Annotated in this window: 44 protein-coding genes and 2 pseudogenes (2 of these 46 running past the window's edge); 26 read left to right on the top strand and 20 right to left on the bottom strand. The window is 61.9% G+C overall.

The features are described 5' to 3' along the window. From BN1133_RS00465 to BN1133_RS00495, 7 genes are all read left to right on the top strand, one after another. Nucleotides 1–355: the 3' portion of a hypothetical protein gene (locus BN1133_RS00465; protein ID WP_050664605.1), read on the top strand. Its footprint begins 47 nt before the window's first position; 355 of the gene's 402 nt are visible here — the last part of the coding sequence; its start codon lies beyond the left edge, outside the window; the stop codon is at nucleotides 353–355. A 127-nt stretch (nucleotides 356–482) separates the two neighbouring features. Further along, complete coding sequence (locus BN1133_RS00470; protein ID WP_050664606.1) at nucleotides 483–2099, top strand: 4Fe-4S binding protein; 1617 nt, start codon at nucleotides 483–485, stop codon at nucleotides 2097–2099. A gap of 9 nt (nucleotides 2100–2108) precedes the next feature. After that, entirely contained in the window at nucleotides 2109–2690 is a 582-nt protein-coding gene (locus tag BN1133_RS00475) for a TorD/DmsD family molecular chaperone (protein WP_050664607.1), read from the top strand. A 22-nt stretch (nucleotides 2691–2712) separates the two neighbouring features. Further along, nucleotides 2713–2910: a twin-arginine translocation signal domain-containing protein gene (locus tag BN1133_RS00480; RefSeq protein ID WP_050664608.1), complete on the top strand. Its 198-nt coding sequence runs from the start codon at nucleotides 2713–2715 to the stop codon at nucleotides 2908–2910. Between the two features lie 13 nt (nucleotides 2911–2923). Then, nucleotides 2924–5779, top strand: coding sequence for a formate dehydrogenase subunit alpha (locus BN1133_RS00485; protein ID WP_050664609.1), 2856 nt, complete (start codon nucleotides 2924–2926; stop codon nucleotides 5777–5779). Nucleotides 5780–5783: 4 nt separating this feature from the next. Then, nucleotides 5784–6407: a formate dehydrogenase FDH3 subunit beta gene (fdh3B, locus tag BN1133_RS00490; protein WP_050664610.1), complete on the top strand. Its 624-nt coding sequence runs from the start codon at nucleotides 5784–5786 to the stop codon at nucleotides 6405–6407. Next, nucleotides 6404–7369, top strand: a complete 966-nt coding sequence (locus BN1133_RS00495; protein WP_050664611.1) for a formate dehydrogenase subunit gamma — start codon at nucleotides 6404–6406, stop codon at nucleotides 7367–7369. Before fdh3B ends, BN1133_RS00495 begins: the two co-directional genes overlap by 4 nt. 55 nt (nucleotides 7370–7424) lie before the next feature. Here BN1133_RS00495 and BN1133_RS00500 read toward each other — a convergent pair whose 3' ends face one another. The 3 genes from BN1133_RS00500 to BN1133_RS00510 form a co-directional block, all read right to left on the bottom strand. Further along, nucleotides 7425–8177: a substrate-binding periplasmic protein gene (locus tag BN1133_RS00500; protein WP_050664612.1), complete on the bottom strand. Its 753-nt coding sequence runs from the start codon at nucleotides 8175–8177 to the stop codon at nucleotides 7425–7427. 115 nt (nucleotides 8178–8292) lie between these two features. Beyond that, nucleotides 8293–11409, bottom strand: a complete 3117-nt coding sequence (locus BN1133_RS00505) for an efflux RND transporter permease subunit (RefSeq protein WP_050664613.1) — start codon at nucleotides 11407–11409, stop codon at nucleotides 8293–8295. Nucleotides 11410–11418: 9 nt separating this feature from the next. Then, the gene (locus tag BN1133_RS00510; protein ID WP_050664614.1) at nucleotides 11419–12630 is read right to left on the bottom strand and encodes an efflux RND transporter periplasmic adaptor subunit; all 1212 of its coding nucleotides are present in this window, start codon (nucleotides 12628–12630) and stop codon (nucleotides 11419–11421) included. 274 nt (nucleotides 12631–12904) lie between these two features. Here BN1133_RS00510 and BN1133_RS00515 point away from each other — a divergent pair, with 274 nt between their 5' ends. Then, on the top strand, nucleotides 12905–13300 hold the full coding sequence (locus BN1133_RS00515; RefSeq protein ID WP_050664615.1) for an NUDIX hydrolase: 396 nt from the start codon (nucleotides 12905–12907) through the stop codon (nucleotides 13298–13300). A gap of 69 nt (nucleotides 13301–13369) precedes the next feature. On the opposite strand, the gene ygjK is transcribed toward BN1133_RS00515, so the two are convergent. From ygjK to BN1133_RS00530, 3 genes are all read right to left on the bottom strand, one after another. Then, entirely contained in the window at nucleotides 13370–15856 is a 2487-nt protein-coding gene (ygjK, locus tag BN1133_RS00520; protein ID WP_050664616.1) for an alpha-glucosidase, read from the bottom strand. Between the two features lie 180 nt (nucleotides 15857–16036). Further along, nucleotides 16037–16798 carry a helix-turn-helix transcriptional regulator gene (locus tag BN1133_RS00525; RefSeq protein ID WP_050664617.1) on the bottom strand — a complete coding sequence of 254 codons (762 nt, stop codon included), beginning with the start codon at nucleotides 16796–16798 and terminating at the stop codon, nucleotides 16037–16039. Between the two features lies 1 nt (nucleotide 16799). Continuing rightward, nucleotides 16800–17324: a YbhB/YbcL family Raf kinase inhibitor-like protein gene (locus tag BN1133_RS00530; RefSeq protein ID WP_082177849.1), complete on the bottom strand. Its 525-nt coding sequence runs from the start codon at nucleotides 17322–17324 to the stop codon at nucleotides 16800–16802. A 254-nt stretch (nucleotides 17325–17578) separates the two neighbouring features. On the opposite strand from BN1133_RS00530, the gene BN1133_RS00535 reads away from it, so the two are divergent. Continuing rightward, on the top strand, nucleotides 17579–24136 hold the full coding sequence (locus BN1133_RS00535; protein WP_050664619.1) for an alpha-amylase: 6558 nt from the start codon (nucleotides 17579–17581) through the stop codon (nucleotides 24134–24136). 54 nt (nucleotides 24137–24190) lie between these two features. On the opposite strand, the gene xthA is transcribed toward BN1133_RS00535, so the two are convergent. The 3 genes from xthA to BN1133_RS00550 all read right to left on the bottom strand — a co-directional run bounded on the left by xthA (nucleotide 24191) and on the right by BN1133_RS00550 (nucleotide 27697). Continuing rightward, nucleotides 24191–24997, bottom strand: coding sequence for an exodeoxyribonuclease III (xthA, locus tag BN1133_RS00540; RefSeq protein ID WP_050664620.1), 807 nt, complete (start codon nucleotides 24995–24997; stop codon nucleotides 24191–24193). A gap of 64 nt (nucleotides 24998–25061) precedes the next feature. Next, nucleotides 25062–26024, bottom strand: coding sequence for an ion channel (locus BN1133_RS00545; RefSeq protein WP_050664621.1), 963 nt, complete (start codon nucleotides 26022–26024; stop codon nucleotides 25062–25064). 44 nt (nucleotides 26025–26068) lie between these two features. Beyond that, complete coding sequence (locus tag BN1133_RS00550; RefSeq protein WP_050664622.1) at nucleotides 26069–27697, bottom strand: tetratricopeptide repeat-containing response regulator; 1629 nt, start codon at nucleotides 27695–27697, stop codon at nucleotides 26069–26071. 151 nt (nucleotides 27698–27848) lie between these two features. Here BN1133_RS00550 and BN1133_RS00555 point away from each other — a divergent pair, with 151 nt between their 5' ends. From BN1133_RS00555 to BN1133_RS00570, 4 genes and pseudogenes are all read left to right on the top strand, one after another. Then, complete coding sequence (locus tag BN1133_RS00555) at nucleotides 27849–28862, top strand: efflux RND transporter periplasmic adaptor subunit (protein ID WP_082177837.1); 1014 nt, start codon at nucleotides 27849–27851, stop codon at nucleotides 28860–28862. Then, nucleotides 28862–31233 (top strand): annotated as a pseudogene (locus tag BN1133_RS00560) (efflux RND transporter permease subunit). Before BN1133_RS00555 ends, BN1133_RS00560 begins: the two are co-directional and overlap by 1 nt. Before the next feature lie 61 nt (nucleotides 31234–31294). Next, nucleotides 31295–31663 (top strand): hypothetical protein, encoded by a 369-nt coding sequence (locus BN1133_RS00565; protein WP_050664623.1) that lies wholly within the window; start codon nucleotides 31295–31297, stop codon nucleotides 31661–31663. 104 nt (nucleotides 31664–31767) lie between these two features. After that, nucleotides 31768–34139, top strand: a pseudogene (locus BN1133_RS00570) (YgiQ family radical SAM protein). Nucleotides 34140–34245: 106 nt separating this feature from the next. Here BN1133_RS00570 and BN1133_RS19915 read toward each other — a convergent pair. Next, nucleotides 34246–35103: a hypothetical protein gene (locus BN1133_RS19915; RefSeq protein ID WP_153006669.1), complete on the bottom strand. Its 858-nt coding sequence runs from the start codon at nucleotides 35101–35103 to the stop codon at nucleotides 34246–34248. Continuing rightward, complete coding sequence (locus BN1133_RS19410; protein ID WP_082177838.1) at nucleotides 35090–36775, bottom strand: AAA family ATPase; 1686 nt, start codon at nucleotides 36773–36775, stop codon at nucleotides 35090–35092. Before BN1133_RS19410 ends, BN1133_RS19915 begins: the two co-directional genes overlap by 14 nt. A gap of 424 nt (nucleotides 36776–37199) precedes the next feature. On the opposite strand from BN1133_RS19410, the gene BN1133_RS00580 reads away from it, so the two are divergent. After that, nucleotides 37200–38147 (top strand): transposase, encoded by a 948-nt coding sequence (locus tag BN1133_RS00580; RefSeq protein ID WP_050664625.1) that lies wholly within the window; start codon nucleotides 37200–37202, stop codon nucleotides 38145–38147. A 204-nt stretch (nucleotides 38148–38351) separates the two neighbouring features. Here the strand turns inward: BN1133_RS00580 and BN1133_RS00585 are convergent, their stop codons facing one another. Further along, nucleotides 38352–38954: a hypothetical protein gene (locus tag BN1133_RS00585; protein ID WP_153006668.1), complete on the bottom strand. Its 603-nt coding sequence runs from the start codon at nucleotides 38952–38954 to the stop codon at nucleotides 38352–38354. Nucleotides 38955–39157: 203 nt separating this feature from the next. On the opposite strand from BN1133_RS00585, the gene BN1133_RS00590 reads away from it, so the two are divergent. After that, the gene (locus BN1133_RS00590) at nucleotides 39158–40873 is read left to right on the top strand and encodes an NAD-dependent malic enzyme (protein WP_050664627.1); all 1716 of its coding nucleotides are present in this window, start codon (nucleotides 39158–39160) and stop codon (nucleotides 40871–40873) included. Between the two features lie 27 nt (nucleotides 40874–40900). Here the strand turns inward: BN1133_RS00590 and BN1133_RS19415 are convergent, their stop codons facing one another. Together BN1133_RS19415 and BN1133_RS19420 are read right to left on the bottom strand one after the other, a co-directional pair. Continuing rightward, nucleotides 40901–41242, bottom strand: coding sequence for an RT0821/Lpp0805 family surface protein (locus BN1133_RS19415; protein ID WP_082177839.1), 342 nt, complete (start codon nucleotides 41240–41242; stop codon nucleotides 40901–40903). A gap of 6 nt (nucleotides 41243–41248) precedes the next feature. Beyond that, the gene (locus BN1133_RS19420; RefSeq protein WP_082177840.1) at nucleotides 41249–42325 is read right to left on the bottom strand and encodes a Hint domain-containing protein; all 1077 of its coding nucleotides are present in this window, start codon (nucleotides 42323–42325) and stop codon (nucleotides 41249–41251) included. Between the two features lie 282 nt (nucleotides 42326–42607). Between BN1133_RS19420 and BN1133_RS00610 the strand changes: the two genes are divergently transcribed. Then, complete coding sequence (locus BN1133_RS00610) at nucleotides 42608–43846, top strand: uracil-xanthine permease family protein (protein WP_050664631.1); 1239 nt, start codon at nucleotides 42608–42610, stop codon at nucleotides 43844–43846. Nucleotides 43847–43902: 56 nt separating this feature from the next. Here BN1133_RS00610 and BN1133_RS00615 read toward each other — a convergent pair whose 3' ends face one another. After that, a complete protein-coding gene (locus tag BN1133_RS00615) occupies nucleotides 43903–44829 on the bottom strand; it encodes a hydrogen peroxide-inducible genes activator (protein WP_050664632.1) in 927 nt (308 codons plus the stop codon). A gap of 147 nt (nucleotides 44830–44976) precedes the next feature. On the opposite strand from BN1133_RS00615, the gene BN1133_RS00620 reads away from it, so the two are divergent. Continuing rightward, a complete protein-coding gene (locus BN1133_RS00620) occupies nucleotides 44977–45579 on the top strand; it encodes a peroxiredoxin C (protein ID WP_050664633.1) in 603 nt (200 codons plus the stop codon). A 55-nt stretch (nucleotides 45580–45634) separates the two neighbouring features. Here BN1133_RS00620 and BN1133_RS19920 read toward each other — a convergent pair whose 3' ends face one another. The 5 genes from BN1133_RS19920 to BN1133_RS00640 all read right to left on the bottom strand — a co-directional run bounded on the left by BN1133_RS19920 (nucleotide 45635) and on the right by BN1133_RS00640 (nucleotide 48924). Continuing rightward, nucleotides 45635–45781, bottom strand: a complete 147-nt coding sequence (locus BN1133_RS19920) for a hypothetical protein (RefSeq protein WP_136613850.1) — start codon at nucleotides 45779–45781, stop codon at nucleotides 45635–45637. After that, nucleotides 45778–46452, bottom strand: coding sequence for a M15 family metallopeptidase (locus BN1133_RS00625; RefSeq protein ID WP_050664634.1), 675 nt, complete (start codon nucleotides 46450–46452; stop codon nucleotides 45778–45780). The genes BN1133_RS19920 and BN1133_RS00625 overlap by 4 nt, the downstream gene beginning before the upstream one ends. Then, entirely contained in the window at nucleotides 46449–47576 is a 1128-nt protein-coding gene (gene dapE, locus BN1133_RS00630; protein ID WP_082177841.1) for a succinyl-diaminopimelate desuccinylase, read from the bottom strand. Before dapE ends, BN1133_RS00625 begins: the two co-directional genes overlap by 4 nt. A 5-nt stretch (nucleotides 47577–47581) precedes the next feature. After that, complete coding sequence (locus tag BN1133_RS00635; protein ID WP_050664636.1) at nucleotides 47582–47938, bottom strand: ArsC family reductase; 357 nt, start codon at nucleotides 47936–47938, stop codon at nucleotides 47582–47584. Between the two features lie 65 nt (nucleotides 47939–48003). After that, nucleotides 48004–48924 carry a LysR family transcriptional regulator gene (locus BN1133_RS00640; RefSeq protein ID WP_050664637.1) on the bottom strand — a complete coding sequence of 307 codons (921 nt, stop codon included), beginning with the start codon at nucleotides 48922–48924 and terminating at the stop codon, nucleotides 48004–48006. Nucleotides 48925–49394: 470 nt separating this feature from the next. Here BN1133_RS00640 and ndk point away from each other — a divergent pair, with 470 nt between their 5' ends. The 9 genes from ndk to der all read left to right on the top strand — a co-directional run. Next, complete coding sequence (ndk, locus tag BN1133_RS00645) at nucleotides 49395–49823, top strand: nucleoside-diphosphate kinase (protein WP_050664638.1); 429 nt, start codon at nucleotides 49395–49397, stop codon at nucleotides 49821–49823. 147 nt (nucleotides 49824–49970) lie between these two features. Further along, complete coding sequence (gene rlmN / locus BN1133_RS00650; RefSeq protein ID WP_050664639.1) at nucleotides 49971–51074, top strand: dual-specificity RNA methyltransferase RlmN; 1104 nt, start codon at nucleotides 49971–49973, stop codon at nucleotides 51072–51074. 28 nt (nucleotides 51075–51102) lie between these two features. Next, a complete protein-coding gene (gene pilW / locus BN1133_RS00655) occupies nucleotides 51103–51882 on the top strand; it encodes a type IV pilus biogenesis/stability protein PilW (RefSeq protein WP_050664640.1) in 780 nt (259 codons plus the stop codon). Further along, a complete protein-coding gene (locus tag BN1133_RS00660; RefSeq protein ID WP_050664641.1) occupies nucleotides 51872–52789 on the top strand; it encodes a RodZ domain-containing protein in 918 nt (305 codons plus the stop codon). The genes pilW and BN1133_RS00660 overlap by 11 nt, the downstream gene beginning before the upstream one ends. A gap of 7 nt (nucleotides 52790–52796) precedes the next feature. Then, nucleotides 52797–53912, top strand: coding sequence for a flavodoxin-dependent (E)-4-hydroxy-3-methylbut-2-enyl-diphosphate synthase (ispG, locus tag BN1133_RS00665; RefSeq protein ID WP_050664716.1), 1116 nt, complete (start codon nucleotides 52797–52799; stop codon nucleotides 53910–53912). A 134-nt stretch (nucleotides 53913–54046) separates the two neighbouring features. Further along, entirely contained in the window at nucleotides 54047–55324 is a 1278-nt protein-coding gene (gene hisS, locus BN1133_RS00670; RefSeq protein ID WP_050664717.1) for a histidine--tRNA ligase, read from the top strand. A gap of 1 nt (nucleotide 55325) precedes the next feature. Further along, nucleotides 55326–55976 (top strand): YfgM family protein, encoded by a 651-nt coding sequence (locus BN1133_RS00675; protein ID WP_050664642.1) that lies wholly within the window; start codon nucleotides 55326–55328, stop codon nucleotides 55974–55976. After that, the gene (bamB, locus tag BN1133_RS00680) at nucleotides 55969–57153 is read left to right on the top strand and encodes an outer membrane protein assembly factor BamB (RefSeq protein ID WP_050664643.1); all 1185 of its coding nucleotides are present in this window, start codon (nucleotides 55969–55971) and stop codon (nucleotides 57151–57153) included. Before BN1133_RS00675 ends, bamB begins: the two co-directional genes overlap by 8 nt. 108 nt (nucleotides 57154–57261) lie before the next feature. Next, nucleotides 57262–57671, top strand: the 5' end (the start) of a protein-coding gene (gene der, locus BN1133_RS00685) for a ribosome biogenesis GTPase Der (RefSeq protein WP_050664644.1). The gene runs 1084 nt beyond the window's last position; 410 of the gene's 1494 nt are visible here — the first part of the coding sequence; the start codon lies at nucleotides 57262–57264; the stop codon falls past the right edge of the window.

Below are 57671 nucleotides of genomic sequence, written 5' to 3' on the forward strand. Positions count from 1 at the left end.
GGAGTCTTCGCCGGAAGGCGAAATGCTCCCGGAGGTTACCGACCCCGCCGGCGGCGACCAGCCCGAGCCCTGTCAGGAGGCGGACGGGCCTGCGGCGGACACCGGTTCCCGGGCCTCGCCCCTGCCGGACAGAGAGACCCTGCGCGCCCTGTTTCGCACCCAGCAGCCCGATGGGCTCGACGACTACACCCAGGATTTTACCCGCCCCGAGCTGCTCTCCCCGGAACTGGTGGCGACCCTGCGCGGCTGGGCGGGGGATCTCTTAACCCGTGAAGAGGATAGGGACATTTTGGCAGGCGAGGTGGGACAAATTGTCCCTGCGGTAGAGGGTGAGGAGCCACCGGCCGGATCCTGACTCCCTTGGGGGGAGTTTTACTCCCGCCCTCCTGGCCGACTTATTGCTATTTCATCCCCCCATAAGCAACCGGGCCCATGCAGTCCGGCTGCAACGAGGAAACACTGTGAGCGTCGAACAACACAATATGAGTGCGCGGGGCGAGGCCCTGCGTCAGACCGGCCGGGCCGACAGCCTGCTGCCGGTCAGCGTGACCTACGAGAGCCGGGGCCGGCTGCTGCTGATTGGCCCCGAGGACAGGGTACGCCGGGCGGCGGCCCTGGCGGCCCCCGAGCTTCACCTCACCCTGGCGGTGAGCGAGCAGCCCAGCGACAGCCAGGCCCGGGATCTGGAGGCCATCTTCAACGCCACCGCAGCCCTTGAGAGCCTCACGGTGCGCGATGCTGCCCTCGAGGGCTATCTTGGCCACTTCTCATTGCGCGTGCGAAGCCAGGGAGGGGAGAGCCTTCTGCTCGAGCGTCTCTGCCATGGTCCCCAGGGGCACTTCGATCTGGTGCTCGATCTGGGACTGCGCCCCCTCATCGCCCTCGAGCGTCCCCCCTTCGGCTATCGCCATCTGGCCGATGACGAGGCGCTGGCCGAGGCGATGGAGGCGCTGGCGGGAATGATTGGCCTCTTCGACAAGCCCCGCTACTTCACCCTGGATAGCGAGGCGTGCGCCTTTACCGCCCGTGGCGTGCCCGGCTGCAGTCGCTGTCTGGATCGCTGCGCCAGCGATGCCATCAGGGTCGAGGCGGGGCAGGTGCGTATCGATCCCTTCCTCTGTCAGGGGCTTGGCAGCTGTGCCAGCGCCTGTCCTACCGGCGCCATCCACTATCGGGAGCCCGAACCCGAGGTGCTCGAGGATTACCTCTGGCGCCTGCTCGAGCGCTACCGGGCGGCCGGGGGCCATCACCCCTCCTTGCTGATCGTCGCACACGAAACGCCCCTGGCCCTCGAGCAGCTGCCCGGCCACTGGCTTCCCCTCTCGGTCGACGAGGTGGGGTCGGTCGGGGTCGAGAGCTGGTTGCTGGCCCTGGCGGCCGGCGCCGGTCAGGTGCGCATCCTCACCACCGGGTGCGGCCCCACGGTGCGCCAGACCCTGGAGCAGGAGGTGGCCCAGGCCCAATTCCTGCTCGGCGGCGCCGGCCTGCCCCGGGATGCCATCGCTCTGTGGGATGGAGAGAGTCCGCTGCCGGCCCCGGTGGCGCGTCTGCCGTTGCTGGCTCGCCCGGTAAAGGGGGGCAAGCGCGAGCGCCTGTTCGCCGCCTTCGATGCCCTGCGTGGTGATGCCGGCACTGATCAGCCCATCCCCCTGCCCGCCGGCGCCCCCTACGGGGCCGTGGTGCTGGCCGAGGCCGACTGCACCCTCTGCATGGGGTGCGTGGCGGTCTGCCCCACCGGCGCCCTGCACAGCCCCGGGGATATGCCGGCGCTCCATTTTACCGAGCAATCCTGCGTGCAGTGCGGCCTGTGCGAGCGGGCCTGCCCGGAGCGGGTCATCGCGCTTTCGCCGCGCCTGCTGCCCGACACGCAGGCGCGCCGCAGCGCTCGCCAGCTCAAGGGGGAGGAGCCCGCCTGCTGCATTCGTTGTGGCAAGCCCTATGCGCCGGCCTCTCTGGTGCGACGCATTCGCGAGAAGCTGGCCGGTCACAGCCAGTTTCAGGGGGCGGCCTTCGATCGGCTATTGATGTGTGAGGATTGCCGGGTGCGCGATGTGTTCGAGCCCCTGGTGGCCAATCCGCTGGATCAGGTCAAGGTATAAGGGCGCACCATGAACGAAACCATACGCAGTGACATCTATGCCCTGCTCGCCAGCCTGTGGCGTGCCCCCCCGGCGGGGGAGCAGCTGCAGTGGCTGCGAACCCTGGAGGCGACGCCGGGCCCCCTGGCCCGTGGCCTCGGCCTGCTGCAACTGGCGGCGAGCAGCCGCAGCGAGCAGGAGCTGGCCGAGGAGTATCAGGATCTCTTCATTGGCCTGGGACGCGGCGAAATCGTGCCCTTTGCCTCCTGGTACCTCACCGGCTCTCTGATGGAGATGCCCCTTGCCGTGCTGCGCCGGGACTTGGCCCGCCTCGGCTTCGAGCGTCAGAGCGGGGTGTGCGAGCCCGAGGATCACCTGGCCGCCCTGTGCGAGGTGATGGCGATCCTCTGCGCCGAGGAGCACCCGGCCCGCAACCCCTTCTTCGAGCAGCACCTGGCCCCCTGGGTCGGCGCCTGCTGCCGGGATCAACAGAAGGCGGGCAGCGCCGCCTTCTACCGCAGCGTCGCGGCCCTGGCCGACGACTTCTTTACCCAGGAGATGGCCCTGCGTCTGCCCTTTGGGGCGCCGCGGGTCGACTTCTCAAGACAATAACGACACAGACGGAGAGTACAGCATGAGCGATGAGAAGCTGGAGAACCCCTCCCGTCGCCACCTGCTCAAGGGAGCGGGGGTGGCGGTGGTGGCCGGTGCCGTGATAGGGGCCGCGAGCCAGGCCGTGGCCGCGGACGGGGATGCCCCCGAGCAGGGCAATGGCTATCGCGAGAGCGATCATGTGAAGGCCTACTACCGCTCATTGCGCGGTACCGAGTGAGGAGTCGGGGACGATGAAACTGAAAAAACGCGATGCGCATCTTGCACCGGTGAACGGCCAGGGGATGACCCGCCGCGCCTTTATGGTCAACTCAGGCCTGGCGGCCGGCGGTGCCCTGGCGGCCGGCTGGCTGGCGCCGGGCATGATGCGCCGGGCCGAGGCCAAGGAGATCCCCTTTGCCGCCCCGGTCGAGGTGAAGCGCACCATCTGCTCCCACTGCTCGGTGGGCTGCGGCGTCTATGCCGAGGTGCAGGAGGGGGTGTGGACCGGTCAGGAGCCGGCCTTCGATCACCCCTTCAACCTGGGTGGTCACTGCGCCAAGGGGGCGGCCCTGCGCGAGCATGGCCACGGGGAGCGTCGCCTCAAGTACCCCATGAAGCTGGTGGGCGGCAAGTGGCAGCGCATCAGCTGGGATCAGGCCATCGAAGAGGTGGGCAATGAGGTGCTGCGCCTTCGCAAGGAGTCCGGCCCCGACAGCGTCTACTGGCTCGGCTCTGCCAAGCACTCCAACGAGCAGGCCTACCTGTTTCGCAAGATGGCCTCCCTGTGGGGCACCAACAACGTGGATCACCAGGCGCGGATCTGCCACTCCACCACGGTCGCAGGGGTCGCCAACACCTGGGGCTACGGGGCCATGACCAACAGCCTGAACGACATGCACAACAGCAAGTCAATCATGTTTATCGGCTCCAACCCGGCCGAGGCCCACCCGGTCGCCATGCAGCACATCCTGCTGGCGAAAGAGCGCAACGGCTGCAAGATCCTGGTGGTGGATCCGCGCCGTACCCGCACCGCCGCCAAGGCGGACATGTACCTCTCCCTGCGCCCGGGCACCGACGTCGCCTTTATCTGGGGGCTGCTCTGGCACATCTTCCAAAACGGTTGGGAAGACAAGGAGTTCATCCGCACCCGGGTGTTTGGCCTGGACGAGGTGAAAAAAGAGGTGGCACGCTGGACCCCGGCGGAAGTGGAGCGGGTGACCGGTCTGAACGAACAAGAGGTCCGCGGCGCCGCCAAGCTGCTCTCCGATAACCGCCCCGGCTGCGTGGTCTGGTGCATGGGTGGCACCCAGCACACTACCGGCAACAACAATACCCGCGCCTACTGCATCCTCGAGCTGGCCCTTGGCAACGTGGGCAAGAGCGGCGGTGGCACCAACATCTTCCGTGGCCACGACAACGTGCAGGGGGCCACCGACTTTGGCGTCACCTCCGACACCCTGCCCGGCTACTACGGGCTGGAAGAGGGGGCCTGGAAGCACTGGGCCAAGGTGTGGGATCTTGACTACGAGTGGATCAAGGGCCGCTTCGACAACAAGGCCTATAACGGCAAGTTCCCCATGAACAGCAACGGCATCCCGGTCTCCCGCTGGGTGGACGGGGTGTTGGAGAAGGTCGATCTCATCGAGCAGGGCACCAACATTCGCGCCATGTTCTACTGGGGTCACGCGGTCAACTCCCAGACCCGCGGCCCCGAGATGAAGAAGGCGATGCAAAAGCTCGACATGATGGTGATCGTTGACCCGTACCCCACCGTCGCCGCCGTGATGAACGATCGCACCGACGGCGTCTATCTCCTGCCGGCCACCACCCAGTTCGAGACCTATGGCTCGGTGACGGCCACCAACCGCTCCATGCAGTGGCGCGACAAGGTGGTCGAGCCCCTGTTCGAGTCCAAGGTCGATCACGAGATCATGTATCTCTTGAGCAAGAAGCTGGGTTTTGCCGATCAGCTCTTCAAGCACATCAAGGTCGAGCACAACCAGCCCCTGCTCGAGGACGTGGTGCGCGAGTATAACCGCGGCATGTGGACCATCGGTTACACCGGCCAGAGCCCGGAGCGCCTCAAGGCGCACCAGCAGAGCTGGCACACCTTCAACAAGACCAGCCTCAAGGCCGAAGGGGGCGCCGTGAGCGGCGAGATCTACGGCTTGCCCTGGCCCTGCTGGGGCACCCCCGAGATGAAACACCCGGGCAGCCACATCCTCTACGACACCAGCATCCCGGTGTCGGAAGGGGGCGGCGGTTTTCGTCCGCGCTTCGGGGTCGAGTACCAGGGGGTCTCCCTGCTGGCCGAGGACTCCTGGCCCAAGGGCAGCGAGATTCAGGATGGTTATCCCGAGATCACCGCGGATCTGCTCAAACAGCTTGGCTGGTGGGATGAGCTGACTGAGGCCGAGAAGCTGGCGGCCGAGGGCAAGAACTGGAAGACCGACCTCTCCGGCGGGATCCAGCGGGTCGCCATCAAGCACGGCTATACCCCCTATGGCAACGGCAAGGCGCGCTGCCTGGTGTGGACCTTCCCGGATCAGGTGCCCAAGCACCGTGAGCCCCTCTACACCCCGCGCCGGGATCTGCTGGCCGACTACGCCACCTGGCCCGATGCCAAGAGCCTGTGGCGCCTGCCGACCCAGTACGCCTCGGTGCAGGAGAAAGACGTCAGCAAGGAGTTTCCCATCATCCTCACCTCGGGCCGTCTGGTCGAATACGAGGGAGGGGGCGACGAGACCCGCTCCAACCCCTGGCTCGCCGAGCTGCAGCAGGAGATGTTCGTCGAGATGAACCCGGTGGACGCCAACGACGTGGGCGTGCGCGACGGCCAGGATGTGTGGGTCGAGGGGCCGGAGGGGGGCCGGGTCAAGGTGAAAGCCCTGGTGACGCCGAGGGTCAAGGCGGGGCTCGCCTTTATGCCATTCCACTTCGGTGGTCACTTCGAGGGTCAGGATCTGAGATCCAAATACCCGCAAGGGTCTGACCCCTATGTGCTGGGTGAGTCGGTCAACATCGTCACCACCTATGGCTATGACCCGGTTACCCAGATGCAGGAGACCAAGGTCACCCTGTGCCGTTTTCGTAAAGTAGGAGCCTGACCCCATGGCCAGAATGAAGTTTTTGTGTGACACCAAGCGCTGCATCGAGTGCAACGGCTGTGTGACCGCGTGCAAGAACGAGAACGACGATGCCCTGGAGTGGGGCATCCAGCGCCGCCGTGTGGTGACCCTCAATGACGGCCTGCCCGGCGAGACCTCCATCTCGGTGGCCTGCATGCACTGCACCGACGCCCCCTGCATGGCGGTCTGTCCGGCCGACTGCTTCTATCACACCGACGACGGCATAGTGCTGCACAACAAGGATCTCTGCATCGGCTGCGGCTACTGCCTGTTTGCCTGTCCGTTCGGCGCCCCCCAGTTTCCCAAGCAGGGTGCCTTCGGCGAGCGCGGCAAGATGGACAAGTGCACCTTCTGCGCCGGCGGACCGGAGGAGGATCACAGCGAGGCGGAGCGCAAGAAGTATGGGGCCAACCGCATCGCCGAAGGCAAGCTGCCCATGTGTGCCGAGCTCTGCTCCACCAAGGCCTTGCTGGCCGGGGATGCGGCCATGATCTCCGACATCTTCCGGGAGCGGGTCGCTTATCGCGGTGCCAAAGAGGCCGCCTGGAGCAGCGGGGATGAGCTGTTCCACGACGCCAGCAAGGTGAGCAAGGGAGGGGCGGCATGAAAACCTGGCTAATGGCCCTGTTTGCTGCCCTGCTGATGGTGAGTACCGCAAGCGTTGCCGATGCCAGGAAGGAGGCCATCGGCTTTGCCGGGGCCGACTACTGGCGGGCGGTGAAGGACGGGCAGGAGGGGACCACCACCTCCCGCTCTCCCGAGCACGGGGTACTCATCTCGGTGCCGGGTCAGGTGTGGTTTGAGGTGAAGACCAAGTGGGTGTCGCCCCTCGGGGCCCTGGCCATCTTCGGCTCTCTGGGCATGTGCGGCCTCTTCTACCTGGTGGTGGGGCAGACCAGGCTCTCCAAGCCCAGAACCGGGCGCAAGCTCAAGCGCTGGAGCCGGATGGACAGGGCCCTGCACTGGACCACGGCGACCATGTTCCTGACCCTGGCAGGGTCCGGGCTTGCCATCATCTATGGCAAGTACTTCATCAAGCCGGTGGTGAGCATCGGTGTCTGGCAGAACTGGATCTGGTTTGCCAAGGTGTTTCACAACTATGTGGGGCCGCTTTTCTTCCTCTGTTTGCTCGGGGTGCTCATCAAGTGGTTTCGCCACAACATCGTCAACATGGTCGATGTGCAGTGGTTTATGAAATTTGGCGGCATGCTGGGCAAGCACAAGGGGAGTCACCCCTCGGCGGGCTTCTCCAACGGCGGTGAGAAGGCGATCTTCTGGCTGCTCATCTGGTTTGGCGGCATCGTGGTGGCGACCGGGCTGTTTCTGGACTTCCCCATCTTCGGCCAACTGCGCCGCCAGATGGAGTGGGCCAGCTTCATCCATATCGTCGGCGCCCTCATCCTCATCTGCGGCTTCATCTTCCATATCTACATGGGCCTGTTCCAGCTGGAAGGGGCGCTGGAGGGGATGGTGACCGGCGAGGTGGACGAGACCTGGGCCAAGGAGCACCACGATCTCTGGTATGAAGAGGTAAAACACACCCTGGAGCCCCCGGCGCCCAAGCGCTGACGGCAAGGGAAATACAGAGGGCGCCATCAGGCGCCCTCTCTCTTTGGTCGGGATCTCAAGGCTTGCTCTTGCGCTGTTGCTCCAGATAGAGGGTCTCGTACTTGTCCAGCAACTGCTCGACCCACTGGCTCATGCCGGGTGCCTGAAGCATGGGCTCGAGGCGCTCCAGGGTGGCCAGGTGGGGCGAACGGAGGGAGATGGAGATATAGAGCTCACTTCGTTGCAGGGGCCAGGGGAGATCGGCCAGACCGCTCTGGGGATAGTTCTCTCTGAGAAAGAGACGGCCGGCGGCGCGGCCATAGGGGACGAAGTCGACCCGCTCACTGGCCAGCAGGCCAAACATCTGCCTGAGGGTTCCGACCCTGTGGATCCGGGTGTGTGTCTCCAAAAAGGCATCGAGCTCACCCCCCAGGCTCACGCCGAGCATCATGGCGCCCCGTTGGTCGGTGAGATCCTCGCGTCCTTGCATGAGCCTGGGGGTGGGCTGGCGCACGAAGATGGCCATGTCGTTAAAGGCCATCGGGGTCTGGCTGAATTGTGAGTAGCCCTCGCGTTCCGGATTGCGCAGGGAGCAGATGTTGATGTCCACCTCACCGGAGGCCACCTTCTGCTGACAACGGGCCCAGGGCCCCACATAGGAGAGGTCGACACTAAAGCCGAGCCGCCGGTAGAGGGTGCTGACCACGTCGGCACAGACACCGATGATCTTGCCATCGCTTAACCAGTTCCAGGGCGGGTAGTCGTGATGACCACAGGCGGTGATGGTCGAGGTGGCCAGGGTGGCAGAGAGCCAAAGGGAGATCAGCATATCAGGTGTTCCAGCCAGGTTTTCTTGAGTTTAGGTGAGGGATCCCGATAGTTTGTGACAAAAAAATACCCTCGCCGGGGCGAGGGTAGGGTGTTTATTCAGGGGTGTGCAGCGCTTACTGGGCCTGCTTCTCCCGTTTCTCCGAGCTTCTCATGATGAGGCGGAAGAAGAGGGGGATGAAGAAGATGGCGATAAAGGTCGCCGCCAGCATGCCGCCGATGACCGGCCAGCCGAGGGCATGACGGCTCGCGGCGCCGGCACCACTGGAGGTGACCAGGGGCACACAGCCGAGGATAAACGCCAACGAGGTCATGACGATGGGACGGAAACGCAAACGCGCCGCCTCCAGGGCCGACTCGATGAGGGTCATCCCCTCTTCATGCTTCATCACCGCGAACTCCACGATCAGGATGGCGTTCTTGGCCGCCAGCCCCACCAGCGTCACCAGACCTATCTGGAAGTAGACGTTGTTGGTGAGCCCCACGGCCCAGGTGGCGAGCAGGGCGCCGAACAGGGCGAACGGCACGGCGGTGATCACCGCAAACGGCAGGCTCCAGCGCTCATACTGGGCGGCCAGGATGAGGAAGATCATCACGATACCGAAGCCAAACGCCATGGCAGCGCTGCCGGCGGCCGCCTTCTCCTGGTAGGCGGCGCCGGTCCACTCCAGCTTGGCGTCGTTACCGAGCGTCTTGGCGGCCACCTCTTCCAGGGCCTTGATCGCCTGGCCCGAGCTCACACCCGGGGCCGGCTGGGCCATGATCTTGGCGGCCGGGAAGATGTTGAAGCGCTCGACCAGCTCGGGGCCGGTGGCATCGCGCACCGTCACCAGGCTGGTGAGGGGGATCATCTCGCCGCTGTTCGAACGCACATAGACGTTACGGATGTCGCTCTTCTTGGCCCGGTAATCCGCCTCGGACTGCAACTGCACCCGGTAGGTACGGCCGAACTGGTTGAAGTCGTTGACATAGACCTGGCCGAAGGTGGCCTGCATGGTGTCGAACACGGCGTTGATGGGCAGCCCCAGCGCCTTGGCCTTCTCGCGGTCGAGATCCAGGAAGACCTGGGGCACGTTGGCGCGGAAGGTGGTGGTCACGCTGGCAAACTCGGGGCGATCCTTGGCGGCATCGAGGAAGCGCTGCACCTCACCCGCGAAGGCATGCACGTCGCCGGTTCCCCGGTTTTGCAAGTAACCCTCGAGGCCACCTGTGGTGGACATGCCGGTGATGGGCGGCGGGTTGAAGGTGGCGGTGAAGCCATCGGCCAGCCCCATCAGACTCATCCCCTGGAAGGTCTTGGCCAGGGAGAAGGAGTCTTGCCCTGCCCCCTGACGCTCGTTCCAGTCTTTGAGGGTGACGAAGGTGAGGCCGCGGTTGCTGATGATGGAGCCCGACAGGATGTCAAAACCCGAGAAGGTGATCACATCCTTCACGTTGGGGTTGGCCATGGCGATCTTGTCAAAATCGTTGGCCACCGCCTGGGTTCGGGTCAGGGCGGCCGCATCGGGCAGCATCACGGAGCCGATGAGGTAGCCCTGGTCTTCGTCGGGCACCAGGGCACCCGGCACCTTGTGGAACAGCACATAGCTGCAGCCGAGGATAATCGCGATGATGCCAAAGGCCACGCCGACGCGGCGATTGAGGAAGGCCACTCCGCGCACATAGCGGCGGGTGAGCTGATCAAAGGCGTTGTTGAACCAGACGAAGAAGCGGGCCGGCTGGTGATGACCCTCTTTGAGCAAGATGGCGCACAGGGCCGGTGACAGGGTCAGTGCCACCAGGCCGGAGATGGCCACCGACACGGCGATGGTGATGGCGAACTGCTTGTACATCACCCCGGTCATGCCGCCCATGAAGGCGACCGGCAGGAACACCGCCGAGAGCACCAGCACGATGGCGACCACGGGGCCCGAGACCTCCTGCATGGCGAGGATGGCGGCCTCCTTGGGAGAGCACTTCTTCTCGCTCATGATCCGCTCGACGTTCTCCAGCACCACGATGGCGTCATCGACCACGATACCGATGGCGAGCACCATGCCGAACAGGGTCAGCAGGTTGATGGAGAAGCCCAGCATCAGCATGCCGGCGAAGGTACCGATGAGCGACACCGGCACCGCGATACAGGGGATCAGGGTGGCGCGGAAGTTCTGCAGGAACAGATAGACCACCACGAACACCAGCACGATCGCCTCGAGCAGGGTGTGAACCACCTCCTCGATGGAGATCTTCACGAACTCTGTGGTGTCATAGGGGATCTGGTACTCCACATCCTGCGGGAAGCGTTGCTGCAGGCGCTCCATGGTCTCACGCACCTGATCGGCGACCGCGACCGCGTTGGCACCCGGTTGCAGATAGGTGGCGATACCGATGGCCGGCTTGCCGTTGGCACGGGCCAGTACGTCATAATCCTTGCCACCCAGCTCAACCCGGGCCACGTCCTTGACGCGAGTCTTGGAGCCATCCGGCATGGCGCGGATGATGATGTTCTCGAACTCCTTCACGTCATCCAGGCGTCCCTTGGTCTGCACCGTGTAGGTGAAGTCGGTGGGGGTGCTGGTGGGCTGGGAGCCGATCTTGCCCGCGGCGAACTGGGTGTTCTGCTCGCGGATGGCGCCGATCACATCGCTCGGGGTGAGCTGCAACTGGGCCAGTCGGTCCGGGCGCAGCCAGATCCGCATGGCGTAGTCGGTACCGCCGAACAGGGTGGTGTCGCCCACGCCGGGGATACGCTTGAGCTCGTCGATGATGTTGAGCAGGGCGTAGTTCGACAGATAGGTGGTATCAAACGAGCCGTTCGGAGATTGCAGCGTGACCACCTGCAGGATGGAGGTGGACTTCTTGCGCACCGTCACACCCTGTTTCTTCACCTCTTCGGGCAACTGGGCCATGGCGGCCGAGACCCGGTTGTTGACGTCGATGGTCGCCTGATCCGGGTCGACCCCGATGTCGAAGTAGACGTTGAGGTTCATCTGGCCGTTGGAGGCGGAGCCAGACTGCATGTAGATCATGTTCTCGACCCCGTTGACCTGCTGTTCAATGGGGGCGGCCACGGTCTGGGAGATCACCTCGGGGGTGGCGCCCGGGTAGAAGGCGGTCACCGAGACCACGGCCGGAGTGATCTGGGGGTACTGCTCTACCGGCAGTGAGCGCATCGCCGCCAACCCGCCCAGCACTATGATGATCGAGATCACGCTGGCGAAGATGGGGCGCTCTATAAAGAACTTGGAAAACATGGAGACTCCTTATTGAGCGGCGGCGTTACCGGCGGCGCCCTCGGTCATCTTGGCGTTGATCGCCTTCATCTGCTCGGCACTGACCGGCTTGACCACGGCACCGGGACGGGCCTTCATCAACCCCTCGACGATGAAGCGATCACCGGCCTGCAGGCCGCTGTCGATGATGATACCGCTGCTGATGGTCGGGCCCAGCTTGACCGGACGCGGGGTGACCTTGTCGTCGCCGTCGACCACCATCACCAGACGATCGGCCTGGGACTGGACGATGGCACGGGGCGGCACCACGATGGCGTTCTTGCGGGTGCCCAGATCGATGGTCAGACGCACAAACTGGCCGGGCAGCAGGGCGCCGTCCTTGTTGTCGAAGATGGCGCGGGCGCGGATGGTGCCGGTGGCCGGATCGACCCGGGTGTCGGAGAAGTTGAGCTTGCCTGCCTCCGGGTAGGTGCTGCCGTCGGCCAGCTGGATATGGGTGCGCCAGTCGGTGGCGCTCTTGGCTTCAATCTTGCCGCTCTTGACCGATTTCTCGAAGTTGAGGCGATCCTGCTCCGAGTAGGAGAAGTTGACGTAGAGGGGGTTGTACTGGGTGATGGTGGTGAGCAGGCTGCTGTCGCCGCTGGTGGAGAGCAGGCTCCCCTCGGACTGGGAGCTCTTGCTCGCCATGCCGTCGATGGGGGCGGTCACCTTGGTGTAACCCAGGTTGATGGCGGCCTCTTTCACCTTGGCCTCGGCGGACTGGTAGCTGGCCACGCTCGCCTCGTAGTTGGCGATGGCGTCGTCATAGTCCTTGCGGCTCACCACCTGCTTCTTGAACAGGGGGATGATGCGATCGCGGTCGGCACGCGCCTTGTTGAGGCGGGCACTCTCCTGGGCCAGTACCCCCTTGGCCTGCTCCAGGGCGACCTGATAGGGCTCGGGGTCAATCAGGAACAGCTCCTGTCCGGCACTGACCGGCTGCCCTTCCACATAGGTGCGCTTGAGCAGGATGCCACTGACTCGGGCACGCACCTCAATCTCACGGTAACCGGCGGTTTCCCCCACCATCTCGGTGGTGAGCGGGACATCCGTCGGGGTGGCGGTTTGCACGACCACGGGGACGGCGGGCATGACCTGGGCCTTCTGCTCTCCCTTATCCCCGCAACCCGCGAGCAGGGCACCGAGTGAGAGAGCCACCAGGCTCTTGATGAGATAATGCTCCCTGCGCACAGAACTGTTCATGTGACTACCTCTAATTGAAAAAAATGTCCCGGAGGGGACGGCAATCCGATCTTTTTTAGCTGTACCGATGCAACCAAAAGGACAAGCTGGATTCATTGTGACTTAATCGGGGATTAAGCCAAGGCTAAATATGGTATGGGTACAAACTGAACCGAACCTGTTCCACATTCAATCTCTGCACGGCATAACGTTTTCCTGGCGAGTGTGGTATATGTCACAGGTCCAAAAGCATCCTATTGATACGGATGCACAATATAGCGAGGAGTGAGTTCGAGTGATAGACAAACTGGCCTGGGTTTACCTCAAGGAGGGGCGGCTGCTCTGTGTACGTTCCCACAACAAATCGCTCTTCTACCTGCCGGGAGGAAAGCGCGATCCCGGTGAGAGCGATCAGGAGGCCCTCTGCCGTGAGGTGGATGAGGAGTTGAGCGTGGCCCTGGTGCCAAAGACCCTGGCTCCCGCCGGGCTATTTGAGGCCCAGGCCGATGGCAAGCCGGAGGGAACCCTGGTGCGCCTCACCTGCTATGGGGGCGACTACAGTGGCACCCTGGCGCCGGCGAGCGAAATTGCCGAGCTGGCCTGGCTCGGGTGGGATGATCTCCCTCGCTGCTCGGTGGCAGCGCGTCTGGTGATGGCGTCCCTCAAGGAGCAGGGGTTACTGGCCGATTGAGGCAAGAGAACAGGGCTCCCGGGAGCCCTGTGCCAGACAAGAGAGGGGAGCCTTGCTCCCCTCTTTGCATCACTGGGCCTTGAGGAAGTTGCGATAGAGCATATAGAGGTGGGCCGAGCTCCAGCCGAAGTTGGTCGCCCCCTGCATGGCACCGCTCACCGGGTTGTAGTTCTCCCGGATGGGGCCACTGCCCGAGAGACCGTCGGCGTTGGCAAAGAGCTTCTCCACCATGGCCTGGGCATCGCTGCGATAGCCGTAGTTCTCCAGCCCCTTGACCCCGAAGTAGAGCTGATCCAGCCAGACCCGGCCGCGCCAGTAGATGTCCGGATCATAGGCCGGGTTGGTGAGGGCCGCGGTACCCAGGGGGACCCTGGTGTTGAACTCGGCGGGATTGAGCATCACCTCGCGCACCCGGGCCGCCTTCTCCTTGTCGGCCACCTCGGCCCACAGGGGGCTCCACCCCTCGGGACCGCGACCGCGGGCGGTGAGTAGCTTGCCGTAGCAGCCGTTGGCATCCGGGGTGTCGCCGCGCTTGATCTGGCGATCGTAATAGAAGCCACTGTGCTCATCGAACAGGCACTGGTTGATATAGCCGGCCAGCTTGGTGGCGCCGTCGCGGTAGCGGCTCGCCTCCTCCGGTTTGCCCAGCAGGTCGGCCATGTCGGCGAGGATGCGTTTCTCCTTGGCGAGGTAGGCGTTGAGCTCGACCGACTCCTGATCGATGGAGAAGCCGACCAGCTCCCCGTTCCCCTCGTCGTGGTTTTCGAAGAAGAAGACGTTCCAGTCCTGGCGCGCCTTGTTGAGATCGCCCCCATAAGTGGCGTCGGCGTAGCGCTGCAACTGATCGGGGTTGATAAAGCCGAAGCGGGCGGCGTTATCCATCCCCGACTCCCAGCCGGCCCCGTGCTGGGCACCGATATCCATGTCGTCATATCCCCCCTTGGCCAGCACCTGCTGGTAGAGCCCCATGCCGGCACAGGCATACCAGTTCTCTTGCTCGGCGCGGCAGCTCGAGAGATCCAGCCCGGCCGGCACACCGGCGTTGTACTGCACCTTGAAGGTGATATTGCCCTGCTCGTCGTTGTGCTCCACATGGCGGGTGGCGCCGTACTCTATGATGCCGTTGCGGTTGTTGTCCCGGGCCCGGTACCACCAGTCGTGATAGGCCTGGATCTTCGGATACATCTCGGCGATGAAGGCGCGATCCTTGGTCGCGCTGTAGATCTCCCAGATGGCCCAGGCGGAGAGGGGGGGCTTGGTATCCCGCTCGTTCCAGTTGCCGCCGTCGCCGCCCCGATCCGCCTGCTTGTTGAAGAAGACGGCGTCGATCACCATGCCGGCATCCTGGGGGCGAACCGGGTCGTCGGCCTGTACCTGGTAGTCGTACATGGCGCGCACGTTCTCCTTGGCCACCGCCGGGTTGAAGTGGGCCATGGCGTAGGCGTGTTTCCAGCTGTCCCAGGCCCAGACCCCATCGAACCAGCGGGCCGTGTTGGAGGGGGTCACCCCGTCGTGGCGCAGGGCCCCGGCCGGTGAGCGCCAGTTACCGTTGAGGGTCTCTATCGCCTTCACCGCGATGCGGCGCTCTCGCTCTGAAATGCCCGGGTTGCTCAGACCGCGCTCGAGGTAATCCTCCCAGCGACGGATGCTCGCGTCGAAGTAGTGCCCGGGATTGGCCAGGATGGCCTGACGCTCGGCTTGGTGGCGCTGCTCATCGTCGGCGCTGTGGAAATAGCTCTGCAGGGTGAAGATATCCCGGGTCGCGCCGGCGGCCAGGGTGAGGGGGGCCTCACTTTGGTAGCCAAGATGGGTCTCATCGAGGGTGCCCTGGGTGGCGATGGAGCGATCGATGCGATAGAGGGCCGAACCGCTTTGCATGATGTTCCAGGTGCTGCGCAGCTTGCCAAAATGGAAGGCGATCTCCCCTTGTGGGCCCTGGGTGACAGAGCGGGTCCAGTTGGGATATTTGCTGGCCACCGTCTCTTTCGCATCCCACTGGTTGAGCAGCTCCCCTTGCCAGGCGAGGGTGAGGGGTTGATCGCTGCCGAGCTTGTTGATGAGACGGGTGCGCACCAGTGCGGTCCGCTCCCCGGCGTAGCGCAGGGTCAGCTCCAGGGTCAGGGTGTCGAACTCGAAGCGTTGCACCAGGGCGCCGGGGAGGGCGTAGATCTCGTGCGTTGCCGCGCTCTCCAGCGGCAGCGCTCTCCCTTGGCCATCACGCAGTTGCAGGCGCTCGAGGGCGCTGGCGAAGAAGAGGCTGTACTCCTCGCTGATCACCATGGGGCCGGTGAAGCCGCCCCACTCTTGCGGGCTGCCGGGTAACAGGAAGCCGTGCCAGGCACCCAAGTCGAGCATGGGGTTGTACTTGAGGTTGGAGTAGCTGTCGAAGTCTCGGAAAGAGGCGGGGGTGCCCAGGCGGTCGATGACGTTCTTGTACTGCAGGGCCTGGGTTGGGGTGGCGACCTCCGGAGCCCGGGAGTCGTTCTCGCTGTTGCAGGCGATCAGGCCAAAGAGGGATATCGCCACCGTAGTGGCCAAGAGCGTTTTCCTAAACATGATGCTACTCCGAGGGTTGGTTTTAGTTCTTTCTTGCCTTGTTTTACTAAAAGTCTTCGGGTGAGCATCTTATTGATCTGTTACTTGGTTTTATGTGCGGAGCGTCACGGTGCACAGAGAGGATAACGTGATCGACCTCCCCTGGTTACACGGTGTTACCTTGTGAAATTTAGTGAATTTTTACTCGCAGGTCTGTCGATAATCGCCGGGGGAGAGACCGAAGTGTGTCCGGAAGCGGGCGGTAAAGCGGCGTACCGACTGATAGCCGCAGGCGAGGGCAACCTCGGGTAGCGGGGTGGCTTGCTGCAGCAGGGTGAGGGCGTGGGTCATGCGTACCCGGGTGAGCAACTCGCCGAAGCTGACCGCCTCGGCAGCCAGGTGGCGGGTCAGGGTGGCCCGGCTCATGGCCAGGCGTGGGGCCAGGCTGGCGAGGGTGTGCTCGGCTCCCGGCTCGTCGATCAGCAGATCCGTCAGGCGCTGGCTCAGGGGGCGGGTGGTGGCCGGAAACAGGAGCGTGAGCGCTCCGGCGGCGTGAAGCTCTCCATAGAGGGCCTCAATGATGGCGTGACTGGCGTCGGCGCTGAGAGAGAGTTGAGTCGACTCGGCCACCCGTTCGAAACACCAGGCCAGGGAGGGCGTGACGGGAAGCAGGGGGGGACGGCGCGACGCCGGCTCCCCCAGCCACCGGGCCGGGGGAGGCTGAAACAGCGAGAGGGCCCGGGAGGCAAACAGTGCGCCTCCCGGTTGGTTGGTAAAGGTGAGGTGACTCCCGGCCGGTACCGCCAGCCAGTGGCTGCGGTCGACACGGTAGGTACGCTCTTGCCACCACAGCGCCTTCTCCCCCTGATCGACGCGGATCAGGGTGGCCGACGGCATAAAGACGTTGCGCAGGCCCTGAGGGGCCCTGGCACGGTAGTGGGTGAGCGCGGCGCCTCGACTCATATCAGGGACGGTTGTAGGTGGCGGTCAGGGTCGCCCTGGCCAGGGCCTGCTGATTGAGCAGGAAGCCTATCATGGCGGGCGGTGTGTCCCCCTTCACCTCGAGGGGCGCCGGCAGGGCCCAGAGGGTGTAGCGATAGCGATGCATGCCATCCCCCTGGGGAGGGCAGGGGCCACCGTAACCGGGAGCGCCGAAGTCGGTGCGCGTCTCGAGCCCCTGCTTGAGCTTGCCCGAGGCGCCGCGGGGCAGGCCTTGCACATCTGCCGGCAGGTTGACCGCGATCCAGTGCCACCAGCCACTGCCGGTAGGGGCATCGGGATCATGTACCGTGATGGCCAGGGCCCGGGTGGCGGCAGGAAGATCGCGCCAGGTCAGGGCGGGGGAGAGGTTCTCCCCGCTGCAGCCGAAGCCGTTGTAAACGAAGGTGCTGGCGATGGGGCTCCCCTCCCGGATATCGGGGCTGGTGAGCTCGAGGGCCGAGGCCGGCAGGGTGGCCAGCAGGCCGAGTGCCATAAGGGCTGATTTCATCATCATCTCTCCTGTGTGGGATCCTGCGCCCATTGTAGGGAGACCCATGGTGCACCATCTGCACCTTAAGGCTCAAAGTGGCTGCTTGACTCGTTATTTTGAGCCTGGACGTTTAATATCGGCAAGTCATGCCTGATTATTAATCGACTGGTTAAGAGTGGAAAGCCGCCAAGGATCACGGCTTACCGCCGCCCCCCTGGATAAGATGGCGGCGGGCTTGTCCTACACAGATACCTACAGCGGGAATAATAACGATGACATTTATCAAGCACCGGGCGACATGGCTGGCCATGCCGCTTGTCGGGGTGCTCGTCTCTTGCGGCGGCGAGGGGGATCAGGCTCCCCAGCCGCAGACCAGGGAGGTCGAGCTTCGGATCATTGACGGCTACCTGCATCGGGCCAGCGTCTGGCTCGATAGCAACGGCAACGGCGAGATTGACCCGGGAGAACCCCAAACCCGGAGTGATGAGCAGGGACGTGCCCGGCTCACCATGCCGGCCCAGGCAGTGGGCATGGTGATGGCACGGGCCATCGCCGGCCAGACCCGGGATCTCGACGAACCGGATCGCGCCGTCGCACGGGATTTTCTGATGATGGCGCCGGCGGACTCCCGCCTGGTGACCCCCTTGACCACCTATCTGGCCTTGCAGCAGCGGGAGGGGCGCTCTTCGGAGGAGGCCCTCGCCAGGCTGCGCCACGAGCTGGCTCAACCCGAGCTCGATCCGGCGCAAGATTACGTGGCCAGGCCCGAACCTCTGACGGCTGCCTCGGCGCGTGCCCTGGCCCGGTTGCTGCCACAGAGTGCGCAGCAGATGGCCGAGCAGGGGGGCGCCCTCCTGAGCCAGGGGGCCATGGTGATTGGCGAGGATCTGCGCAATCAGCAGCAGAGCGGCCAGCCCGTGGTGACCGGACACTGGCTCCTCTCCCTGCAGCAGGGGGGCGTGGTGCTGGCGGCGAAGGACAGGGATGGCGATGGCATCAAGGATAGCGATGACGCCTTCCCGGATGACAAGTCCGAGTCCCAAGACAGCGACCGGGATGGCATCGGCAACAACGCCGACCCGGACGATGACAACGACGGCTGGCCGGATGCCGACGAGCTGCGGCTGGGTAGCGATCCCTTGAGCGCCGCCAGCCACCCCGCCGATCTGGACGGAGACAAGATAGCCGACGCCGAAGACCCCGATCGCGACGGCGACGGGGTCAACAACGAGGCCGACGCCTTCCCGAACGACAAGTCCGAGTCCCAGGACAGCGACCAGGATGGCATCGGCAACAACGCCGACCCGGACGATGACAACGACGGCTGGCCGGACGCCGACGAGCTGCGTCTGGGTAGCAACCCCTTGAGCGCCGCCAGTCACCCCGCCGATCTGGACGGGGACAAGATTGCCGACGCCGAAGACCCCGATCGCGACGGCGACGGAGTCAACAACGAGGCCGACGCCTTCCCGGACGATCCTCGCCTGAGCCAGCGGCCGGATCAGGATGGCGACGGCGTCCCCGATGAACAGGACGCCTTCCCGCAGGATCGCTTCGAGACCCGCGACAGCAATGGGGATGGTTGGGGAGACAGGGCCTCCAGCGACGATGACGGGGACGGCATCCCCGACAGCCTGGATCCGACCCCGACCGGCAGTGCGATACCGGTCCCGCGCTACGACGAGGCGGTGATCCACTATCGCCGGGCCGATGGCAACTACGACGGCTGGGGCATCCATCTGTGGAACGATCCTCGCTGTGACAGTGTGGTGACCAGCACCGGCTGGGCCCAGCCCCAGGCGCCCGTCGGCGGTGCCGGGCCCGATGGCATCGCGTTTCGGGTTCCCCTCAAGCCCGGGCACGGCGCCTGCGTGAACTTCCTCATCCACAAGGGGGAGGTTCGGGCCTGGGGCGGCGACGGCAACCTGGATCTGAGTCGGGGCAACGTCGCCTACACCTTCGATGGCAATCCGAGTCTCTACTATCAGCCCCAGCGTGAGACCCCTGTGGCCGTGACGGGGGCCGCTGCCCACTGGCTCGCTCTCGATACCGTGGCCTGGAGCGCCCCCCCTGGCGCCGACCATTACGAGCTTTGGGCCGGAGAGGGGGAGCTGGCTCAGCCCGAGCGCTTCCAGCGCCTTGTGCTCGGCGCCGGCGGACAACTCACCGATGAGCGCTTCCCCCACCTCAAGGGGCGCTCGCGCTTTACCCTGAGTACGACGGCGGAGCAGGCCAGGGCCATGCTCAAGCAGCCCCTGCTGGCGGTGGCGGTCGATGCCGAGGGCAAGGCCGTGGCGGCGACCCAGGTGCAGACCCCCTTCGTCATCGATGCCCTCTACACCCGGGGCGATAACGATGCCGATGAGGCCCGGCTGGGGGCCTGGATGGAAGGGGGGGCATCCCACTTCCGCCTCTGGGCCCCCACCGCCCGCAAGGTGGCGCTCTATCTCTACGACGCGCAAAAACGCCCCTTGCCCCAATCCCCGGTCGCCATGACCGAGGACGCCGGCAGTGGCATCTGGGCGTTCGATGGCGCCGCCAGCCTGGAGGGGAGCTTCTATCGCTATGAGATAGAGGCGTACCACTACAAGAGCGGCAAACTGGAGCGGATGACCACCACGGATCCCTACTCGGTCTCCCTGAGTACCGCCAGCCGTTTCTCGCAGTTGGTGGATCTGGAAGGAGGGCTGGCCAAGCCGGTCGGTTGGGATGCCCAGAGCGTGCCCCCCCTGGCCAAGCCCGAAGACAGCATCATCTACGAGCTGCATATCCGCGACTTCAGCAATTCCGACAAGGGGGGGACGCCGGCCTATAACGGCAAGTACCTTGCCTTCACGGAAGGGGCGCGCGCCAGCGTGCAGCACCTCAAGCTGCTGCGGGAGGCCGGGCTCAACACCATCCACCTGCTGCCGAGCTTCGATCTCTCCTCGGTGGAGGAGGAGGCCGCCCGGCGCATGGATCTCGACGACGATGTGAGCAAGCTCTGCGACCCGGCCAAGGGACTTAATCCCAAGGCAGCCCTCTGCGCCAGGGCCGGTAGCGGTACCCTGCGCAGCCTGCTGGAGGGGCTCGATCCCGCCAGCGGCGATGTCCAGGCACTGCTTGCGGAGATCCGCCCGAGAGATGGCTTCAACTGGGGATACGATCCCTACCACTACAACGCCCCCGAGGGGAGCTATGCGGTCGAGAGCGACGGCCTGCCCCGGATCCGCGAGTACCGCACCATGGTACAGGCCCTGCACCGGATGGGCTTTAGGGTGGTGCAGGATGTGGTCTTCAACCACACCAGCTCCTCGAGCCTCTATAACACCTCAGTGCTCGACAAGGTGGTACCCGGTTACTACCACAGGCGTAACCCGGACAACGGCCTGGTGGAGAGCTCCACCTGCTGCGACAACACCGCCTCCGAGCATCGCATGTTCGAGAAGCTGGTGGCCGACAGCCTGGTCTCCTGGGCAACTGAGTACAAGATCGACGGCTTTCGTTTCGATCTCATGGGCCACCTGATGAAGTCGAGCGTGGTCAAGGCGTTCGATGCGGTGAAACGGGTCGACGGCGACACCTGGTTCTACGGGGAGGGGTGGGACTTTGGCGAGGTGCAAAACAATGCCCGCGGCGTCAACTCGAGCCAGTGGAACATGGCCGGCACCGGCATCGGCACCTATAACGACCGGCTGCGCGATGCGGTGCGCGGGGATCACTCCGATCCCATGAATGGCACGCCGGGCCTCGCCAACGCCGGTGATCGCTTCGACAACATGGGCAACAAGATGGATCTCATCCGCCTCGGCATGGCGGCCAACCTGCAGACCTATCCCCTGCCCACCGATGGCGGCACAGTACTGGGCCGTGACTACCAGTTTGGTGGCCACGGGGCCGGTTATGCGGCCGATCCCCAGGAGACGGTCAACTATGTCTCCAAACACGACAACCAGACCCTGTGGGACATCAACCAGTACAAGGCCAAGGAGGAGGTATCACCCCAGGACCGGGCCCGCATGCAGATAGTGGGGCTCGCCCCCGTGTTGCTGGGCCAGGGAGTGCCCTTCCTGCACATGGGCTCCGAGCTGCTGCGCTCCAAATCCATGGAGCGCGACAGCTACGACTCGGGCGACTGGTTTAACCGGGTCGACTTCAGCAAGCAGGGCAACAACTGGAACGTCGGCCTGCCCCGTCAGGACAAGGACGGCAGCAACTGGGAGTGGATTGGCCGGATCATCGCCAACCCCAACACCCGGGTCGGTCCGGCCGAGATCGCCTGGAGCGACGCCCGTTTCCGTGAGCTGCTCGCTATCCGCGCCGGCAGCGAGCTGCTGCGCCTCGGGGAGACGGATCAGATCCTCAAGCGGGTGCGCTTCCACGCCCTCGGCAGCCAGGCCCGCCCCGGCACCATCGTCATGACGCTGGATGACGGGGTGGCGGCCGGTGCGGATCTCGACCCCGCCTGGCAGGCGCTGGCGGTCGCCATCAACGGCAGCATCTGGGAGCAGCGGGTCCCCATTCCCGGTGCCGATGGGTTCGTCCTGCACCCTGTGCTGTCGGCCGGGGGCGACGAGCGGCTGCACGCCGCCCGGGTCGAGAAGGGAGAGCTGGTGATCCCGGGGCTGAGCGTCGTGGTCTTTGCCAAGCCCCAGCAGGGTGAGCAGGGGGCCGGCATGGATGTGGGCGGCGAGCCCCTCTTCCTGCGTGGCTCCTTTAGCAAGACCCCCTGGGATGCCTCGACCCCCATGATCTACAAGGGGGCGGGCGTCTATGAGACCAGCCTCACGCTGGCGGCGGGTTCCCACCAGCTCAAGGTGGCCAGCGGCGACTGGGATCCCCAGTTCGGTGCCGGCAACCTGAGCGCCGGTTTCGGGTCTTTGCCGTGGCGCAACGTGAGCGGCAATGTGCAGATCGAGGCGCTGGCGAGCGGTACCTACCGCTTCACGCTGAGTCTTGCCAACCCGGCCCAACCCAGGCTCACCATCACAGCCCCCGATGCGCCGCCTCTGGTGCCGCCCCCCTACGGGGACGAGGCCCTCTACCTGCGCGGTACCCTCACCGACTGGCAGTCGGGCGCCGCACTCACCTATGTGGGCAACGGTAAATACGGCGCCAGCGTCTACCTGCAGCCGGGGGAGTATCGCTTCAAGATCGCCTCCGAAGACTGGACCCGGGTCCGCCTCCAGTTCGGGGATCTGAGTGCACCCGAGGGGGGGCTGACCCTGCTGGACGCTGGCAACGATGGCCAGATCCTGATCCGGGTGACCGGCGCCGGCCTCTACCGCTTCGTGCTCGATGCCAGCGATCTGCAGAGCAAGACGCTGTCGGTGACCACGGACGCGTCGCCGACGCCGGCCAACGGGGTCATGATGCAGTACTTCCACTGGTACAACACCCAGGAGGATAACCTCTGGCTCAAGGTGGCGGATGAGGCGTCGACCCTGGCCGCCAAGGGCGTCACCGCGCTCTGGCTGCCGCCGGCAAGCAAGGCGATGATCCGCCCCGACGGCTCACTGGATGTGGGCTACGCTACCTACGATCTCTACGATCTGGGGGAGTTCAACCAGCAAGGGTCGGTGCGTACCCGCTACGGGGACAAGGAGCAGTATCTCGCCGCCATCGAGCGCGCGCACCGGGCCGGGATCCAGGTCTATGGGGACGTGGTGCTCAACCACAAGTTCGGCGCCGATCAGACCGAGACCGTCACCGCCGTGCGGGTGGAGGGGAGCAATCGCAACCAGGAGTACGGCGGCGACGGCGAGATCAGCGCCTGGACCCGTTTCGACTTCCCGGGCCGTGGCGACACCTATTCCGACTTCAAGTGGCGCTGGTACCACTTCGACGGGGTGGACTGGGATGCCGGCAAGCAGGAGAAGGCCATCTTCAAGTTCCGCGGCCTCGGCAAGGGGTGGGATGGGGAGGTGAGCGGCGAGTTTGGCAACTACGACTACCTGATGGGGGCCGATCTCGACATGGATCACCCCGAAGTGGTCGAGGAGCTCAAGCGCTGGGGCCGCTGGTATGTCAATGCCGCCTCCCTCGATGGATTCCGGCTCGATGCGGTCAAGCACATCAAGGCGAGCTTCTTCAAGGAGTGGCTCGACGGGGTGCGCGGCAGCACCGGCAAGGGGCTCTTCACGGTCGGCGAGTATTGGGACTACGACAGGGCCAGGCTGCAGGGGTATCTCAAGGCCACCGGCTATCGCATGGCCCTGTTCGATGCCCCCTTGCACCTGAACTTCCACAACGCCTCCCGGGGCAACGGCGACTTCGACATGGGCAGCCTGCTCAATGGCACCCTGATGCAGTCCAACCCGGCCCATGCGGTGACCCTGGTGGAGAACCACGACACCCAGCCGCTGCAGATGCTCGAGTCGCCGGTGCTGGACTGGTTCAAGCCGCTGGCCTACTCCTTCATCCTGCTGCGCCAGGAGGGGTATCCCAACCTCTTCTACGCCGACTACTACGGTGCCAGCTACCGGGACAAGGGGCGGGACGGTCAGGAGCACGACATCCGCATCGCCTCCCAGCAGGGGGTAATCGACACCCTCTTGCAGGTGCGCCGCGACCACGCCTATGGCACCCAGCGCAGCTATCTCAACGATCGGGATGTGATCGGCTGGACCCGTGAGGGGGACAGTGCCCACCCGAGGGGGGTGGCCGTGCTAATGACCGACAACGGCTATGAGGGGCGCAAGTGGATGGAGATGGGGCCCACTCATCGCAACCGCTGCTTCCAGGATGTCACCGGTCACTATGGTGACAGGGTCTGTGCCAACGGCGACGGCTGGGCCGAGTTCAAGACCAAGCCGGGCGCCGTCTCGGTCTGGGTGGGGGAGGCCCCTTAAGAAGAGGTGTAACGAGAGGGGGAGCCGATGGCTCCCCCTCTTTCATGGACAGGATCAGGCGAAGCAGGCCCAGATCGGGGCGTGGTCCGAGGGCTTCTCGATGCCGCGCAGCTCGTAGTCGATCCCCACCTCGGTGACCGAATCCTTGAGGGCGTCGGAGGCCATGATGAGGTCGATACGCAGACCCCGGTTCTCGTCAAACCCCCTGGAGCGGTAGTCAAACCAGGAGAAGCGTTCGCACTCGTCGGGGTGGGCGGCGCGGAAGGTGTCGGTGAGGCCGAACCCCTTGAGCCGCTCCATCCACTCGCGCTCGATGGGCAGGAAGGAGCACTTGCCGTCCCGCAGCCAGCGCTTGCGATTGGCCTCGCCGATACCGATGTCGCGATCGGTGGGGGAGATATTCATATCCCCGATCAGCACCAGCTGATCGCTCGGACTGTGGTGGGTCTCGAGGTAGTGCTGCAAGTCTTCATAGAACTTCTGCTTGGCCGGGAACTTGGTCTCGTGATCCTGGCTCTCCCCCTGCGGGAAGTAACCGTTCATCACCTTGATGACGCCGCCACCCTCGCGCTCGAAGGTGGCCATGATCATGCGGCGCTGGGCCTCTTCCTCGTCGCCGGGGAAGCCCTTCTCCACCGTCAGGGGCTTTTGCTTGCTCATGATGGCCACCCCGTAGTGGGCCTTCTGGCCGTGAAACTCGACGTGATAGCCCATGGCTTCCACATCTGCGATCGGGAAGGCCTCGTCGTGGACCTTGATCTCCTGCAGGCCGATGACGTCCGGCTGGTGTTTGTCGATGAGGGCCTGCAACTGATGAAGGCGGGCGCGCAGGCCGTTGATATTGAAAGAGACGATCTTCATTGTTGGTATGCTCATGTCGTGGTTTGCCGGTATTGGACTCGGAATCCGGCCAGGATGCAAGGCGTCAGCGGGTCATCTTCTTGACGAACACCACCACGAACAGAGCCAGGGTAAAGCTGCCGGTGAAGGCCTCGACGGCGGCGAAGAGGCGCGACAGGCCGATGGGGGTGAAGTCCCCGTAACCCAGGGTGGTGAAGGTCACCACGCTGTAATAGAAGCACTCGAGCAGGAAGAGGCCGTTCTCCTGCCAGCTTGCCCCGGGGCGGTAGACCAGGGACTCGCCGCCGAAGTTCAGGCCGAAGAAGAAGTAGAGGATGGCGCAGCAGGCGATCATGATGAGGGAGAAGATCACCACCCGCAGGGGCTCCTCCCCGTAGCCGCAGAAGAGATCCACCATCCAGGAGAAGAAGCGGCGCAGTGACCAGCGTGGCATCTGCAGCCGGCGCATGGTCAGCTCTTTTTTGATGTAGTGGCCGGAGAGGGTGAAGATGCCCTGATACTCGGAGGCCTTGCGCAGATCCCGGTAGGTCTCCTCCGCCTCCTTGAAGAGCAGGGTCGCCAGGGCCGGGTCACGCTCCTTGCGGCCACGTTGCTCCTGCAGCACGGTGGCGCCCGTGTCGAGGCCGTCGATGCGGGCCCCCTTCCAGCGGATCCCGAGCAGGTTCACCGCATCGAGCCGGGCGCAGTGCAGGTTGGCGTCGGTCAGATCGGCCTTCATCAGGCTGCCCCCTTTCATCTGCAGATGATAGAGGTGGGCCCCGTGCAGGTTGGCCCGGTAGAAGTCGCACTTCTCCAGCACAAAGCCCTGAGTCGGATCGGGATGAACCAGATTGAGCCCTGCCAGGTCGGCCTTGGCCAGTTGCAGGCCATGGCAGAGGCCGCCACCACGGACAAAGGCCTCGAGGGCCTTCGTCGTCCCCTCGCTCTGGTGATCCCCGTCGGGGTCGTGCCAGCGGCACAGCCCCCCGTCACCGGCCTCTTCGTGACAGAAACGGCCATCACTGACCAGATAGTGGCACCGTGCCATGGCGAACTCCCTGCGGCCATCCTCCTCTTGAGGATAGGTGCAGATCAGCCGCCGTGGCCGAACTCCTGGCGCAGCTTGCGAAAACGCTCCTGCTGGGCGGGATTGAGGGGGATCCCCTCGAGCATGCTCATGGTGCTGCGACACTCGTCCCCGTATTCGCTGTTCTTGCGATCCTTGGCGATGAGCTGCAAGAGCACCTGGATCTTGTTGAGCGCCGCCCCCGTGTTGGCCGGGGTGCGGCGCAGCGCCTCGCGAAAGTGGCCGAGGGCCTGCTCCAGCTCACCCGCCTGATAGGCCTTGATGCCGAGCTCGTTGAGCTGCTGGTAGCGCAGCCGTCGCTCCTGCACCGTCTTGTCGTCACGGGTGGCCTTGATACAGGTGGTGAGCAGTTGGTCCTCGTCCTCCGAGAGCAGTCCCTGCAGGGTCTCGGCGTACTCGAATTCGCCGAGCTGGTAGAGGCCGAGCAGGGTCTCGCCGAGCAGGGCCGGGGGCATGCTCTCTGGCTTGTCGAGCCAGTTCTGGTTGGCCCGATAGAGCATCTTCTTGCCCTTGAGCAGCTCCCCCCTGGCTATCTGTACCCGGGCCTGGCAGAGCTGCTCGAAGACCGGATAGTTGAACTCCCCGTCACTGAGCACATCACGCAGACGCGACAGGGCGCTGTTGACCTGTTTCTGCAAGTTGGCGATGTGAAAGCTGTCGTTGCTGTTGAGGGCGTAGAGGGTGAGGGTCTGGATATAGGCCCCGAGATAGTGGGGGGTGCGGTGAATCGAGTTGCGGGTCAGCTCGATGAGGTTAAACAGCACATCCTTGGCGGTGGCATAGTCTCCCTGCTGCAGGCTCATCTCCGCCAGACGACGGGAGAGGTGTACCGACTGGGGGGAGAGGCTGACGGCCTGCTTGAGCTGCAGCAGCGCCTCGGCCCCCCGACCCTGGGCCAGGTAGCTCTCGGCCAGGGCGTGGTAGGCCTCCACCATCAGGGGGGTAATCTTGAGGCCGGCCTGCAGATGGCTGCTCGCCTCGTCATTGAGCCCCAGCTGGTGGCATGCCTTGCCAAGGCCGAGGCGCAGCCAGCTATTGTCCTGCTCGGCCAGCTGTTGGCGCAGCAGGCTGCGTGCCTCCTGATGGCGCCCCTGGCGCATCATGGCATCGGCCTGCAGGCAGCAACAGAAGTTGCTGTAGCGGGGGTGATCCTTGGCACCCTGTTCACAGGCGGCGATGAGCGCCGGATCGTCCTGTCTGGCCAGGGCCTCGTAGAGGGGGGCCAGGGCACGGCGACGGGCCAGGGCCCGCTTGAGGCGCATCCGAAACTGCTCCTGAGAGAAGGGCTTCATCAGGTACTCGTCGGGCTCGGACTCGATGGCGCTCAGTACCATGGCCCGGCTGGCATCGCTGCTCACCATGATGACCACGGACCGGGGGGGGACCAGGCGTTTCTCACGCAGGCTCTCGAGCAGCTGGCGGCCATTTTCGCCGGCACCGAGGTCGTAGTCGATGAGGTAGACATCAAACGGCTGCTTGCTGCTGAGGCGGCGGGCCTCTTCCGCCGAGTAGGCGTAGGAGATACGGCTGATACCGGCATTGAGGAGCATCGCCTTCATCATGATATGGAAGGATCGCTGCTCATCTACCAGCAGCAGGTGCAGATCATGATCGGGGCGAGGCTGTGTCGACATAGGGCATGGCTACCGGGTTACATAGTGTGAGTGTGCCAGCAAAGGGGCCCTGCGGCAAATAGAGGGACCGGCCGGTCTGTTACATTTCTGTGGTATCGCGCAATAGCTGGGTTATGCTGTGCAGCGACCAGGAAAGGTGAGAAAAAACAAAATGAAAGGAAGCATTATCGCGGCAATGCTGAGTGCATTGCTGAGTCCCGTCGTCCACGCCGAGGGGAGCCCGGCCGGGCGTCCTCTGCCCCTCGTCTCCGTGGTGGAGGTGAAAGAGGCCCAGACCCGTGCTCGTATCGAGCTGCTGGGGCTGCTCAAGGCCAATCGATCCGTGGAGATTGGTTCCCGGGTCAATGCCCGCATCGAGCGCATGGCGTTTCGGGAGGGGGAACGGGTCGCCGCCGGCGCCTTGCTGGTACAGCTCGATGACAGGGTCGAGCGGGCCCGGGTGCGTGAGGCCGAGGCCGAGCTGGCCGATCAGCGTCGCCAGCTTGCCAATAACCAGCGCCTGTTCGAGCGCAAGGCCCTCTCGCGCACCGATCTCGATGCCGCCAGCGCCCAGGTGGCCAAGGCCGAGGCCAAGCTGGAGGCCGCCCGTGCCGAGCTCGACTACCTGAGCCTGCGGGCCCCCTTTGCCGGGGTGGTCGGCTTTTCCGACTATCAGGCCGGCGCCCTGGTGCAGGCCGATACCGTACTCACCACGCTCGATGATCTGGGTACCATGAAGCTCGATCTGCAGGTGCCCGAGAAGTATTACGCCCGCCTCAAACCCGGTAGCCGTTTCGAGGCGACCAGCGAGGCCTGGCCGGGAGAGCGCTTTACCGCCACCCTCACCGGGGTCAACACCCGCCTCGACCCCGAGACCTTGAGTGCCACGGCGCGTCTGACCCTGTCCAATGGCGATCATCGCCTGCGCCCCGGCATGTTGATGAGACTGGCGGTGACCCTGCCGGCGGGCACCCATCCCCTCATTCCGAGTCAGGCGCTGCTCTATTCCGGCGCCGAGCGCTACGTCTATGTCTACGACGGTGAGAAGGTAAGCCGACGCGCCGTCGAGGTGGGGGAGAATCTGGGAGAGCAGGTGAGCGTGGTGGCGGGCCTCAAGGCCGGCGAGAAGGTGGTGGAGAAGGGCACGGTCAAGCTCCATGACGGTGCCAGGGTGGAGGTGCGCTGATGAGGCTCTCTGAACTCTCCCTCGTGCGCCCGGTGCTCGCCACCGTCATCAGCCTGATGCTCTGCGTCTTCGGTGTGCTTGCCTTTCGCGCCTTGCCCCTGCGGGAGATGCCCGATACCGCCGCCCCTGTGGTCTCTGTCGAGACGGGGTACGAGGGGGCCTCGGCCTCCGTGGTCGAGTCGCGCATCACCAAGCCGCTCGAGGACCAGCTCTCGGGCATCGCCGGTATCAAGGCCATCAGCTCGGACACGGTCGATGGTTATTCCAGCGTCACCATCGAGTTTGTGCCCGAGCGGGATCTCGATGCGGCCGCCAGCGACGTGCGCGATGCCGTGGCCCGGGCCGCCTGGGTGCTGCCCCGGGAGGCTGACACCCCCGTGGTCAGCAAGGCTGACGCCAATGACGAGGTGATCCTCTGGGTCACATCGCCCTCATCCTTGCCATCGGCCTGGTGGTGGATGACGCCATCGTGGTGGTGGAGAACATTCACCACCATCTGCAGCGTGGCGAGCCGCCCTTGCTGGCGGCCTGGCACGGCACCCGCGAGGTGGGCTTTGCGGTGATCGCCACCACCGCCGTGCTGGTGATGGTGTTTGTGCCCATCGCCTTTATGGAGGGGATGGTGGGGCGGCTCTTTACCGAATTTGCCATCCTGCTCTCCTTGGCCGTGATCTGCTCCTCTCTGGTGGCCCTCACCCTGACCCCGGCCATGGGATCCTGGCTGATGCGCGCCAAGGACAAACCCAACTTCTTGAGCGCGGCGCTCGATTCGGGTCTTGTTCGCCTCGAGGGGCACTATCGCCGCCTGCTCGGCTGGAGTCTGCACCACAGACGCTGGGCCCCGCTCATCTTCGTGCTGTTTCTGGGTGGCATCGCCCTGCTGGCTACCCGCATTCCCGCCAGCCTGACCCCGACCGAGGACAGGGGCGTGGTCTTCGTCTTCGTCAAGGGGGCGGAGGGGACCAGCATAGAGCGGATGAAGCGCAACATGGAGCAGGTCGAGCAAGTAGTGCTGCCGCTGCTTGGTAAGGGGGTGGTGCAGTCGGTGAGTTTCAGCACCCCGGCCTTCGGGCGCGGCGGCGATCAGACCGGCATGGCCATCATCCAGCTCACCGACTGGAGTGCGCGCACCCAGACCGCCAGCGACTTTACCCGCCAGCTCACCGCGCGCCTCGGGGACATTCCCGATGTCATGGTGCGAGCCTTCCAGCCCGGTTTTCGCGGCGGCTCCAACGCGGCGGTGCAGTTCATCATCCAGGGCGGCGACTATCAGGAGATCTTCGCCCAGGCCCAGCGCCTGCAACAGGCGGCCCAAGAGAGCGGCCTGATGAGCGCGCCGGATCTCGACTACGCCGAGAAGACCCCCGAGGTGCGAGTGCGGGTCGACCGGGTGCGCGCCGCCCAACTCGGCATTCCCCTCTCCCAGGTGGCGGGCAGCCTGCAGACCCTGCTCGGGGGTAGCAGCAAGACCACCTATGTGGACAGAGGCGAGGAGTATGACGTCTACCTGCGAGGGGACAGGCGCGACTTCAACGGGGCAGGGGATCTTAGCCGTATCTACCTGCGCGCCGCCGATGGGGAGATGGTGAGCCTCTCTACCCTGGTCTCGTTCGATCTGGTGGCCGCGCCCCAGCGCCTCAACCACTACCAGCGCCAGAAGGCGGTCACCCTCACCGCCGACCCCATGCCGGGCCACACCCTGGGCGAGGCGCTGGACTTTCTCGACAACTGGGCCAACGCCAACTTGCCGGCGGGGATGACGGTGGATTATGCCGGTGAGTCCAAGGATTATCGCGACAATCAGGGGGAGATGGGCATGGTCTTTGGCCTCGCCCTGCTGGTGGTCTATCTGGTGCTGGTGGCCCAGTTCGAGAGCTTCCTCTCGCCGGCCGTGGTGATGGTGACCGTGCCCCTTGGTCTCTTCGGCGGTCTGCTCGGGCTCTGGCTCACCGGCCAGGAGATGAGCCTCTACAGCCAGATAGGCATGATCATGCTGATCGGCATGGTGGCCAAGAATGGCATCCTCATCGTCGAGTTCATCAACCAGCTCAGGGAGAAGGGGGTCGAGTTTGAAGAGGCGATCATCCAGGCCAGCCTGCGCCGCCTGCGCCCGATCCTGATGACCTCGCTCACCGCCATCATGGGGGCCGTGCCCCTGATGCTCTCCATGGGGGCGGGCTACGAGAGCCGCATGGCGGTGGGGACTGTGGTCTTCTTCGGGCTCACCCTGGCGACCCTGGTGACCCTGCTGCTGGTTCCCTCCCTCTATGGCCTGATGGCGCGGCGCACCGGCATCGCCGGCGAGCGCAGCCAGCAGGTGGACGAGGCGCTCGCCCGGAAGGAGACCCCAAATGGGGGTAAGGCCGCCTAGGTCGCTTTTTGTTCGATAAAGATGTGATATCAAGGGGGCTTCATTGACGGAGGCCCCCATCATGTTGCCGCGACCCCTCTACGAGTTACTTCCTTACCTCAGCCTGGCCGTTGGCCTTGGGCTGCTCTCCGGTGCCAGCCAACCCGGCCTGCTACTGGCCGGGCTGCTGCTGTTTGTCGCCGGCGCCCGTATCTGGTCCCTGCGCAGCAACTACCGGCGGCGGGATCGTCACTATCAGGTCTGGTCAGGCAATACCCCGGAGTGGCTCTACGAGGGGCGCCCCTTCGCCCTGATCCTGCTTGGCCTCTTGCTGCTGCGTCTGGGCGATCACCCCCTGTTTGCTCTTCTCGCTCTGGCCGGGCTTGGCTGGGGGCTGTGGCAGTGGGCCCTGCGTTACCGCCATCGCCTCACCCTGCTCTCGGCATTTTAGGGCCACAGTGGCCAATTCCCTGTCTTTGGCAGGGCCAAAAAGCCATCGCTACCACCGTGGCCAGCCGGTATAATGCGCGACCCGAAATGTTCCAGGTGGTCAAAATGCAGCCGGTTACCAACCTTTTCTCCTATCCCCGCTACTGGGCCGAGTGCTACGGCACGGCGCCCTTCCTGCCCATGTCTCGCAAAGAGATGGACAAGCTCGGCTGGGACAGCTGCGACATCGTGCTGGTGACAGGCGACGCCTATGTGGATCACCCGAGTTTTGGCATGGCGGTGATCGGTCCTGCATGCTCGAATCCCAGGGCTTTCGGGTCGGCATCATCGCCCAGCCGGACTGGTCATCGAAGGATGACTTCATGCGCCTGGGTAAGCCCAACCTCTTCTACGGGGTGACGGCGGGCAACATGGACTCCATGATCAACCGCTACACCGCCGACAAAAAATTGCGCCACGACGACGCCTACACCCCGGGGGATGTGGGCGGAAAACGGCCGGATCGTGCCACCCTGGTCTATACCCAGCGCTGCAAAGAGGCCTATAAAGAGGTGCCCGTGGTCATCGGCGGCATCGAGGCATCCCTGCGCCGCATCGCCCACTACGACTACTGGTCCGAGACCATCCGCCGCTCGATCCTCATCGACGCCAAGGCTGACATCCTCATCTACGGCAACGCCGAGCGCCCCCTGGTGGAGGTGGCCCACCGCATCGCAGGTGGCGAGACCATCGACACCATGCAGGATATTCGCGGCACCGCTGTGATCCGCAAGGAGCCGCTGCCGGGCTGGCGCGGGGTGGATTCGAGCAAGCTCGACCAGATTGGCCGCATCGATCCCATCCCCAACCCCTATATGGAAGGGGCACCCTGCGCGGACGACGAAGGCACTGCACCGATGGAGCAGGAGGCCAAGCCCATCCTGGTGCAGCCCCCTAAGCAAAAACCCTGGGAGCTGACCTACGTCAAGCTGCCGGCGTTCGAGCGGGTAAAGGAAGACAAGGTGCTCTACGCCCACGCCTCGCGCATCCTGCACCACGAGACCAACCCGGGCTGTGCCCGCGCCCTCTCCCAGGCCCACGGGGATCGCATCATCTGGGTCAACCCGCCCGCCTTCCCGCTCGAGACCGACGAGATGGACGGGGTGTTCGGCCTGCCCTACCAGCGGGTGCCGCACCCGGCCTATGGCAACGAGAAGATCCCGGCCTATGACATGATCAAGACCTCGGTCAACATCATGCGCGGCTGCTTCGGCGGCTGCTCCTTCTGCTCCATCACCGAGCACGAAGGGCGCATCATCCAGAGCCGCTCGGAAGAGTCGATCCTCAAAGAAATCGAAGAGATCCGCGACAAGGTGCCGGGTTTTACCGGCGTCATCTCGGATCTGGGCGGCCCCACCGCCAACATGTACCGCTTACGCTGCAAGAGCCCCAAGGCCGAGCAGACCTGTCGGCGCGCCTCCTGCGTCTGGCCGACCATCTGCCCGCACATGGACACCGACCACAGCCCGACCATCAACCTCTATCGCAAGGCGCGCGACTTGAAGGGCATCAAGAAGATCCTGATCGCCTCCGGCGTGCGTTACGACATCGCGGTGGAAGATCCGCGCTACATCAAGGAGCTGGCCAAGTACCACGTCGGCGGCTACCTCAAGATAGCGCCAGAGCACACCGAGGAGGGCCCGCTCTCCAAGATGATGAAGCCGGGGATGGGCAGCTACTACAGCTTCAAAGAGCTGTTCGACAAATATTCCAAAGAGGCGGGCAAGCAGCAGTACCTGATCCCCTACTTCATCTCCGCCCACCCGGGCACCACGGATGAAGACATGGTGAACATGGCGCTCTGGATTAAGGCAAACCGCTTCAAGCTCGATCAGGTGCAGAACTTCTACCCGTCGCCGCTCGCCAACGCCACCACCATGTATTACACCGAGAAAAATCCCCTCAACAAGGTGAGCCGCCAGGGCGGGGATGTGTTCGTGGTGAAGGGGGAGCGTCGCCGTCGCCTGCACAAGGCGCTGCTGCGCTATCACGATCCGGCCGGCTGGCCGATGATCCGCGAAGCCCTGCTGGAGATGGGCAAGGGTCACCTTATCGGTAACGGCCCCGACTGCCTGGTGCCGCCGGAAGGTCGTGGCGAACTTAAAGGCAAGGGCGGGGCCGAGCGCAGCCGCAGCAAGGGCCTCAAGCTCGCGTTGACCCGCCACAGTGCCATCACCCATCAGCGCAGCAATGGGGTTGGCAACAAGGCCGGCAATGGCAAACCGGTGGGGTCTCAGCTCCAGAAAGGTTCGGGCAACGGCAAGTCTGCTAAACCGGGTGCTGAGCAGGGCGCCGCTCAGGGTAAACCGGCCGGCAAACCCGCCCACAAGGGCAAGACCCCGACCCGCGCAGGCTCTGCCAAGCCGGGGGCCAAACCCGCCACCCAAGGCGGCAAGCCTGCGGCCAAAGGCAATGGTGCCAAGCGACCGGCTCGGTAATATTTCCTGCTTTGAAAGTGGGAGAAATAAAAAGGCGACCAGATGGTCGTCTTTTTTATTTAATAAAGATCAGCTGACATAACTCCTGTATTTTAAGTGATTTTAATTATTGTCGTGTGTTGTTGATTTTTTGAGCCAATATATCCAATCTGGCTTGATCATTAATTAGACCAGTGTAAAATATTGAATACCAATTATTTGGTGTGTCATATTCTTTATCTTTTGCATTTCTATATCTTTCTATATAGGATTTGAGGTCTCTACCTGTTATATGTTGTGGTGGTTGTGGCAGAACTAAATCTAATAAGTCATGTGCTCGTTCACTTAGGTCACTCCAGTGTTTTTCAAACCAGCCTTGAGTCGCATCATTATTAATCACTTCATTCAAATGGAATTGAATGATACCTATTTGAGGATGGCTGTCATTAATTGCGACTATAGATATTTTTGGTGTTTCAAACATCCCTTCAAATAAGGTTGTATATAACCTCTGCCCTAAAAAGGTATCGAAAAATGGATGAATCGCTCTCTCACTAGCTGTGTTTCCTTTTACCTTGATGCCACGTAGAGAGTTACAGTTACATGCGGGAATTAAATTTTTAGAATAAAATGAAAATTCAGGATATAGATCTTTAGGAAGATAGTGGTCAAGAGTCCCATTACCTGGTCCTCCGCACATGGGGCAGATATTTGGAGATAACTTTCTTCGGAAATGTTCAATGAATTCCAATCTTCCTTTAGGTGCATTATCGTAGTGTGTAATGAGTGATTTTTTAAATTTATCTCCAGCGATTTTTGATGTGATAGACCATGGGTCACCACCATGCTCAGTGTATTTTTCATATTGCTCAATAAAAACAGCATGATTATTTAAAAGTTCAGGGTAGCTACCAAGCTTGGTATTTTCAGCTAAAAGCTGCAACTCTTCGGTATCATTTATATGAGGTGGATTAATGGCCTTCATCTACAGCCTCAATATCTAATTTTCTACGAAGGTACATAACAACATCAGCGGAAAGTTCAGATTCAAGTTCTTTTAAAATGTTAATTCTATCTTGATGTTTCACAGGGAAATTAGCAAGCAAATCCTCAACTAATGCATTAGTTATTTCATCTTCAAACACAAAGTATGAAATTGAACCTATATCCGCACCAAATGTTTTTAGTCTGGGGTTTTGAATTGTTATCTGCCCATCAGGGGCTTCTTTGAATACAAGAACTTGTGTTCTTGGTACTTCACGAACAAAGTAAGCTGAATGTGTTGCAATAATTGCAATGGAGCCTGTTAATTTAAGTAAACGATCCAGAACTCTGACAAATTTTGATATAAAATTCGGATGAAGGTGTGTTTCTGGTTCATCAAGTAAAACAAGAGTTCCATTTTCTACAAATAGACATGCTTGAACAAGAAATTTAATAAATGCTAGCTGACCGCTACTCAAAGGGAAAATATTACTATTCAAAAGAAGCATCGGGTCCGCATTATTAATAATTGCTCCCTGGATCTCGAGTTTTGCCTGCTCTCCCCCGTGATTTAGTTTCAGTAAAGGAATGTAATATTTATCTTTTATTCTTATGATGTGGCTAGATTTGACAGACAAATCTTTATCTAAAGGCACTACAATATTTTTAATGTTAGGTAAGAAATTAATACTTTCTTTAAACAACTCCCATCGATTATGTTCACCGATGGACTCTTCAGAACGGATAAGCTGAATACAAAGTTCGCAAAATCCTCGAGAATTTTTAGCTCTTGCATTTCTATTAAGAATCAATCGTCGATACTTAATTCGCTTATTGGCTCTTTCTGGTGGAAAGGTATTCATCGTCTCACCGGGGGTTGCTATGGCTAGTAAGCGACTAATTAAAGGCCTGCTTTGTGTGCGATCAAAAAACCTTTCATCACCTTTTATCAATGAGTTCACTATGGTGCGAAGAGCTTGACTTTTTCCTAAGCCATTTCTACCAATAAGCATGCACATTCTTTTTGGTAGGATACTATTTGTTTCGAAATTTATGTCAAATGTGTGATAATGAGAGAAACCTGCAAGCGCGTAAGAAAGTGATAGATCGGTTGATATATTTGAGAAGTTCTCATATTCAATACCATCAAGGATAGTCTCGGCATTGTGAAAAGCAAAGAAACGCCCTGACTCTCTCATGAAAGCCAAGTTAAACACATTTGTTTTAATCGCAGCGTTTACTAATTTAATTTTATGAGATATACGTTTAGATGCAACCAAGTCATTTAAAGCTAATAATAATTTATTGGATTCTTGAACGCCATGCGTCTCAATAAAGTGTCTATAGTCTTGCATTTCACCTTGCAATGTGAAGAAATCTGGCAACTCGCTTGCTTCAAATATACGAGAGCTTTTAGATATTCTTCCGTTTTCTTCAACGTGCTCCCCCTCTGATAAAAAACCAAGAAATAATTGGCCCTCTATTAATTTTTTGTTGTCATCATAATTAATGAAATATCTATATCTGCATTTGTATTTGAAGTCATTCCAACTGTCGTCTGTAGGACAAAAAATAATTGATGGCGCAACTATTCTTTTGATGTTTAGATGGTTATTACCAAAATATACTTTAAATGAGCTGTCTTTATCTTTATCTACATCAAATAAATTCATTATGGTAAGTCCATATATTAATGAGAAAAAGGATTCTGGGACACCCACCTTTGTGTGTGAGGCGTATCACCACCAAATCCCACGCTACCGCCCGAAGATGAAAATGGGACAGTCACCATTTTGAGTGGCTCATAGTGGGTAACGCTTGCGTATCATTTTCATCCGGCAAGGCTACCGCCCCTGAATTTCAGCCTCCAGTCTGCTGCTGTTAACCTGCGATATGGCGCTGGCCTGGCTCATGGGTGACTCCGGTGAGACGGTTGCCAAACGGCTATGTTAGCGAGCGAGGCGGGGGAGGGAAGAGGGAGATGATAGTTTCCTGAGCAAGATCAATAAATTAATGAGCAGATTCTGGGACATCCACCATTTTGACAGGGGCGTAGTGCTCTGCTGGACTTGAGGCATCACTGCCGAGGAACTTGCCATGACCATCGCCCGTTCACGTCAAATCAGCTTGCAGGATACGCCCTACTACCACGTGGTGAGCCGCTGCGTGCGGCGGGCCTTCCTGTGTGGGGAAGATGCCCACTCGGGGCAGAGTTACGAGCACCGACGCCAGTGGGTGGTAGACCGGCTGGGTCAGCTGTCGCGGCTCTTTGCCATCGGCATCTGCGCCTACGCGGTGATGAGCAACCACTACCATCTGGTGCTGAAAGTGGAGGCCGAGCAGGCGCAGGGTTGGAGCGAGCGGGAGGTGGCCGAGCGCTGGGCCGGGTTGTTCCAGTGGCCGCTGCTGGTGCGCCGCTGGTATCAGGGGGATGTCCTGATTGAGCCAGAGCTGGCGGTAGTGCAAGGGTTGATAGAGCAGTGGCGAGAGCGGCTCTACTCTATCAGCTGGTTTGCGCGCCTGCTCAATGAAGGGCTGGCCCGTCAGGCCAATCAGGAAGATAGCTGCAAGGGCCACTTCTGGGAGGGGCGCTTCAAGAGCCAAGCCCTGCTGACCGAGTCGGCGCTGCTCGCCTGCATGGCCTATGTGGAGCTAAACCCGGTGCGAGCAAAACTGGCTGAGACACCGGAGGAGAGCGACTACACCAGCATCAGCCAGCGTCTCGGCCGTGCCCAAACCACCGAGTTACCGCCCCTGCTACTGCCGTTTGCCAAGAAAGATGAAGCCAAATCACTTCCCTACACCTTCAGCGACTATCTGGCGCTGGTTGACTGGACTGGCCGAGCCATCCGCGATGACAAGCGGGGCCATATCCCTGCGGCGCTTTCCCCCATCCTGCAACGGTTGCAACTCGACGGTGACGACTGGCTCAAGCAGGTGAGGCTGTTCAAACGAAGCGGCATCCGGGCCGTCGGTCACGGCATGGCGCGAGAGCGTTACGCCCAGCACTGCGGGCAGCGACGGTGTCATCAGCCAGCTGACTGAATTCGCCCCTATACAGTGTTTGAAGTTGTATGGTGATTAGGTTCACCAAGTAACTGGCTTTGTGCGAGCCGGCGAGCGCCCAGATTCCTGCTGACTTGGGCCTGCCTTTCTGATGATTTCCACGTAGTGATCAACACAGAATCCCCTCACGGGGGTGATCAGCAAACGTCTTTACTGCAACGGTGGATGTCCCAAATTAGAGAATCATTTCAGTAGCGCCTCCAGCATGGGGGGGTGGTACTGGGTGAGCCCCTTCTTGCGAAGCGTCTCGGCGCTGTAGAGGGTGATGCCCTCTTGCCGATGGCAGAGTTCCTGATAGTGGCGATATCGACACTGGTGATAGAGGGCTGAGTCCTGCATGACCTGGCGGCCGATAAGGCAAAAGATGGCTATCCCCATGGCCAGGCTGCCCATCTGATCCCAGGTCTGCGGTGGAATGACCCCGAGACGGGCAGCCTGGATCCCGCTGAGGGCCAGTAGCCCCATACCACATAAGAGCTTTAGCAGGGCCAAATTCGTCAACTTGTTGGCCATCACAGTGGGTGAGAAGAAGTAGACCTCGCTCAGGTGGCTAAGAGGTTCGTTAAACACGATCCCGCGCATATTGATGGTGGTCTCCACCGTGGTGATGCCCCTTCGCAAGAGATGCGCCTCTTCCCAACGGGTCACCCAGGCACACAGAGCGACAGGGTAGATGACCAGAATGATGGCGAAGTAGAGGGGCAGGGCGCTCAGACCCATCGTCATGGCGAGCAGGGAGAGGGCGATCAGAATATAGGGTTTGAGTGCATTCCAGAGAATGTGCATAAAAAAACGAAAGTGGAGAAAAGGGGCCATTTTGGGAAGCAGGATTGGCTGCGTCTATACCCGTTCAAGGTGTTGTCAGATGAAGCGTCACCGGCTTTATGCCCGGGCTCACAAAACCGGCCATACAAACGTCATATGATTGATTTCATTATGAGTCTTGCTCTTCGGGCTGCGAGCCCATCACCCAAAACAAGAGAATGACTATGGCAACTGGACAATATCTGCTCTGGAAGGATGCAGAGGGCAATGCGTTTCGTCCCGTCTCCCTGACCGGCACCGATCTGCTCAATAACCGCTACCTCAACAAGGGCACCGCCTTCACCGAGCAGGAGCGCGCCGATTTCGACCTTGATGGCCTGCTGCCGCCCCAGGTTCAGACCTTCGAGGCCCAGCTCGAGCGGGTCTATGAGGGCTTCAAGAGCGCCTGTAGCGACATCGAGAAGTATCAGAACCTGCGAGCACTGCAAGACAGAAACGAGACCCTCTTCTACGCCCTGCTGTCGCGTCACGTGGAGGAGATGACCCCCTATATCTATACCCCGACTGTCGGCAAGGCGTGTCAGGAGTTCAGCCACCGCTTCCAGAAGCCGCGCGGTCTCTATATCACACCGGGCAATGTGGATGACATGGGCAGTCAGGCTCGTCACTTCGATGCCAAGTCGATCCGCATCATCGTAGTCACCGACAGCCAGGGGATCCTGGGTATCGGCGATCAGGGGGTCGGCGGCATGGGTATCCCCATCGGCAAGCTCTCCCTCTATACCCTGGCTGCCGGCATTCATCCTGCCTGCTGTCTGCCCATTGCCCTCGACGTGGGCACCGACAACCAGACGCTGCTCGATGATCCCATGTATCTGGGTCAGCCGCACAAGCGGATCCGTGGCAAGGAGTATGAAGCCTTCATCGACAAGTTTGTTCAGGGGGTGCGTCGCCACTTCCCCAACGCCGTGCTGCAGTGGGAGGATTTCAGCAAGTCCAACGCCTTTGACAATCTGGCTCGCTATCAGCAGGCGCTCCCCTCGTTTAACGATGACATTCAGGGCACAGGGGCCGTGGTGCTGGCCGGCATCATTGGTGCCGTCAAGGCCAAGGGAGAAACCCTGGCCCACCAGAATTACCTGGTCTATGGCGCCGGCGCCGGTGGGGTGGGGGTGGCCGATCAGATCTGCGCCGGCCTCATTCGCGAGGGGCTCGATCCCCAGGCGGCGCGCGATCGCATCTATATCCTCGACACCCAGGGGTTGGTGTGTGACAACCGCGAGGGGCTCGATGAGTACAAGCGCCGCTACGCCAAGTCGGGCACCCTGCTGGCCAAGTGGCAGACGGAACAACCGGGCCGGGCGAATCTCGCCGATGTGCTGCGCCATGTGCCCATCACCGTGTTGCTGGGCACCAGCGGATCCGGTGGCGCCTTTGAGGAGCAACACATTCAGCTGATGCTCGAGCACAGTGAACGCCCCATGGTCTTCCCCCTCTCCAACCCCACCGCCAACTGCGAGGCGCTGCCCGAGGATATCTACCGCTGGAGCCAGGGGCGCGCCATCGTTGCCACCGGCAGTCCCTTCGCACCGGTCGACTATGAAGGGCGCCGCGTGCGCATCGGTCAGGGTAACAACGTCTTCATCTTCCCGGGGGTGGGGTTGGCCGCCATTGTCGGGCAGGTACGCGAGATTACCCCTGACATGTTCACCACCGCAGCGTTTGCCCTCTCGGAGTGCGTCGCCATCAAGGATCTGGAGCTGGGTACCGTCTACCCGCCGATCCGCGATCTGCGCGCCATCTCGGTTCATGTGGCAACCGCCGTGCTCAGAGAAATCGTGCGCCGGGACCCGGGTCATCCCCTGATCGGCCAGGATCTCGAACAGCATCTCCTCAGCCATATGTGGGAGCCCCTCTACCTGCCTTATCGCAAGGTGTGACCTGACAAGGGATGGCTCATGCCATCCCTATCCTCGCAGGGGGAGCCAGCGCCCGCTATGATGGCGGCAGGCGGTATCCTGCCAAGTCTGATGGCGAGTACCGATGTAGAGATCTTCCCGGTAGTCGCGACAGTAGAGGCCACTTTGTTGGCGGAACGTCCGAAGGGGAGTGATGCTACCAAAGTGGCGGTTCTCTACATTGCTCCAGGTGAGCGTCTCCCCTTTGGAACGCTCCTGCAGCGCTTGTTGCAATGTCTGGTTGGCAAGGCGTACATCCGCCTCATTCATCTCCTGATACAGGGGAGGCTGATTTTGATTGGCACATGCTGCCAGCCAGAGAGCCAGTAATGGGATCAGCGTTCGCATCATCTTCTCCTATTGCTTAAAACCGCTCTCGAGCGCTTGCCTTTCCTGCTCATCGTCGAGGGTACCATCCCCCCTCAGCTTATTGCCGCCGGCGTCGAGGTCGCTGCCGTTATCGTCGAGGGTGCCATCCCCCCTTAATGTGTTGCCGTTGGCATCGATGGCTTCGCCGGGATTATCTGCTAACCCATTGCCGAGTCCGCGGCCAGCTGCGTGACGTGCTCCTCCTCCATGGCGTTCACCACCGGCGTGGTGTTCACCGCCAGCATGGTGCTCGCCTCCTGCATGTTCCCCTTCGCCATGGGTGCCGTCATCGTGACCGTCATGATGACTGCCGCCATCGCTGTCGCTTCCTCCGCCGTCACTGCCGCTGCTGCCGCCATCGCTGTCGCTTCCTCCGCCGTCACTGCCGCTGCTGCCGCCATCGCTGTCGCTTCCTCCTCCGTCACTGCCACTGCTGCCTCCACCACCGCCTTCACCATCTTTGTTATGGACCACGAGATCCTGGGCGAAATAGGTGTGGTCGCCATCCAGCCTGAGGTTGAATAGCGGGGTGAGAGGGTCAGTCTTGAGCTGATAGAGGGTGGTGAGCGGGATCTCGTCAGGCTCCGGTGAGAGGGCGAGAGCCCCCTCTTCACAAGCCTGTGAGCTCCAACCTTGCAACACCATGCCACAAAGCAGGGGGCGCACGTTCAGGCTTCGATTTTCCTGTCGGGTCATGGCGGGATGAATGGCTGCCCAGCCATGTCGGGTCAGGAAGGGGTGTTCGGCCGTAAAAAACGGCGCCAGCCCATTGAGGCCGTAGAGTAGCCGGTTACCCAGTATGACGTACTCCACCGCCAGGACTCGGTTACTCCTTCCTGTGGCGGACATCACCCGATCACCGGCGCGCAGGGTCGCAATTGCCCTGCGTGAGCCATCGCTCATTCGCACCTGGGTGTCGCCGGTAAAACAGCACTTGGCAAAGGCCGCATTGGGTTGCCAGTGTCCCTGCTCGAAGTCATAGGTGACCGGCATCGCGTAGAGGGCCAAGGCGATTGCACCACTGAGTAACAAATGGCGCCGAGACAGGGGGTGACGGGTTTTCATGACATATCCTCACCTCAGCAGAGTCGTAACCTGGAGTATAGGAGAGGAGGGAAAGATCACTGGGTGGCAGCAAAACGATTGGCAAGTGAGATTAAAGTGCGTAAAATAGCGTTCTCGATGCTTGCAGCAACGAATCCCCTCCAAAATAGCGGTTTCATGCCCCCCGCAAGCAGGAAGTGATGGTCATTCAGGCAATGATGCCGATGCACATCACGAAAAATTCCTGAGTCGAATAGAAAGATGATGTTTTTAACATCTTCGACGAAAAATCCAAGGATGCACATGTTTTCCCACATAAAGCAAAGTGTCGCCGGGCTCCAGATCCTGTTCGTGGCCTTTGGCGCCATGGTGCTGGTGCCCCTGCTGACCGGACTCAACCCCTCGATGGCGCTGCTTGGCGCCGGTGTCGGCACCCTCTTGTTCCAGCTCTGCACCCGTCGCCAGGTTCCCATCTTCCTTGGCTCCAGCTTCGCCTTTATCGCTCCCATCATCTATGCCACCCAGACCTGGGGACTGCCCTCCACCATGTTTGGGCTGTTTGCCGCCGGTTTCATGTACTTCATTCTGGCCGGCATCATCCGGGTGCGTGGCATGGGACTGGTAAACCGCCTGTTGCCTCCCGTGGTCATTGGCCCCGTGATCATGGTGATCGGTCTGTCGGTGGCCCAGGTGGCGTGCAACATGGCCATGGGCCGCGCCGGTGGCGAGCAGGTGATGCCCCTCTCCACCGCCCTGACCCTCGCCGGCATCTCGCTGGCCGTGACCCTGATCGCCGCCGTCTTCTGCAAGGGCTGGGTCAAGCTTATTCCGATCTTGAGCGGTGTGGTGGCGGGCTATGTGGCCGCCGTGTTGATGGGAGAGGTGAACTTCGACGGTATGGTGAGCGCCCCCTGGCTGGCCATGCCCCACTTCGTGACTCCCGAGGTCAACTGGGCCGCCGCGCTGTTTATGTTGCCGGTGGCCATCGCCCCTTGCATCGAGCACATCGGCGGCGTGCTGGCCATCGGTGGTGTGACAGGCAAGGATTACACCAAGGAGCCGGGTCTGCATCGCACCCTGGCCGGTGATGGCTTCGGCGTTTGCTTCGCCGGCCTGATCGGTGGTCCCCCCGTCACCACCTATGCCGAAGTGACCGGCGCCGTGATGATCACCCGCAACTTCAACCCGGTGACCATGACCTGGGCCGCCGTGTTTGCCATCATCCTGGCCTTCTTCGGCAAGTTCAACGCCCTGCTCACCTCCATCCCCATGCCGGTGATGGGTGGCATCATGCTGCTGCTGTTCGGATCCATCGCCGCCATCGGTCTCAAGACCCTGGTCGAGTCCAAGGTAGATCTGGGTCTGGCGCGTAACATCGCCATCGTCGCCATCACCCTGACCGTCGGCATCGGCTCTCTGGAGATGAAGATCGGTGACTTTGCCCTGGCCGGTGTCGGCCTGGCATCGATTGCCGCCATCTTGCTCAACCTCATCCTGCCGATGCACTCCGAGCAGGGGGAGATGGCCTCGGCCCGCGACTAAGCGAGATGAGTGCCAATGCAAAGAAGCCACCTCAGGGTGGCTTCTTTCGTTAGGGGTCAGGCAGGTACGACCTCTTGACTGGTCGGACAGACAAGGGGCTTGAGCAGCTCGGCCAACTTGTAGAAGGTCTGCACCCGGGTGGTGCTGGGGCGCCAGACCAGGCCAATCTCCCGGGAGGCTTGCTCCCCCGGCGGCTGGATGGCGATGAGATCGCTGTTGTTGAGGATACCTGCATCGATGGCCATCTGCGGCAGGAAGGTGGTGCCAAGGCCGGCGCCAACCATCTCGACCAGGGTGTGCAGGCTGGTGGCCGCAAAGGGGTTGATCTTATCCTTGTCACGCAGGCGGCAGGCGCTGACCGCATGATCGGTCAGGCAGTGCTCCCGCTCGAGCAGGAAGATGCTCTGGTTGGGCAGCTCGCGATAGTCGAGCGGCATGTGCAGGCGGTCGGCCATCTCCTGGCGCATCACCATCTTGAAAGGATCGCTGCCGACCGACTTGCAGTGAAAACCGCCCACGTCGATGGGCAGGGCCAGGATCAGCAGATCCAGCTCCCCTTGCTCGAGCAGCTTGAGCAGGTTGGCGGTGGTGTCTTCGCGCAGCAGCAGCTCCAGCTCGGGATAGCTCTGTCCACACGCCTTGACCAACCGGCTCAGGAGGAAGGGGGCTATGGTGGGAATGCAACCCAGGCGAATCATCCCCTGCATCACCCCGCCCTGATGCTGCCCCAGCTCCATCATGTCGCGGGCATCGGAGAGCAACCTGCGCGCCCGCTCGACGATCTCGCTGCCGATGGGGGTCATGATGAAGCTCTTGTGATCCCGCTCGACCAGTTGCAGGTTCATCATCTCTTCGAGGTTCTGGATGCCGGTACTGAGGGTGGATTGGCTCACATGGCATGCCTTGGCGGCACGGTTAAAGTTCTTCTGCTCGTCCAGGGCGACGAGGTACTGCAGCTGTTTCAGGCTTGGCCAACGTTGCATAGAGTAAACCGATTAATGCTATCTAAATAATTCCATTTCACTAATTTAACACCGGGACTATATTATTGTCCCGGTCAACGTTGAGTCGCTTCAAACGAAACATGGCTCGGCGTATGAATCGCAACTCTAATCGATGAGGATACGAATATGGTACTGGTAGGCCGTCCCGCTCCCGATTTTACCGCCGCCGCCGTCATGGGTAGTGGCGAAATCGTCGACAGCTTCAATCTCTCTTCCCATATCAAAGGCAAGCCGGCAGTTCTGTTCTTCTATCCCCTGGACTTCACCTTTGTCTGCCCCTCCGAGCTCATCGCCTTCGATCACCGCTATGCCGAGTTCAAGGCCCGTGGTGTAGAAGTGATCGGCGTCTCTATCGACTCTCAGTTCAGCCACAACGCCTGGCGTAACACCAAGATCGAAGACGGTGGCATCGGCCCGGTGAAGTACCCGCTGGTTGCCGACGTCAAGCACGACATCTGCAAGGCCTATGACGTAGAGCATCCGGAGGCCGGTGTTGCCTTCCGTGGCTCCTTCCTGATCGACAAGGATGGCGTCGTGCGTCATCAGGTCGTCAACGATCTGCCGCTGGGCCGTAACATCGACGAGATGCTGCGCATGGTCGATGCCCTGCAATTCCACGAAGAGCACGGCGAAGTGTGCCCGGCTCAGTGGGAGAAGGGTAAGCAGGGTATGCAGGCTTCCACCGAAGGCGTGGCCAAGTACCTCAAGGAAAACGCCTCCAGCCTGTAAGGCTTGCGAGACGAAAAACCGGAGCCATGGGCTCCGGTTTTTTTATGGACGAAGGTCAATCCTCCTCATCGTCCTTGACCTCGCGGATCTTGTCCTTGTATTTGGGCAGCTCCTTCTCAAGGCGACGCATATCTTTGATTGCGTTAAGAAAGACCCCAAGTACAAAGAGCAGGGGGATGCCAATCCACAGCCACAGGTTCATCGCTCCTCCTCCCCGCTGATGGCGCAGTGGCGCTCGATGATCTCATCGAGTCGGTCCAGGATCAGCGCCTTGCCTTCAATGTCGCTCATGGCCAGCCGTTTGGCCAGCACATGGCGGTCGATTTGCAGGCCCCGGGCAAGGGGGGCATGGCTCAGATGCCAGGGCTCGTAGGCCACTCTCCCCCGGGTTCCACGATAGGGGAGAAAGAAGCCGAACTCTTCCATGTGTGCCTGCAGCCAGAGGGAGAGTTCGGCAAACCAGCCTCCTGCCTCATATTCCCAGGCCTCCAGTTGCAGCCCTGTGCCCTCGGGCAGGCGGTCGGGGTCATAGATGTCGAGATCCGTGCCCCAGTGGTGGCGGCTGATGCCGGGCAGAGCGCTCCAGCGCAGGATCGCCTCGAGTTTCTGCTCGTCGCTGAGGGTGGTCACGTCGAGCTGCTCTCCCTCTGCGCCAAGCAGGGGCCGCTCACCGCGCCACTTGCCGTTCCAGATGAGGAGCTGGCGCTCGAAACTGCGCCAGCTCGAGGCCGGCTGCAGATTGTGACCCTGGGCGCTGGCCGCCTGCTGCATGGCGGAGAAGGCGTGAGCCGTCTCCGGGGCCAGGCGGTGGGGGCCACTCCCCAGCAGGATCAGATGCTGGTCATCGATGCCGATCAACTGCTCCGGGGTCATGCCAGCAGGCGCTCCAGCACGCCCTGGTACATGTCGGCCAGCAGATCCAGATCGCTTGCCTTGATGCATTCGTTGACCTTGTGGATGGTGGCATTGACCGGCCCGAGTTCGATCACCTGGGCGCCGGTCGGGGCGATGAAGCGCCCGTCCGAGGTTCCCCCCGTGGTCAGCAGCGCGGGACGTTGGCCGTTGACCGCATCGATGGCGGCCACGGTGGCGTCGAGCAGGGCGCCGGTGTCGGTCAGGAAGGGCTCGCCGGAGAGGGTCCAGCTCAGCTCGTAATCGAGTCCATGGCGAGCCAGCAGGCTGTCGACCCGCTCCTTGAGCCCCTCGGCGGTCGACTCGGTGCTGAAGCGGAAGTTGAACTGCACGCTGAGTTCGCCCGGAATGACGTTGGAGGCGCCGGTGCCACCGCCGATATTGGCGATCTGGAAGCTGGTGGGGGGGAAGAAGTCGTTACCCCGATCCCACTCGGTGGCGGCCAGCTCGGCCAGGGCCGGCGCCGCACGATGGATCGGGTTATCCGCCAGGTGGGGGTAGGCCACATGCCCCTGTACCCCCTTGACCAGCAGATCGCCGGTGAGTGAACCACGGCGGCCGTTTTTCACCACGTCCCCCACCTGGGCGGTGGAAGAGGGCTCACCGACGATGCACCAGGTGATCTTCTCGTCACGCGCCTCGAGGGTCTCGATCACGCGTACCGTGCCGTTGATAAAGGGCCCCTCCTCGTCAGAGGTGATGAGGAAGGCAATGGAGCCAGGGTGCTCCGGGTGAGCGGCGACGAAGCGCTCCACCGCCACCACCATGGCCGCGAGGGAGCCCTTCATGTCGGCGGCGCCGCGACCATAGAGCATGCCCTCCTCGAGGGTTGGCTCAAACGGCGGGGTGCGCCACTTCTCCAGCGGGCCGGCCGGCACCACGTCGGTGTGGCCGGCAAAGCAGAAGAGGGGACCATCATTGCCGCGGCGTGCCCAGAGGTTGGTGGTGTCTTCGAACACCATGGGTTCGAGTACGAAACCGAGGGCGGCGAGACGCTCGCCCATCAGGGTTTGGCACCCCTCGTCGAGGGGGGTGACGGAGGGGCGGCGGATCAACTCCTTGGCCAGCTCGATGACATCAGACATCGGGGTCATCCTTGGGTATGAAACAGGGTTTGGTATTGCTCGGCCTTGAAGCCGAGATGGAAGGCGTCCCCCAGTTGCAGCACGGGGCGCTTGATCATGGCCGGTTGGGCCAGCATCAGGGCACGAGCGCGCTCCCGGTCGAGATCGACCTTTTGGTCATCGGGCAAGGCGCGGAAGGTGGTGCCACGGGTATTGAGCAGGGCCTCCCAGCCGAGGGTGTCGAGCCAGCCATCCAGCGCCGCCTCATCGAGGCCATCGGCGCGCACATCGTGAAAGCGGTAGTCGATGCCGGCCGCCTCCAGCCACTTGCGGGCCTTCTTGATGGTGTCGCAGTTCTTGATCCCGTACATCACCACTTGCATTGTGTTCTCCACTTACTCTCCTCGAAGCGACCGATTCTGGCATCGGCAGGGCGGCCAGGCAACCGTCACACGGTCTGCAGATCGGCGCACCAGCGTCTTAGTCTGCCCGAGAACCAGTTAAGCAGTGCGTCTCCTTCATCCCGCCGGTGGCGGATCTGGCTGATGGCAAAGCGTGGCAGCGGGAAGAGGGTCGCTATCTCGGTCAGCTCCAGATGCTCCATCAGGGGGGCGAGCACCCGGGCTGGCGAGGTGAGCAGCAGCCCCGAGCGAGAGAGGATAAAGGGAGCCGAGAGAAAACTCTGCACGATGAGCTGGGTGTGACGTTTGAACCCCTCCCGGAGCAGGATCTCGTCGAGGACCCCCCCCTCCGAGCCACGCGGGGCAACCAGCAGGTGATCGGCGTTGGCAAAGGCCTCGTAGTCGATCCGTTGGCCCGCGCAGGGGTGCTGCCTGCTGGCTACACAGATCAGCCGGTCCTCGAGCAGGCGAATCAGCTCGAAGCGGCTGGGCACCTCATCTTGCTTGGTAATGACCATGCTCACCGTGCCCTCGTCGAGCAGGCGCTCATAATCGGCGCCGAGGGGCATGATATGAAGGGTGAGGTGAGGGGCCTCCTGATGGAGCTGCTCGATGAGGCCGGGCAGGATCACGTACTCCATATAGGTGTGAGCGGCGATGCGCAGGGTACCGGTAAATTCGGTGGGCTCGGGCGGCGCCGGTGGGAGCAGGGTCTGCTCGACCGACTGCAATATCTCGCGCAGGGGTTGTCGCAGCAGCAGAGCCTTGGCGGTCGGCTCCATTCCCTGGGGGGTCCGCACCAGCAGGGGATCGTCATACATGGTGCGCAGCCGGGCCAGTGCACGACTCACGGCGGGTTGGCTCATGGCCAGTCGCTCGGCTGCCTTGGTGGTGTTGCACTCATCGAGCAGCACCTTAAGGATCACCAACAGGTTGAGGTCAAGTCCTCGTAAATTCGTTTTGTGCATAATGTAATGCTAATAAATCATTTCCTTAAGTGGGGACTCCACTTTAGTCTCTTTCACCGTCGAATGTCAGCATGGTTCCTTTGCGGCCTCTGCCGTGGAGGAGGTGTGATGGTCATCGCTCCCCAAGCGTGGTGCCGGGGAGTGGTGAGTCGACAGCCTGAACTCTTTCTCCGGGAAACCGGAGTGTTGCTTGCTTTACCCCGCCCAGTGGCGGGGTTTTTTCTGCGCTTCTCCCGGGCCCGCTGCTCCTCCCCTTTTCGATCTCTTTCACGATACCGATGCGCTATTCGTGTGCAATTGGCCGTTTTCTGGTATCAAGGAGTGGCATCACAGGTCGTGATGTTGTTCAAATGAGCTTCGATTTTAAGGAAAGGTTGAATTTTTGTGTGTTTTTCCGTTTTTTCTTTACGTATAATCGCGCCCGCAAACGGATTACAACAAGAACCCTCTGCAGTTAAGGAAAGAACATAATGGCTATCGAACGTACCTTCTCCATCGTCAAGCCGGATGCCGTCAGCAAGAACCTGATCGGTGCCATCTACAACCGTTTTGAAACCGCCGGCCTGCGTATTGTTGCCGCCAAGATGCTGCACATGACCCGTGAACAGGCCATGGGCTTCTATGCCGAGCACGAAGGTAAGCCCTTCTTCGAGGGTCTGGTCAACTTCATGACCTCCGGTCCCGTCATGGTACAGGTGCTGGAAGGCGAAGAGGCCATCCGCCGTCACCGCGAGATCATGGGTGCCACCAACCCGAAAGAGGCCCTGGCCGGCACCCTGCGCGCCTGCTTCGCCGAGAGCATCGATCGCAACGCCGTACACGGCTCCGACGCCCCGGCCTCTGCCGCTCGCGAGATCGCCTATTTCTTCGGTGACAACGAAATCTGCCCGCGCGGTTAATCCGGCGTGGTAACGAGGGGGGGGAGCCTGGGCTCCCCCCCTTGCTTTTTCTCTATTCCCGGTTGTTCTGTGGGTGGAAAGGCACCACCATTATTTGTACAATGCCGCGCCCTTTTTACGGGGTCTGTCAATTTGTCTGAGGTTCTGATGAGCGAAATGAAAACCAACCTGCTGGATCTGGATCGCGATGCACTGCGCGCCTTCTTCGTCGAATTGGGCGAAAAGCCGTTTCGTGCCGATCAGGTGATGAAGTGGATCTATCACTTCGGTTGCGACGATTTCGATCAGATGACCAACGTCAACAAGGTGTTGCGCGAGCGCCTCAAGGCCATCGCCGAGATCCGCGCCCCCGAGATCAGCCGCGAGCAACGCTCCTCCGATGGCACCATCAAGTGGGCCCTGCAGGTGGGAGATCAGGAGGTCGAGACTGTCTACATTCCGGAAGAAGATCGCGCCACCCTGTGCGTTTCTTCCCAGGTGGGCTGTGCCCTCGAGTGCAAGTTCTGCTCCACCGCCCAGCAAGGGTTCAACCGCAACCTGCGGGTCTCCGAGATCATCGGTCAGGTGTGGCGTGCGGCCAAGGTCGTGGGGGGCAAGCGCCCCATCACCAACGTGGTGATGATGGGGATGGGTGAGCCCCTGCTCAACCTGGCCAACGTGGTACCGGCCATGAAGCTGATGCTCGATGACTACGGCTTTGGTCTCTCCAAGCGTCGGGTCACCCTCTCCACCTCCGGGGTGGTGCCGGCACTGGATCTGCTCGGCGAGCAGATCGACGTGGCGCTGGCCATCTCCCTGCACGCGCCCAACGACAAGCTGCGTTCCGAGATCATGCCGATCAACGATAAATACAACATTGAGGCCTTCCTCGCCGGCGTGCGCCGTTATCTGGAGAAATCCAATGCCAACCAGGGTCGCGTCACCGTGGAGTATGTGTTGCTCGATCATATCAATGATGACATGCAGCATGCCCATGAGCTGGCCCAGGCGCTCAAGGATACCCCGAGCAAGATCAACCTGATCCCCTTCAACCCCTTCCCGGGTAACCCCTATGGCAAGCCGAGCAACAGCCGGATCGATCGCTTCTCCAAGGTGCTGATGGAGTACGGTTTTACCGTGATCGTGCGAAAGACCCGGGGTGATGATATCGATGCCGCCTGTGGCCAACTGGTCGGCGATGTCATCGACCGTACCAAGCGCACCATGAAAAAGCGGATGCAAGAAGAGGGTATTTCCGTCAAAATGGTCTAATCTTCAAGCTCTTGCGTTGGGATGGACCATGGATAGTCGAATCCTGTTGATGGGGGCAGTGCTGGTGGCACTGCCCGCTTGTGTGACCGAAACCTCTTATGTCGGGCAAACCGGTACCCAGCATGAGGTGATGGGCCCCGATTACAAGGCGGCCGCCAAGACCCGTCTCGATCTCGGTCTGCAATACCTGCGCAAGGGCAATCCGGAACAAGCCAAGTTCAACCTCGACCGCGCCCTGCAATACGACGAAAACAACCCGGAAGTCTATCTGGGTTACGCCTACTTCTATCAGTCCGTGAAGGATTACACCGCCGCCGAGCGCAGCTATCGCAAGGTGCTCGAACTCGATCCCCATGCCGCCGATGCCATGAACAACTACGGTGCCTTCCTCTGTGCCCGTCAGCGCTACGATGAGGCGGATCAGATGTTCAATCGCACCGTGGTTGAGCCCGGCTACGCCAAGATCGCCGACACCTATGAAAATGCGGCGATCTGCGCGACACAAAGCGGCAAAAATGAGAAAGCGAGTGAGTACTATCGTCTGGCCTTGGGGTATAATCCGCGCAAACCGAGCCTGCTGTTGGATCTGGCCGATATCTCACTCACTCACAACAAGCCCGATGATGCCCAGGCCTATCTGACCCGATACGGGGAGGTGGCGGTGGAGAGTCCGGCCAGCTTGTGGTTGCGTCTTCGCCTCGCCCAATCTCTCGACAGGCCAGCCCAATTGCACCAGTATGGTTCGCAACTGGTTGAACAGTTTCCCAATTCGCAACAAGCCAAGCGTTACTTAGCCAATGACTACTGAACAGCAATTTGATTCCCAAGACTCCTCCCCGGTAGTTGGCCCAGGCCAGTTGCTGCGCACAGCCCGTGAAGCCATGGGTTGGAGCCGTGAGCAGGTCGCATCCCGCCTTCATCTTCGCCTTACCCTGATTGCGGCCATCGAGTCTGATACTTACGACAAACACACGTCACCCACCTTTATCCGCGGCTATCTGCGTACCTACGCCAAGCTGGTCGGTATCGAGGAGGGCAAGATCCTGGAAGCCTATGCCCATCTCGGCCTGGAGCCGGTGCAGGGCGTCAACATGCAGAGCTTCTCCAAGCGTACCCGCCGTGAGGCCAGCGACAGCCGGCTCAAGATCGTCACCTGGTTGGTGGTGCTGGCACTGGCGGGTCTGCTGGTGGCCTGGTGGTGGCAGGAGTCCAATCGCCGCGCAGCCGGTCAGGAGCAGCTCGCCGCCAGCGAGACGGCCGCCCCGGCCGAGGCCACACTCGCCGACCTGGTTCCGGCCGAAACGCCGTTGTTGCCTGCCGCCGAGCAGCCCCCGCTGAGCGATGTCAGCGAGGCCGGGGTCGCCGTCGGTGCGCCAGAGGATGGCGCAGCGAACAGTGATGCTCCGGTGGCCAGTGCGGCGACCGCTACCCAGACCCCCGAGCCGGCCCCGGCCGACGAGCAGGGGAGTGCCGTGCCCCAGCTCAAGATGAGTTTCACTGCCGACTGCTGGCTGGATGTGAAAGATGCCAGTGGCAAGAGCCTGTTTAGCGGTCTCAAGCGCGCCAATGACGAGCTGCTGCTGGAAGGGAAGGAGCCCCTGCGCCTGCATATTGGCGCCCCCATGGCCATCCGTATTCAATACAAGGGTCAGGAGATCGACATGAGCCGTTACAACAACGGCCGTACCGCCCGTATGACCCTGCCGCAGGAGTAAGATGCCCATGTCTTCCCACGCATCTCCCATCGTTCGCCGCAAGTCCCGGCAGATCATGGTCGGCAATGTGCCGGTGGGGGGCGATGCCCCCATCACGGTGCAGACCATGACCAACACCAAGACCACGGATGTGGCCGCCACGGTCGAGCAGATCCGCCGTATCGAGCGGGTCGGTGCCGACATCGTGCGGGTCTCGGTGCCCACCATGGAGGCGGCCGAAGCGTTTCGCCTCATCAAGGAGCAGACCCGCATCCCCGTGGTCGCCGACATCCATTTCGACTACCGCATCGCCCTCAAGGTGGCCGAGTACGGTGCCGACTGCCTGCGCATCAACCCGGGCAATATCGGCAACGAGCAGCGTATCCGCGCCGTGGTCGACTGTGCGCGGGATCTCAACATCCCGATCCGTATCGGGGTCAACGGCGGATCGCTCGAGCGCGATCTGCAGGAGAAGTACGGTGAGCCGACCCCCGAGGCGCTGGTGGAGTCTGCCCTGCGCCACGTGGACTACCTCGACAAGCTGGACTTCCAGAACTTCAAGGTGAGCGTCAAGGCGTCCGATGTCTTCCTGGCGGTCGGCGCCTATCGCCTGCTGGCCAGGCAGATAGAGCAGCCCCTGCATCTGGGGATCACCGAGGCGGGCGGCTTCCGCGCCGGTGCGGTGAAGTCCTCCATCGGCCTTGGCATGTTGCTGGCCGACGGCATCGGTGACACCCTGCGCATCTCGCTCGCCGCCGATCCGGTGGAGGAGGTGAAGGTGGGCTTCGATATTCTCAAGTCCCTGCGCATCCGCTCCCGTGGCATCAACTTCATCGCCTGTCCCTCCTGCTCCCGTCAGGAGTTCGACGTCATCGGTACGGTCAACGAGCTCGAGCAGCGCCTCGAGGACATCATCACGCCCATGGATGTCTCCATCATTGGTTGTGTGGTGAACGGTCCCGGTGAGGCGCTGGTGTCGGATCTGGGGCTCGCCGGTGCGGCCAACAAGAGCGCCTTCTACGAGGGCGGACAGCGGGTCGACCGGCTCGATAACAAGGCGCTGGTGCCGGTGCTGGAGCAGCGTATCCGTGCCCGTGCCGCCATGCTGGATCCGAGCAACCAGATCCAGGTGGACGAGCGTTAATCCATGGCGGGCCACCTCGGGTGGCCCGTGCCGTTTCGAATGGTCGCTTTCTCGTCCCTCCAACCCGGTTTTACCTCGTGGGGGAAAGTCCCTATAATGCGGCCAATTTTCACGTCTTTTTCTTGAGTATCAACGTGGCAAAACAGATCCAAGCGATTCGCGGTATGAATGATTGCCTGCCGGAGCAGAGCCCGGCCTGGCAGAAAGTAGAAGAGATCCTGCGCCAGGTGATGGCCGGCTATGGCTACAGCGAGATGCGTATGCCCATCGTCGAGCAGACCCCCCTGTTCAAGCGTGCCATCGGTGAGGTGACCGACGTGGTCGAGAAGGAGATGTACACCTTCAGCGACCGTAACGACGAGAGCCTGACCCTGCGTCCGGAGGGGACCGCAGGGTGCGTGCGCGCCTGTATCGAGCACGGCCTCATCTATAACCAGGAGCGCCGGGTTTGGTACACGGGCCCCATGTTCCGCTACGAGCGTCCCCAGAAGGGTCGCTATCGCCAGTTCCACCAGTTTGGTGTCGAGGTGTTTGGCCTCAACGGCCCGGACATCGATGCCGAGCTTATCCTGCTCACCCATCGCCTGTGGCGCCTGTTTGGCATCGCCGATCATGTGACCCTGCAGCTCAACACCCTGGGCCAGAGCAGCGAGCGCGCCGCCTACCGGGATGCCCTGGTTGCCTTCCTCGAGCAGCATCAGGATCTGCTCGACGAGGACAGCCGTCGCCGCATGTACAGCAACCCTCTGCGGGTGCTCGACTCCAAGGACGAGCGGGTACAGGCCCTGCTGGCCGACGCGCCGCGCCTGATGGATTACCTCGGTGAGGAGAGCCGTGCTCACTTCGAGGGACTCAAGCGCCTGCTCGAGGCTGCCGGCATCGCCTATGAGGTGAACGAGCGCCTGGTGCGCGGCCTCGACTACTACAACCTGACCGTGTTCGAGTGGGTCACCACCAGCCTGGGTGCCCAGGGCACCGTCTGTGGCGGTGGTCGCTATGATGGCCTGGTCGAGCAGCTCGGTGGCCAGGCTACCCCGGCGGTCGGTTTTGCCATGGGGATGGAGCGTCTGGTGTTGCTGCTCGAGACCCTCGAGCTCAACAAGGATGTGCCGCCTGCCGTCGACGTCTATCTCGCCATGGTGGGCGAGGGGAGCGAGACAGCCGGTTTCATGCTGGCCGAGCGCCTGCGCGATGCCCTGCCGACCCTGCGTCTGATGAACCACTGTGGTGGCGGCAACTTCAAGAAACAACTCAAGCGTGCCGACAAGAGCGGCGCGTCCATTGCCCTGATCCTCGGCGAGAGCGAGGTTCAACATGGCGAAGTGACCATCAAGTATCTGCGTGGCCAGGCCGAGCAGGTGACCGTCAAGGTTGACGAGGCCATCGCTCTGCTGGCCGACAAAGGAGAGTAACGTGGAAGTCTATACCACCGAAGAACAACAGGTTGAGGCCATCAAGGGGTGGTGGAAGGAGAACGGTACCTCGATCGTCGCCGGTACCGTGCTGGGTCTGGCTGGCCTCTTTGGCTGGCGTTTCTACAACGATCACCAGCTCTCCAACATGCAGCTGGCCTCTGCCGAATACGGCAAGGTGACCATGGCCCTGGCCCAGGGTGACGAGAAGGCCTACGGGGAGGTCGAGGCCTTCATCAAAGCCAACCAGGGTGACGCCTATGGGGATCTCGCCGCGCTGGAGCTGGCCTCCGCCGCCGTCAAGGCGGGCAAGCTGGATCTGGCTGTCACCCAGCTGACCCCGATCGCCGACAAGAGCGATGCCGCCGTGCAGGCCATCGCCGCAGTTCGTCTGGCCCGTATCCTGGCCGAGCAGGGTAAGGCCGATGAGGCCCTGGCTCGCCTGGCCAAGGTTCAGGACGAAGGATTCAAGGCCCAGGTGGCCGAGGTGCGCGGTGACATCCTGCTGGCCCAGGGCAAGCGGGAAGAGGCGCGCGATGCCTATCAAGCCGCTGCCGATGCGGGTGGCCTTCAGACCAGCCCCGAGCTGCGCCTGAAGATGGATGATCTGGCCCTGCCGGCCCCGGCTCTGGATGAGAAGCAGGATGCGTAATCTGTTCAAGAAAGTAGTATTGGGAGCCGCCGTCTCCCTGGCCCTGCAGGGGTGCTCCCTGTTTAGCAGTGATGAAGACGTGAACCCCATGGCGCCGCTGCCGACCATAGAGTCTGCCTTCCAGGCCAAGACCGACTGGAGCAGCTCCATCGGTGGTGGTATCGGTGACTTCTACTCCCAACTGCGTCCCGCCATCAACGGGGACCGTATCTACGCCGCCTCCCGCGACGGAGACGTGACCGCCCTCGAGCGCGGTAATGGCAAAGAGGTGTGGAGCGTCGATCTGGGGGATCTCGAGATCAACGCCGACAAGCGCAGCGCCCGCCTCTCCGGCGGTCTGACCCTGGCCTATGGCAAGATCTTCCTCGGCTCCGAGAACGGGGTGGTCTATGCCCTGTCCGAGGAGAAGGGTGAGGTGCTGTGGCAGGTCAATGTGCCCGGCGAAGTGGTGGCGAGCCCCGCCGTGGCCGACGGTCACGTGGTGGTGCTGACCACCTCGGGTCAGCTGATCGCCCTGGACTCCGAAGATGGCAAGCAGCTCTGGTCCCTCTCCGAAGAGCAGCCGCCCCTGACCCTGCGTAGCGCCGCGACCCCGGTGATCACCAACGGTGCCGTGCTCTACGGCCGCGCCGACGGGCGTGTCGGCATCGCCCTGCTGAGCAACGGCCAGCCGGTGCGTCAGTCCAAGGTGGCTGACCCGCGCGGTGCCACCGAGCTCGATCGCATGGTCGATGTGGACGCCACGCCCCTGGTGGCCGGTGATGAGCTCTACGCCATCGCCTACAACGGCCAGCTGGTCGCGCGCAAGCTGCTCTCCGGCGACGAGGTGTGGAAGCGCAAGTACTCTGCCTACCGCGACATGGCGGTAAGCGGTGCCGACATCTTTATCACCGATAGCCGCAGCCATCTGTTTGCGGTGGACAAGCGTAACGGTCTGGAGCTCTGGTCCAATACCAAGCTCGAGAACCGCACCGTGACTGCCCCCGTGGTACTGGGTGACTATGTGGTGGTCGGGGACGTGGAGGGTTACCTCTACTGGATCGATCGTTTCGATGGCACTATCAAGGCAATGCAAGAGCTCGACAGCAGCGGCCTCTATGCGGCGCCCCTGGTGGACGGGGATACACTCTATATCCAGAGCCGTAGCGGCAAGCTGTACGCCATCAAGCGTCCTTGACCGACCCCGAAGGTATGTTGATGGCTCCTGGTCTTCGGACCCGGAGCCTTTGTCGTCTTATCGAAGCCGCGTATGGCCCCTGGATAAGACCCGAATAATGAGGCTTTTATGACTCCTGTTGTTGCCCTGGTGGGGCGCCCCAATGTGGGGAAATCCACCCTGTTCAACCGCCTGACCCGCACTCGTGACGCCCTGGTGGCCGACTTTCCCGGTCTGACCCGGGATCGCAAATATGGCCAGGCCAAGCTGGGCGAGCTGGAATTCATCGTGGTCGATACCGGCGGTATCGACGGCTCCGAAGAGGGCATTGAACTCAAGATGGCCGAGCAGTCCCTGCAGGCTATCGAGGAGGCCGATGTGGTGCTCTTCATGGTGGATGCCCGTGCCGGTCTGACCGCTGCCGACATCGCCATCGGCGAGCACCTGCGCAAGTGCCACAAGAAGGTGTTTCTGGTGGCCAACAAGACCGACGGTATCGACGGGGACTCTGCCAGTGCCGAGTTCTATGCCCTGGCACT

Origin of the sequence: Aeromonas schubertii (genome assembly GCF_000820105.1) — a bacterium.
Taxonomy (GTDB): domain Bacteria; phylum Pseudomonadota; class Gammaproteobacteria; order Enterobacterales; family Aeromonadaceae; genus Aeromonas; species Aeromonas schubertii.

Excerpts from the sequence above, each read along its gene's own strand:
- BN1133_RS00565 (WP_050664623.1), top strand. The coding sequence starts at position 31,295 with ATGTTGCCGCGACCCCTCTACGAGTTACTTCCTTACCTCAGCCTGGCC.
- fdh3B (WP_050664610.1), top strand. The coding sequence starts at position 5,784 with ATGGCCAGAATGAAGTTTTTGTGTGACACCAAGCGCTGCATCGAGTGC.
- ndk (WP_050664638.1), top strand. The coding sequence starts at position 49,395 with ATGGCTATCGAACGTACCTTCTCCATCGTCAAGCCGGATGCCGTCAGC.
- BN1133_RS19415 (WP_082177839.1), bottom strand. The coding sequence starts at position 41,242 with ATGATGCGAACGCTGATCCCATTACTGGCTCTCTGGCTGGCAGCATGT.
- xthA (WP_050664620.1), bottom strand. The coding sequence starts at position 24,997 with ATGAAGATCGTCTCTTTCAATATCAACGGCCTGCGCGCCCGCCTTCAT.
- ispG (WP_050664716.1), top strand. The coding sequence starts at position 52,797 with ATGTCTTCCCACGCATCTCCCATCGTTCGCCGCAAGTCCCGGCAGATC.
- BN1133_RS00480 (WP_050664608.1), top strand. The coding sequence starts at position 2,713 with ATGAGCGATGAGAAGCTGGAGAACCCCTCCCGTCGCCACCTGCTCAAG.
- BN1133_RS00550 (WP_050664622.1), bottom strand. The coding sequence starts at position 27,697 with ATGTCGACACAGCCTCGCCCCGATCATGATCTGCACCTGCTGCTGGTA.
- bamB (WP_050664643.1), top strand. The coding sequence starts at position 55,969 with ATGCGTAATCTGTTCAAGAAAGTAGTATTGGGAGCCGCCGTCTCCCTG.
- BN1133_RS00625 (WP_050664634.1), bottom strand. The coding sequence starts at position 46,452 with ATGACCCCGGAGCAGTTGATCGGCATCGATGACCAGCATCTGATCCTG.
- BN1133_RS00510 (WP_050664614.1), bottom strand. The coding sequence starts at position 12,630 with ATGAACAGTTCTGTGCGCAGGGAGCATTATCTCATCAAGAGCCTGGTG.
- BN1133_RS00525 (WP_050664617.1), bottom strand. The coding sequence starts at position 16,798 with ATGAGTCGAGGCGCCGCGCTCACCCACTACCGTGCCAGGGCCCCTCAG.
- BN1133_RS19420 (WP_082177840.1), bottom strand. The coding sequence starts at position 42,325 with ATGAAAACCCGTCACCCCCTGTCTCGGCGCCATTTGTTACTCAGTGGT.
- BN1133_RS00620 (WP_050664633.1), top strand. The coding sequence starts at position 44,977 with ATGGTACTGGTAGGCCGTCCCGCTCCCGATTTTACCGCCGCCGCCGTC.
- BN1133_RS00590 (WP_050664627.1), top strand. The coding sequence starts at position 39,158 with ATGGCAACTGGACAATATCTGCTCTGGAAGGATGCAGAGGGCAATGCG.
- ygjK (WP_050664616.1), bottom strand. The coding sequence starts at position 15,856 with ATGTTTAGGAAAACGCTCTTGGCCACTACGGTGGCGATATCCCTCTTT.
- BN1133_RS19410 (WP_082177838.1), bottom strand. The coding sequence starts at position 36,775 with ATGAATTTATTTGATGTAGATAAAGATAAAGACAGCTCATTTAAAGTA.
- BN1133_RS00485 (WP_050664609.1), top strand. The coding sequence starts at position 2,924 with ATGAAACTGAAAAAACGCGATGCGCATCTTGCACCGGTGAACGGCCAG.
- BN1133_RS19920 (WP_136613850.1), bottom strand. The coding sequence starts at position 45,781 with ATGAACCTGTGGCTGTGGATTGGCATCCCCCTGCTCTTTGTACTTGGG.
- BN1133_RS00555 (WP_082177837.1), top strand. The coding sequence starts at position 27,849 with ATGAAAGGAAGCATTATCGCGGCAATGCTGAGTGCATTGCTGAGTCCC.
- BN1133_RS00535 (WP_050664619.1), top strand. The coding sequence starts at position 17,579 with ATGACATTTATCAAGCACCGGGCGACATGGCTGGCCATGCCGCTTGTC.
- BN1133_RS00505 (WP_050664613.1), bottom strand. The coding sequence starts at position 11,409 with ATGTTTTCCAAGTTCTTTATAGAGCGCCCCATCTTCGCCAGCGTGATC.
- dapE (WP_082177841.1), bottom strand. The coding sequence starts at position 47,576 with ATGTCTGATGTCATCGAGCTGGCCAAGGAGTTGATCCGCCGCCCCTCC.
- BN1133_RS00660 (WP_050664641.1), top strand. The coding sequence starts at position 51,872 with ATGACTACTGAACAGCAATTTGATTCCCAAGACTCCTCCCCGGTAGTT.
- BN1133_RS00640 (WP_050664637.1), bottom strand. The coding sequence starts at position 48,924 with ATGCACAAAACGAATTTACGAGGACTTGACCTCAACCTGTTGGTGATC.
- BN1133_RS00545 (WP_050664621.1), bottom strand. The coding sequence starts at position 26,024 with ATGGCACGGTGCCACTATCTGGTCAGTGATGGCCGTTTCTGTCACGAA.
- BN1133_RS00580 (WP_050664625.1), top strand. The coding sequence starts at position 37,200 with ATGACCATCGCCCGTTCACGTCAAATCAGCTTGCAGGATACGCCCTAC.
- BN1133_RS00495 (WP_050664611.1), top strand. The coding sequence starts at position 6,404 with ATGAAAACCTGGCTAATGGCCCTGTTTGCTGCCCTGCTGATGGTGAGT.
- pilW (WP_050664640.1), top strand. The coding sequence starts at position 51,103 with ATGGATAGTCGAATCCTGTTGATGGGGGCAGTGCTGGTGGCACTGCCC.
- BN1133_RS00585 (WP_153006668.1), bottom strand. The coding sequence starts at position 38,954 with ATGCACATTCTCTGGAATGCACTCAAACCCTATATTCTGATCGCCCTC.
- BN1133_RS00615 (WP_050664632.1), bottom strand. The coding sequence starts at position 44,829 with ATGCAACGTTGGCCAAGCCTGAAACAGCTGCAGTACCTCGTCGCCCTG.
- BN1133_RS19915 (WP_153006669.1), bottom strand. The coding sequence starts at position 35,103 with ATGAAGGCCATTAATCCACCTCATATAAATGATACCGAAGAGTTGCAG.
- BN1133_RS00610 (WP_050664631.1), top strand. The coding sequence starts at position 42,608 with ATGTTTTCCCACATAAAGCAAAGTGTCGCCGGGCTCCAGATCCTGTTC.
- BN1133_RS00530 (WP_082177849.1), bottom strand. The coding sequence starts at position 17,324 with ATGAAATCAGCCCTTATGGCACTCGGCCTGCTGGCCACCCTGCCGGCC.
- BN1133_RS00500 (WP_050664612.1), bottom strand. The coding sequence starts at position 8,177 with ATGCTGATCTCCCTTTGGCTCTCTGCCACCCTGGCCACCTCGACCATC.
- BN1133_RS00635 (WP_050664636.1), bottom strand. The coding sequence starts at position 47,938 with ATGCAAGTGGTGATGTACGGGATCAAGAACTGCGACACCATCAAGAAG.
- BN1133_RS00470 (WP_050664606.1), top strand. The coding sequence starts at position 483 with ATGAGTGCGCGGGGCGAGGCCCTGCGTCAGACCGGCCGGGCCGACAGC.
- BN1133_RS00475 (WP_050664607.1), top strand. The coding sequence starts at position 2,109 with ATGAACGAAACCATACGCAGTGACATCTATGCCCTGCTCGCCAGCCTG.
- rlmN (WP_050664639.1), top strand. The coding sequence starts at position 49,971 with ATGAGCGAAATGAAAACCAACCTGCTGGATCTGGATCGCGATGCACTG.